At 70.8% G+C, this 55,370-nt stretch carries 54 protein-coding genes and 3 pseudogenes (1 of these 57 running past the window's edge); 30 read left to right on the plus strand and 27 right to left on the minus strand.

All coding sequences use genetic code 11. The features are described from left to right. Positions 1-96: 96 nt before the first annotated feature. Positions 97-639, minus strand: a complete 543-nt coding sequence (locus ACZ4N5_RS23340) for a hypothetical protein (RefSeq protein WP_467758994.1) — start codon at positions 637-639, stop codon at positions 97-99. 706 nt (positions 640-1,345) lie between these two features. On the opposite strand from ACZ4N5_RS23340, the gene ACZ4N5_RS23345 reads away from it, so the two are divergent. Continuing rightward, the gene (locus tag ACZ4N5_RS23345) at positions 1,346-1,996 is read left to right on the plus strand and encodes a DUF4360 domain-containing protein (protein ID WP_467758995.1); all 651 of its coding nucleotides are present in this window, start codon (positions 1,346-1,348) and stop codon (positions 1,994-1,996) included. Between the two features lie 117 nt (positions 1,997-2,113). Here ACZ4N5_RS23345 and ACZ4N5_RS23350 read toward each other — a convergent pair whose 3' ends face one another. After that, on the minus strand, positions 2,114-2,320 hold the full coding sequence (locus ACZ4N5_RS23350) for a hypothetical protein (RefSeq protein WP_261705507.1): 207 nt from the start codon (positions 2,318-2,320) through the stop codon (positions 2,114-2,116). Between the two features lie 198 nt (positions 2,321-2,518). Between ACZ4N5_RS23350 and ACZ4N5_RS23355 the strand changes: the two genes are divergently transcribed. From ACZ4N5_RS23355 to ACZ4N5_RS23375, 5 genes are all read left to right on the plus strand, one after another. Beyond that, the gene (locus ACZ4N5_RS23355; RefSeq protein WP_467758996.1) at positions 2,519-2,752 is read left to right on the plus strand and encodes a chaplin; all 234 of its coding nucleotides are present in this window, start codon (positions 2,519-2,521) and stop codon (positions 2,750-2,752) included. Between the two features lie 229 nt (positions 2,753-2,981). Then, entirely contained in the window at positions 2,982-3,863 is an 882-nt protein-coding gene (locus tag ACZ4N5_RS23360; RefSeq protein ID WP_467758997.1) for a hypothetical protein, read from the plus strand. A gap of 128 nt (positions 3,864-3,991) precedes the next feature. After that, complete coding sequence (locus ACZ4N5_RS23365; protein WP_261705504.1) at positions 3,992-4,243, plus strand: hypothetical protein; 252 nt, start codon at positions 3,992-3,994, stop codon at positions 4,241-4,243. Between the two features lie 11 nt (positions 4,244-4,254). Then, entirely contained in the window at positions 4,255-5,442 is a 1,188-nt protein-coding gene (locus tag ACZ4N5_RS23370; protein ID WP_467758998.1) for an SPFH domain-containing protein, read from the plus strand. Between the two features lie 176 nt (positions 5,443-5,618). After that, positions 5,619-7,085 carry an FAD-binding protein gene (locus ACZ4N5_RS23375; RefSeq protein ID WP_467758999.1) on the plus strand — a complete coding sequence of 489 codons (1,467 nt, stop codon included), beginning with the start codon at positions 5,619-5,621 and terminating at the stop codon, positions 7,083-7,085. Between the two features lie 31 nt (positions 7,086-7,116). On the opposite strand, the gene ACZ4N5_RS23380 is transcribed toward ACZ4N5_RS23375, so the two are convergent. The 3 genes from ACZ4N5_RS23380 to ACZ4N5_RS23390 form a co-directional block, all read right to left on the minus strand. Continuing rightward, positions 7,117-8,064 (minus strand): TauD/TfdA dioxygenase family protein, encoded by a 948-nt coding sequence (locus ACZ4N5_RS23380; RefSeq protein ID WP_467759000.1) that lies wholly within the window; start codon positions 8,062-8,064, stop codon positions 7,117-7,119. A gap of 322 nt (positions 8,065-8,386) precedes the next feature. Continuing rightward, positions 8,387-8,854, minus strand: coding sequence for a peroxiredoxin (locus tag ACZ4N5_RS23385; RefSeq protein ID WP_355850602.1), 468 nt, complete (start codon positions 8,852-8,854; stop codon positions 8,387-8,389). Further along, positions 8,851-9,231, minus strand: a complete 381-nt coding sequence (locus ACZ4N5_RS23390) for a DoxX family protein (protein WP_261705500.1) — start codon at positions 9,229-9,231, stop codon at positions 8,851-8,853. Before ACZ4N5_RS23390 ends, ACZ4N5_RS23385 begins: the two co-directional genes overlap by 4 nt. 417 nt (positions 9,232-9,648) lie before the next feature. Here ACZ4N5_RS23390 and ACZ4N5_RS23395 point away from each other — a divergent pair, with 417 nt between their 5' ends. Together ACZ4N5_RS23395 and ACZ4N5_RS23400 are read left to right on the plus strand one after the other, a co-directional pair. Next, a complete protein-coding gene (locus ACZ4N5_RS23395) occupies positions 9,649-9,834 on the plus strand; it encodes a CsbD family protein (protein WP_467759001.1) in 186 nt (61 codons plus the stop codon). 81 nt (positions 9,835-9,915) lie between these two features. Further along, entirely contained in the window at positions 9,916-10,371 is a 456-nt protein-coding gene (locus tag ACZ4N5_RS23400; protein ID WP_467759002.1) for an ATP-binding protein, read from the plus strand. A gap of 201 nt (positions 10,372-10,572) precedes the next feature. Here the strand turns inward: ACZ4N5_RS23400 and ACZ4N5_RS23405 are convergent, their stop codons facing one another. From ACZ4N5_RS23405 to ACZ4N5_RS23420, 4 genes are all read right to left on the minus strand, one after another. After that, positions 10,573-11,037: a hypothetical protein gene (locus tag ACZ4N5_RS23405; RefSeq protein ID WP_467759003.1), complete on the minus strand. Its 465-nt coding sequence runs from the start codon at positions 11,035-11,037 to the stop codon at positions 10,573-10,575. A 38-nt stretch (positions 11,038-11,075) separates the two neighbouring features. Continuing rightward, the gene (locus tag ACZ4N5_RS23410; RefSeq protein WP_467759004.1) at positions 11,076-11,381 is read right to left on the minus strand and encodes a hypothetical protein; all 306 of its coding nucleotides are present in this window, start codon (positions 11,379-11,381) and stop codon (positions 11,076-11,078) included. 154 nt (positions 11,382-11,535) lie between these two features. Then, positions 11,536-11,970, minus strand: coding sequence for an ATP-binding protein (locus ACZ4N5_RS23415; protein ID WP_467759005.1), 435 nt, complete (start codon positions 11,968-11,970; stop codon positions 11,536-11,538). A gap of 112 nt (positions 11,971-12,082) precedes the next feature. Then, the gene (locus ACZ4N5_RS23420; protein ID WP_467759006.1) at positions 12,083-12,349 is read right to left on the minus strand and encodes a WhiB family transcriptional regulator; all 267 of its coding nucleotides are present in this window, start codon (positions 12,347-12,349) and stop codon (positions 12,083-12,085) included. Positions 12,350-12,613: 264 nt separating this feature from the next. Between ACZ4N5_RS23420 and ACZ4N5_RS23425 the strand changes: the two genes are divergently transcribed. Continuing rightward, positions 12,614-13,318, plus strand: a complete 705-nt coding sequence (locus ACZ4N5_RS23425; RefSeq protein WP_467759007.1) for a GAF and ANTAR domain-containing protein — start codon at positions 12,614-12,616, stop codon at positions 13,316-13,318. 69 nt (positions 13,319-13,387) lie between these two features. Here the strand turns inward: ACZ4N5_RS23425 and ACZ4N5_RS23430 are convergent, their stop codons facing one another. Next, positions 13,388-14,602, minus strand: coding sequence for a phospholipase D-like domain-containing protein (locus ACZ4N5_RS23430; RefSeq protein ID WP_467759008.1), 1,215 nt, complete (start codon positions 14,600-14,602; stop codon positions 13,388-13,390). A 496-nt stretch (positions 14,603-15,098) separates the two neighbouring features. On the opposite strand from ACZ4N5_RS23430, the gene ACZ4N5_RS23435 reads away from it, so the two are divergent. Continuing rightward, complete coding sequence (locus tag ACZ4N5_RS23435) at positions 15,099-15,509, plus strand: ATP-binding protein (RefSeq protein ID WP_467759009.1); 411 nt, start codon at positions 15,099-15,101, stop codon at positions 15,507-15,509. A gap of 522 nt (positions 15,510-16,031) precedes the next feature. On the opposite strand, the gene ACZ4N5_RS23440 is transcribed toward ACZ4N5_RS23435, so the two are convergent. The 6 genes and pseudogenes from ACZ4N5_RS23440 to ACZ4N5_RS23465 form a co-directional block, all read right to left on the minus strand. Continuing rightward, complete coding sequence (locus tag ACZ4N5_RS23440; protein ID WP_467759010.1) at positions 16,032-17,792, minus strand: PP2C family protein-serine/threonine phosphatase; 1,761 nt, start codon at positions 17,790-17,792, stop codon at positions 16,032-16,034. Next, complete coding sequence (locus ACZ4N5_RS23445; protein ID WP_467759011.1) at positions 17,789-18,862, minus strand: SpoIIE family protein phosphatase; 1,074 nt, start codon at positions 18,860-18,862, stop codon at positions 17,789-17,791. The genes ACZ4N5_RS23440 and ACZ4N5_RS23445 overlap by 4 nt, the downstream gene beginning before the upstream one ends. Then, on the minus strand, positions 18,859-19,254 hold the full coding sequence (locus ACZ4N5_RS23450) for an anti-sigma regulatory factor (RefSeq protein WP_467759209.1): 396 nt from the start codon (positions 19,252-19,254) through the stop codon (positions 18,859-18,861). The genes ACZ4N5_RS23445 and ACZ4N5_RS23450 overlap by 4 nt, the downstream gene beginning before the upstream one ends. A gap of 47 nt (positions 19,255-19,301) precedes the next feature. Next, positions 19,302-19,721 (minus strand): STAS domain-containing protein, encoded by a 420-nt coding sequence (locus tag ACZ4N5_RS23455; protein WP_467759012.1) that lies wholly within the window; start codon positions 19,719-19,721, stop codon positions 19,302-19,304. Next, positions 19,718-20,617: an STAS domain-containing protein gene (locus tag ACZ4N5_RS23460; RefSeq protein ID WP_467759013.1), complete on the minus strand. Its 900-nt coding sequence runs from the start codon at positions 20,615-20,617 to the stop codon at positions 19,718-19,720. Before ACZ4N5_RS23460 ends, ACZ4N5_RS23455 begins: the two co-directional genes overlap by 4 nt. A gap of 110 nt (positions 20,618-20,727) precedes the next feature. Then, positions 20,728-21,030, minus strand: a pseudogene (locus ACZ4N5_RS23465) (phosphatase); the annotation flags it as partial. Between the two features lie 127 nt (positions 21,031-21,157). Here ACZ4N5_RS23465 and ACZ4N5_RS23470 point away from each other — a divergent pair. Together ACZ4N5_RS23470 and ACZ4N5_RS23475 are read left to right on the plus strand one after the other, a co-directional pair. Beyond that, a complete protein-coding gene (locus ACZ4N5_RS23470) occupies positions 21,158-21,313 on the plus strand; it encodes a hypothetical protein (RefSeq protein WP_467759014.1) in 156 nt (51 codons plus the stop codon). Positions 21,314-21,483: 170 nt separating this feature from the next. Continuing rightward, positions 21,484-21,915, plus strand: a complete 432-nt coding sequence (locus ACZ4N5_RS23475; RefSeq protein ID WP_467759015.1) for a MarR family winged helix-turn-helix transcriptional regulator — start codon at positions 21,484-21,486, stop codon at positions 21,913-21,915. Positions 21,916-22,008: 93 nt separating this feature from the next. On the opposite strand, the gene ACZ4N5_RS23480 is transcribed toward ACZ4N5_RS23475, so the two are convergent. After that, entirely contained in the window at positions 22,009-22,356 is a 348-nt protein-coding gene (locus tag ACZ4N5_RS23480; protein WP_467759016.1) for an STAS domain-containing protein, read from the minus strand. A gap of 221 nt (positions 22,357-22,577) precedes the next feature. Between ACZ4N5_RS23480 and ACZ4N5_RS23485 the strand changes: the two genes are divergently transcribed. The 4 genes and pseudogenes from ACZ4N5_RS23485 (at position 22,578) to ACZ4N5_RS23500 (ending at position 24,407) form a co-directional block, all read left to right on the plus strand. Further along, positions 22,578-23,033, plus strand: coding sequence for a MarR family winged helix-turn-helix transcriptional regulator (locus tag ACZ4N5_RS23485; RefSeq protein ID WP_467759017.1), 456 nt, complete (start codon positions 22,578-22,580; stop codon positions 23,031-23,033). Between the two features lie 370 nt (positions 23,034-23,403). Then, on the plus strand, positions 23,404-23,724 hold the full coding sequence (locus ACZ4N5_RS23490; RefSeq protein ID WP_467759018.1) for a hypothetical protein: 321 nt from the start codon (positions 23,404-23,406) through the stop codon (positions 23,722-23,724). A 78-nt stretch (positions 23,725-23,802) separates the two neighbouring features. Continuing rightward, positions 23,803-24,039, plus strand: a pseudogene (locus ACZ4N5_RS23495) (ABC transporter permease); the annotation flags it as partial. A 95-nt stretch (positions 24,040-24,134) separates the two neighbouring features. Then, positions 24,135-24,407 carry a hypothetical protein gene (locus ACZ4N5_RS23500; protein ID WP_467759019.1) on the plus strand — a complete coding sequence of 91 codons (273 nt, stop codon included), beginning with the start codon at positions 24,135-24,137 and terminating at the stop codon, positions 24,405-24,407. A gap of 1,060 nt (positions 24,408-25,467) precedes the next feature. On the opposite strand, the gene ACZ4N5_RS23505 is transcribed toward ACZ4N5_RS23500, so the two are convergent. Beyond that, positions 25,468-26,352, minus strand: a complete 885-nt coding sequence (locus tag ACZ4N5_RS23505; RefSeq protein ID WP_467759020.1) for a hypothetical protein — start codon at positions 26,350-26,352, stop codon at positions 25,468-25,470. A gap of 625 nt (positions 26,353-26,977) precedes the next feature. Here ACZ4N5_RS23505 and ACZ4N5_RS23510 point away from each other — a divergent pair. The 3 genes from ACZ4N5_RS23510 (at position 26,978) to ACZ4N5_RS23520 (ending at position 28,942) form a co-directional block, all read left to right on the plus strand. Continuing rightward, positions 26,978-27,487 (plus strand): DUF1269 domain-containing protein, encoded by a 510-nt coding sequence (locus ACZ4N5_RS23510; RefSeq protein WP_467759021.1) that lies wholly within the window; start codon positions 26,978-26,980, stop codon positions 27,485-27,487. A 688-nt stretch (positions 27,488-28,175) separates the two neighbouring features. After that, the gene (locus ACZ4N5_RS23515) at positions 28,176-28,502 is read left to right on the plus strand and encodes a carboxymuconolactone decarboxylase (RefSeq protein ID WP_467759022.1); all 327 of its coding nucleotides are present in this window, start codon (positions 28,176-28,178) and stop codon (positions 28,500-28,502) included. A gap of 149 nt (positions 28,503-28,651) precedes the next feature. Beyond that, a complete protein-coding gene (locus ACZ4N5_RS23520; RefSeq protein ID WP_467759023.1) occupies positions 28,652-28,942 on the plus strand; it encodes a hypothetical protein in 291 nt (96 codons plus the stop codon). Positions 28,943-29,316: 374 nt separating this feature from the next. On the opposite strand, the gene ACZ4N5_RS23525 is transcribed toward ACZ4N5_RS23520, so the two are convergent. Next, positions 29,317-29,931: a hypothetical protein gene (locus tag ACZ4N5_RS23525; protein ID WP_467759024.1), complete on the minus strand. Its 615-nt coding sequence runs from the start codon at positions 29,929-29,931 to the stop codon at positions 29,317-29,319. A gap of 482 nt (positions 29,932-30,413) precedes the next feature. Here ACZ4N5_RS23525 and ACZ4N5_RS23530 point away from each other — a divergent pair. Together ACZ4N5_RS23530 and ACZ4N5_RS23535 are read left to right on the plus strand one after the other, a co-directional pair. Next, positions 30,414-30,615: pseudogene (locus ACZ4N5_RS23530) on the plus strand (ABC transporter permease); the annotation flags it as partial. A 111-nt stretch (positions 30,616-30,726) separates the two neighbouring features. Beyond that, positions 30,727-32,340 carry an MFS transporter gene (locus tag ACZ4N5_RS23535; RefSeq protein ID WP_467759025.1) on the plus strand — a complete coding sequence of 538 codons (1,614 nt, stop codon included), beginning with the start codon at positions 30,727-30,729 and terminating at the stop codon, positions 32,338-32,340. Between the two features lie 164 nt (positions 32,341-32,504). Here ACZ4N5_RS23535 and ACZ4N5_RS23540 read toward each other — a convergent pair whose 3' ends face one another. Next, positions 32,505-35,237 carry a SpoIIE family protein phosphatase gene (locus ACZ4N5_RS23540; protein WP_467759026.1) on the minus strand — a complete coding sequence of 911 codons (2,733 nt, stop codon included), beginning with the start codon at positions 35,235-35,237 and terminating at the stop codon, positions 32,505-32,507. A gap of 190 nt (positions 35,238-35,427) precedes the next feature. Between ACZ4N5_RS23540 and ACZ4N5_RS23545 the strand changes: the two genes are divergently transcribed. Next, complete coding sequence (locus tag ACZ4N5_RS23545; protein ID WP_355850685.1) at positions 35,428-35,664, plus strand: DUF6296 family protein; 237 nt, start codon at positions 35,428-35,430, stop codon at positions 35,662-35,664. Here the strand turns inward: ACZ4N5_RS23545 and ACZ4N5_RS23550 are convergent. Both ACZ4N5_RS23550 and ACZ4N5_RS23555 read right to left on the minus strand, forming a co-directional pair. Next, positions 35,625-36,185 carry a GNAT family N-acetyltransferase gene (locus ACZ4N5_RS23550; protein ID WP_467759027.1) on the minus strand — a complete coding sequence of 187 codons (561 nt, stop codon included), beginning with the start codon at positions 36,183-36,185 and terminating at the stop codon, positions 35,625-35,627. The genes ACZ4N5_RS23545 and ACZ4N5_RS23550 overlap by 40 nt on opposite strands. Positions 36,186-36,383: 198 nt before the next feature. Next, positions 36,384-38,666 carry an MMPL family transporter gene (locus tag ACZ4N5_RS23555; RefSeq protein WP_467759028.1) on the minus strand — a complete coding sequence of 761 codons (2,283 nt, stop codon included), beginning with the start codon at positions 38,664-38,666 and terminating at the stop codon, positions 36,384-36,386. A 207-nt stretch (positions 38,667-38,873) separates the two neighbouring features. On the opposite strand from ACZ4N5_RS23555, the gene ACZ4N5_RS23560 reads away from it, so the two are divergent. Next, a complete protein-coding gene (locus tag ACZ4N5_RS23560; RefSeq protein WP_467759029.1) occupies positions 38,874-39,725 on the plus strand; it encodes an SMP-30/gluconolactonase/LRE family protein in 852 nt (283 codons plus the stop codon). A 513-nt stretch (positions 39,726-40,238) separates the two neighbouring features. After that, entirely contained in the window at positions 40,239-42,632 is a 2,394-nt protein-coding gene (locus ACZ4N5_RS23565; protein WP_467759030.1) for a M4 family metallopeptidase, read from the plus strand. A gap of 79 nt (positions 42,633-42,711) precedes the next feature. Here the strand turns inward: ACZ4N5_RS23565 and ACZ4N5_RS23570 are convergent, their stop codons facing one another. Continuing rightward, positions 42,712-43,332, minus strand: coding sequence for an L-threonylcarbamoyladenylate synthase (locus ACZ4N5_RS23570; protein ID WP_467759031.1), 621 nt, complete (start codon positions 43,330-43,332; stop codon positions 42,712-42,714). Positions 43,333-43,579: 247 nt separating this feature from the next. On the opposite strand from ACZ4N5_RS23570, the gene ACZ4N5_RS23575 reads away from it, so the two are divergent. Together ACZ4N5_RS23575 and ACZ4N5_RS23580 are read left to right on the plus strand one after the other, a co-directional pair. After that, positions 43,580-44,653, plus strand: a complete 1,074-nt coding sequence (locus ACZ4N5_RS23575; protein WP_467759032.1) for an NAD(P)H-dependent amine dehydrogenase family protein — start codon at positions 43,580-43,582, stop codon at positions 44,651-44,653. 9 nt (positions 44,654-44,662) lie between these two features. Next, on the plus strand, positions 44,663-45,142 hold the full coding sequence (locus ACZ4N5_RS23580) for a carboxymuconolactone decarboxylase family protein (protein ID WP_467759210.1): 480 nt from the start codon (positions 44,663-44,665) through the stop codon (positions 45,140-45,142). A gap of 64 nt (positions 45,143-45,206) precedes the next feature. Here ACZ4N5_RS23580 and ACZ4N5_RS23585 read toward each other — a convergent pair whose 3' ends face one another. Further along, the gene (locus ACZ4N5_RS23585) at positions 45,207-46,850 is read right to left on the minus strand and encodes a GMC oxidoreductase (protein WP_467759033.1); all 1,644 of its coding nucleotides are present in this window, start codon (positions 46,848-46,850) and stop codon (positions 45,207-45,209) included. Between the two features lie 250 nt (positions 46,851-47,100). Here ACZ4N5_RS23585 and kstD point away from each other — a divergent pair, with 250 nt between their 5' ends. Continuing rightward, positions 47,101-48,900 (plus strand): 3-oxosteroid 1-dehydrogenase, encoded by a 1,800-nt coding sequence (kstD, locus tag ACZ4N5_RS23590; protein ID WP_467759034.1) that lies wholly within the window; start codon positions 47,101-47,103, stop codon positions 48,898-48,900. Positions 48,901-48,945: 45 nt separating this feature from the next. On the opposite strand, the gene ACZ4N5_RS23595 is transcribed toward kstD, so the two are convergent. After that, a complete protein-coding gene (locus tag ACZ4N5_RS23595) occupies positions 48,946-50,088 on the minus strand; it encodes a PP2C family protein-serine/threonine phosphatase (RefSeq protein ID WP_467759035.1) in 1,143 nt (380 codons plus the stop codon). Positions 50,089-50,375: 287 nt separating this feature from the next. Here ACZ4N5_RS23595 and ACZ4N5_RS23600 point away from each other — a divergent pair, with 287 nt between their 5' ends. After that, positions 50,376-52,100, plus strand: coding sequence for a sulfite oxidase (locus ACZ4N5_RS23600; RefSeq protein ID WP_467759036.1), 1,725 nt, complete (start codon positions 50,376-50,378; stop codon positions 52,098-52,100). Positions 52,101-52,201: 101 nt separating this feature from the next. Here ACZ4N5_RS23600 and ACZ4N5_RS23605 read toward each other — a convergent pair whose 3' ends face one another. After that, positions 52,202-53,080, minus strand: a complete 879-nt coding sequence (locus tag ACZ4N5_RS23605) for an ANTAR domain-containing protein (RefSeq protein ID WP_467759037.1) — start codon at positions 53,078-53,080, stop codon at positions 52,202-52,204. Between the two features lie 305 nt (positions 53,081-53,385). On the opposite strand from ACZ4N5_RS23605, the gene ACZ4N5_RS23610 reads away from it, so the two are divergent. Continuing rightward, positions 53,386-54,243, plus strand: coding sequence for a DMT family transporter (locus ACZ4N5_RS23610; protein WP_467759038.1), 858 nt, complete (start codon positions 53,386-53,388; stop codon positions 54,241-54,243). A 101-nt stretch (positions 54,244-54,344) separates the two neighbouring features. Further along, positions 54,345-55,058: an HAD family hydrolase gene (locus ACZ4N5_RS23615; protein WP_467759039.1), complete on the plus strand. Its 714-nt coding sequence runs from the start codon at positions 54,345-54,347 to the stop codon at positions 55,056-55,058. Positions 55,059-55,266: 208 nt separating this feature from the next. Here the strand turns inward: ACZ4N5_RS23615 and ACZ4N5_RS23620 are convergent, their stop codons facing one another. Beyond that, a protein-coding gene (locus ACZ4N5_RS23620) for a SpoIIE family protein phosphatase (RefSeq protein ID WP_467759040.1) crosses the window boundary here: on the minus strand, positions 55,267-55,370 show its 3' end. The gene runs 2,314 nt beyond the window's last position; the window shows 104 of its 2,418 coding nt (coding positions 2,315-2,418); its start codon lies beyond the right edge, outside the window; its stop codon occupies positions 55,267-55,269.

The following is a 55,370-nucleotide window of genomic DNA, read 5'->3' on the forward strand; positions in this document are numbered from 1 at the left end:
CGTCGCAATCCACACCGAACCGGAAGGCCCTCACCCGTTCAAGATCCCTCAGCCGAGACCTGGCTCACCCGTCCACAACCTCCCAGGACAGAACATCTAGCGCTCGCCCGCCGGGTTGCCCTCCACCCACTGGATGAGCAACTGCCGTACGTACGGATTTCCCTCCTGGGCGGCGTGCGCCAGCCGCTCCGCGCTCGCCCGTGCCGCCCGCCAGCCGGCCGGGGTGTCCTCGGCGTTGGCGTGGTCCGCGACGGCCAGCGCGTCGGCCGCGAGGAGGCGCAGTTCCTCGGAGAGATCGTCGTCCGCGGCGGCCCGGTACGCCTCCAGGCGCAGGGCCGCGAGGTCCGCCGGGGAGGGGGCGGGTTGTGCGGGCGGCTGGGCGTAGCCGCTCACCGCTATGACCACGCAGAAGGTGGCGACGTCCCGGCGGCTCTCCGACTGGCCCTTGGCGATGGCGGGCGCGAGCCAGGTAGGGGCCCGCCAGCTCGAGACCGCCGTGGCGAGGGTGAGGGCAACGGCCAGCAGGGCGAAGGGAATCCAGCCACCGAAGAACCAGCCGATGGGCCCGAGTACCAGGAAGCAGACGGCACTGCTCATCCATATCCGACGGCGGCCGAGTCTCAGGTGTCGTGGATCCATGTGCCTCAGTGTCGCAGGGGCGTCCGGGGCGCGCTGAGGGGGCGGGCGATTCGCGCGGCCCCGTCGCCTTTCGGTCCTTCCGGGGACGCCGGAATGCCCGCGTCAGGACCTCGGAACACCTGCCTCAGGAGGTACGGAAAGGTGGCACCGCCCGCGAAACCGGGCGCCACCGGCCCAACCCCGCCCCACTGTGCGTCTTTTGGCCACACCCCGGGCGCCGTGGGACGGGAGATGCGTGCGCGTGCCATGGGGCTGCCCGGGCGGGCGCGCGCCGCACGGTCCGTCACCCGGGGAGGGGCCGGGGGCGCCCAGGCATCCGCCCCGCGCCGGGATGGCGGGCACGCACCGTGACGGCCGCCGGAGGCCGGAGCGTCCGCGGCCGGGGCCGTGGGTGGCGAGAACCGCGGTGAACGGGCCTCGTGGCCGTGGCGTCAGGTGTGAACGGCGTGTATCGAATGGCCGGAGATGGCCCTGTCCACCGCGACCACCCGTACGTACGATTTCGTCACTCCCGGTCTTCACAGCTCCTTCACAGCCGGGAATGGACTGCGCATGTGTATTTGTCATGCGCATGTTCAAGTATGTGCGCTTGATCCAACGCACTGGTCTGCGACGGTTCCCCGTTCCCTCGGGGGCCGCACCCCCCATTTCACGGCGTGCAGCCGCGTGCTGCCGCCGGAACACCGACGCAACGGATTGGAGCACCATGGCTGGTGGCCTGCTTCTGGGTGGCGCGATCGCCGCCCTGTTCGCCACAGCGCTTCCCCTGTCGAGCCCGTCCTCCGGGATCGCCGACCCGCCCCCGGACAAGATCGTCATCAGTGTCGCCACGGTCAACGGTTCCGGTTGTCCCCAGGGAACCGCGGCCGTCGCCGTCTCCCCGGACAACACCGCCTTCACGGTGACCTACAGCGACTACCTCGCCCAGGTCGGGGGCAACGCCGACCCCACCGCGTTCCGCAAGAACTGCCAGCTCAACCTGATCGTCCATGTCCCGCAGGGCTTCACCTATGCCATCGCCAGCGCGGACTACCGCGGCTTCGCCTCGCTCCAGGCGGGTGCCAGCAGCACCGAGAAGGCCTCGTACTACTTCCAGGGGTCCTCGAACACGGCCTCCATCACCCACCCCTTCCGTGGCCCGTACGGCGACGACTGGCAGTCCACGGACACCACGGACTGGGCCCAACTGGTCTGGGCCCCCTGCGGTGTTCAGCGCAACTTCAACATCAACACCGAGCTCCGCGTGAACGCGGGCACCTCGACGCCCGGCAGTTCCAGCTTCATGACCATGGACTCGACGGACGGTGACATCAGCACCGTCTACCACCTGGCCTGGAAGGAGTGCCCCGCCTCCTGACCCACCGCTCCACGCGCAGGTCCTCGGCCGGCTCCACCGCATCGGAGCCGGCCGAGCCGGCCCGGGCATCGTCCTGCGGGCAGGGCTGGGGGTTGTCCTTCGGACGAACGACAACCCCTAAGGCAGCAGCTTGTCGACCGCCGCGGAGCCTTCCTCCTGGAGCTTGCGCTCGGCCCAGGCGAGGTTCTGCGGAGTGACGTCGCGACCCGCGGCGAGCACCAGGTCCTCGGCCGTCACCGGGCCCTCGGTGCCGGTGTGCAGCAGCGAGTCGGGGGTCGCCCTGTCGTCGGAGGGCGTGGACGCGTCGGGCTGGCTGGTTGGCATGGTCTCTCCCTGTTCCACCGGATCTGTTCTCACGCTACGGGCATTCGGTACGCCTCGCGCGACGCACCCCGTGTCCGGCCCGGCCCACAGGCGGCCGCGGCGGGCGAACCCCCGTTCGGCTGCGCTGGAATGTCGGCAACCGTTCGCGGAGGTGATGGTGGAGGAGCTCGCACCCCTGCGAATGAACGGAGCTTTGGAATGCGTATTCGTCTGATGGCTGCCGCCGGACTTGCCAGTGTGGCCCTGCTCGCCACCGCCGGGACCGCCTCCGCCGACCCCAACCCGGTGGGCGTCGCGGCGAACAGTCCCGGATTCCTGTCCGGCAATGTCATCCAGATCCCCGTCGACCTCGACACCAACGTCTGCGGCAACTCGGTCAACGTGGTGGGTCTGCTGAGCCCGGCGGTCGGAAACGTCTGCGTGAACCGCTGACGATCAGGTCCGCCGGCCGGGCAGACGCTGCCCGGCCGGCGGACCGGCCCGAGCCCGGCGGCTCACTCACCCTCCCGAGTGAGCCGCCGGGCTCTGGCGCGTTCGGGGCCGGTTGACGATTCCTGGACGAGGAGCCGATGCCCGGCGTCCATTCGTTAGTCTGTACATGACCATCAGGGCGGGCCAGACTGTGCGCCGACCAGTCACCCCCCATCGAGGAGCACATTTCATGCGCATGCCCGCACGACAACGTTGTCACGCGGTCCTGGCCGGTCTCGTCACCCTCACCACCGCCGCGGTCCTGTCCGTGGCCACGGGCGCGCCCGCCTCGGCCGCCGACACCTGGAACGAGGTGGGCTCCGACCGCGCCGACCCGCTGACCGAGAGCCAGGGCCTGACCTCCGTCGAGGTCCCGGCAGGCAGCCCCAACCACTACACGGGCATCGGCACGATCCCCACCGGCGTGAGCAGCCGCGGCTGGAACCACATCGGCGACCCGGACGCCTCCTACGACGGCTACTACGTCGAGCCGTACCAGAGCGACTCCGGCAACTCGAAGATGTTCCGCGTGCAGGCGCCGGGCGGCGCCTGGTCGGAGTACGTCCACACACTGAGCGCCGGAGAGGCGCTGAACAACTCCTTCGTCACCGTCGCGCCGAGCGGTTCGTGGATGGTGTCCGGCGAGTACGGAACGATGAACTGGCTCCTCGTGTTCCCGACCCCCGCCGTCAACCCGGCGACCTCGCCCTCCGTCAACCTCCCGCAGGCGTCCACCATCAACCTCGACCACGCCGTACGCGACGTACAGGGCTGCGACTTCGTCACGGCGACCCAGTTGCTGTGCTCGTCCGACGACCCCGCCGGCACGCTCTTCGGCATGACCAAGCCGCTGCTGCAGATCGACCTGTCGGGCGAGCCGAACGGCACGGCCGATGTCTCCGGACACGTCACCGCGCTGCGCCGGCTCCCGCTGCGCAGTTCCTGCTCGGGCACCTTCGAGGTGGAGGGCATCGACTACGACCGCCGCTCCGCCACCCTGCGCGTGATCGTGGTGTCACCGGGCTTCTGTGTGCTGACCGACAGCAAGACCTATCGCTTTACCAAGAGTTGAGCCCACACTCCTTGTAAGGCCCGGGCGCGTACCCACCGAGGGGCTGTTGACGACGGGGGGCGTACGCGCCCGGAAAGGGCTGGGTCTAAGGTCAGAGGCAGATTCAGAGTGATGGGGGGTGGCCGGCTGTGGTGGAGGACGAAGCCGTGATCGGCTGCACGGGGGAACTGCTCATCGGCACCCGGGGATCCGCCGGTCCCGGCGAGATCCTGGTGCGAGTGAGAGGCGGATCCGAGACCTTCCATGCCTGGTCTCGGGAGCCCCTGCCGAAGGGGGCGACCGTGCTGGTCATCGAATCCAGGGGATGCCGTGAAGTCGACGTCATCGAATGGGTCGATCCGCTGGACGCGCTGGACGGCGACGCCGTCGGCGCCGGTTGAGAAGGAGAAGCATGTTCGGTTATCGCGTACCCGCTCCCGATGAGGCGATGTTGATCTCGGGTGGCAGGCGGGGACTGGGGGGCGCGCCGTTCCGAGTGGTGACGGGGCACGGCAAGTTCGTGCTGCCCGTCTTCCGTAAGACCCGCTTCCTGACCCTGTCGATGTGCGAGGCGGAGGTTACCGAGACCTGTGTCACCAAGCAGGGCATCTCGCTGCACGTCCGCGCCGTGATCGCGTTCAAGGTCGGCAACGACACCGAGAGCATCATCAACGCGGGGCAGCGCTTCCTGTCCGACCAGGACCAGATGTCGATCCTGACGGGCCGGATCTTCGCGGGCCATCTGCGTTCCATCATCGGTTCGATGACGGTCGAGGAGATCGTCACCGAGCGCCAGAAGCTCGCCGCCGAGGTCCTCGACACCTCGAAGCTGGAGATGGCGAAGATCGGCCTGATCGTCGACTCGCTCCAGATCCAGTCGATCGACGACGGCGACACCGGCTACATCGACGCGATGTCCGCGCCGCACAAGGCGGCCATCCAGCGTCAGGCCCAGATCGCCCAGGCGCAGGCCACGCAGGCCTCCGTCGAGGCGCAGCAGGTGGCGGCGCGCAACCAGGCCGAGTACGCCCGGCAGACGGCCATCGTCCAGGCGGAGTACTCGGCCGAGGTGGACCGGGCGCAGGCCCAGGCCGCCCAGGCGGGCCCGCTCGCCCAGGCCCACGCCCAGCAGGAGGTCCTCGCCGCGCAGACCGAACTCGCGCAGCGCGCGGCCCAGTTGCGTCAGCAGCAGCTGGTCGCCGAGATCGTCAGGCCGGCCGAGGCCGAGGCCGAGCGGATCAAGGTGCTCGCCATCGCCGACGCCGAGCGAATGAAGATCCAGGCCGAGGCGGCGGCCTCGCACGACCGGGTCGCGCTCGACCGGATGCTGATCGACCAGCTCCCGCTGATCGTCAAGGAGGCGGCGGGCGGTCTCGCCGGCGCGAACGTCAACGTGCTCAACGGTGCCGACGGCCTCGGTGAGATAGCGGCCGGCCTGGTCGCCCAGGGCCTGACGATTCTCGACTCGGTCCGCCAGAACCTGGGCGGTCAGAACTCCGAGAACCGTCCCGCGAAGGCGAACAGCCCGCTCGAGCTCCAGGGGTACAGCCGTACGCCCGTCGACGGGGACGAGCCGGAGGGCTCCGCGAAGGCGAACTGACCCGAGTTCCTGGTTCGCTCCGCGTCCGCCGTCCCTCCCGGGGCGGCGGACGCAGCCGTTTCCGACGGCACCGGCACACCAGGACCCGCGTTCGGATCAATGGGCCCGGATGTTTCTCAAGTCCCTTACACTCTGCCCCAGTTGATCGTTTGACGCGGCCGCCCCAGGAGGAGCGCATGCCCCGGACACCCTCGCGACGTACCGCACTGCAGGGCCTCGCCGCCGCCGGCGCCGCGGTCGTCGGGTTCGATCCGTTCACCCGGAGCTGGGCGGCCACCACCACCGACCGGCCGCTCGCGGGCCTCCCGCGGCTGGACGGGAGCGTGCACACCGACGACGCCTCGCTCTCGGCGGACGCCGACGACTTCGGCCACATCGTCCACCGGCGTCCGGTCGCGGTGCTGCGACCGGGCTCGGTCCGCGACATCGTCGCGATGGTCCGCTTCTGCAACGAGCACGGCGTGTCCGTCGCCCCGCGCGGTCAGGGCCACGCCACCCAGGGGCAGGCGCAGGTCGACGGCGGCCTGGTCATCGAGACCACGCCGCTCGCGTCCATCGGTCCGGTCGGGCCCGGGAGCACGACGGTCACCGTCGGCGCGGGCGCCAAGTGGAGCGAGGTCGCCCAGGCCACCCTGGCGCACGGACTCACCCCGCCCACCTTCACCGACTATCTCGAACTCTCCGTCGGCGGCACCCTGTCGGTCGGCGGCATCGGCGGTCAGACCCACCAGCAGGGCGCCCAGGTCGACAACGTGACGGAACTGCAGGTCGTCACCGGCGCGGGCCACCTGGTCCGCTGCTCCCCGACCCACCACCGCGACCTGTTCCTCGCCGTGCTCGCCGGGCTCGGCCAGTGCGCGATCATCGTCGGCGCCACCCTGCGCCTGGTCCCCGCGCCCGAGACCGTACGCCACTACCTCCTTCCGTACGACGACCTGCGCACCTTCCTCGACGACCAGCGACTGCTCGTCGAGGAGGGCCGCTTCGACTACGTCGAGGGCCAGGTGACCGCCGACGCCGCCGGGGCGTTCAACGGCTATGTCCTCGAAGCCGTCGCCTACGGGCCGCCCGTCGGTCCGGCCCCCGACGACACCACGCTGCTGCGCGGACTTCGCCACGACCCCGCGGGTGCGCAGACCGGCGACCTCGGCTACTACGACTTCCTCGACCGGCTCGCGGCCGGAGTCGCCGCGCTCAAGGAAGCGGGTCTGTGGGCCTTCGCCCACCCGTGGCTGAACCTGCTGCTGCCGGGCCGTTCGGCGGCGACGCTGGCCGCGTCCCTGCTGGAGGACCTGACCCCGGCCGACCTCGGCCCCGGCGTCGTCCTGCTGTACCCGGTGCTGCGCGAGAGCCTGCACACCCCGCTGCTCCGCACTCCCGACGACCCGGTGTCCTATCTGCTGGCCGTCCTGCGCACGACCCCGCCCGACGACACCGCGACCGTGGACCGTCTCCTCGCCGCCAACCGTGCCGCCTACGACACCGTCCACGCGGCGGGCGGCACCCACTATCCGGTCGGCTCGGTCCCCTTCGACGCGGCGGACTGGCGCGAGCACTTCGGCCCCGCCTACCGACGGCTGGCCACCGCCCGGCAGACGTACGACCCGCGAGGAATCCTGGTCCCGGGGCAGGGCATCTTCTGATGACGCCCCGCTCCCGCCGAACGGCCCGCGCTCACCAGCGGCCGGGCTCGCTGCCCACGATCGGCACCGACGGCGCACCGTCCACCCCCTGCGGGACATCTCCGGCCAGCATCACCCGGTGCATGACCCGGGGGTGGTCGACATGGGCGGTGTCGCTCGGCGCCAGATGGATGGTCGCCCGGTTGTCCCAGAACGCCACGCTGCCCGGCTCCCACCGGAAGCGGACCGTGTACTCGGGCCGGGTCGCCTGCTCCAGCAGCATGTCCAGGAGCGCCCGGCTCTCCGGCCGGGACACCTGGAGAATCTGCTCGACGTAGTAGCCGTTGACGAACAGCACCCGCTCGCCCGTCTCCGGATGCACCCGCACCAGCGGGTGGTCGGTGGCGATCTGACGGTCCAGCAGGTGACGTACGTACGCGTCGTCGCCCGGCCGCGTCTGGTACCCGACCCCCAGCCGGTGCTCCGCGCGCAGACCGTCGGCGAAGGCACGCACGGGAGCCGACAGGCCCGCGTAGGCGACGGCCAGGTTCGACCAGGTCGTGTCACCTCCGTACGGCGGCACGGTCTCGGCGCGCAGGATCGTCGCGGCCGGGGGATCGACCCGCGCGCCGTGGTCGCAGTGCCACCCGCGCAGCAGCGAGTGGCGGCGCCTGCGCAGCCACTCCTCGTGGTCCATGCCGTACCGCCCGCCCAGCTCAAGACGGTCGGCCGTCGTCTCGACCTCGGGGAAGTCCCTGGGCGACGCGCTGCCCCGGGACGGGAGGCGGACCGGTGTCCCGAACCGGCGCGCGAAGGCGACATGCGAGGCGTGGTCGAGCCGTTGGCCGCGGAAGAACACCACCTTCCAGCGCAGCACCGCCGCCCGGATCGCGGCGACGGTCTCGTCCGGCAGCGGCTCCGCCAGGTCGACTCCCGTGATCTCGGCGCCGATGTGTCCGGCCGCAGGCTTCACTTCGAGACGTGTGACCTGGTCCGTCATGGGGCCTCCGTGGATCGTGCTGTGGGCTCGTCGGTGTCCAGCATGACCGCCGGCCCGTGCCCCCGACAGGCCGCCGCACGGCGAGGGCGGACACCGTACGGAAGGGCGGACACCGCGCACGGGAGGTGCACGAATCGCACGGGGTGTGTCCCGTTTCGCGCACTTGCTGTGCCGCACTCCCTTTTGGCGGACCCGGCCGGTGTCGAGAATGAGGCGAAGTGAACGGGGCCCGCCCTCCATCCGCATAGGGGCGGGCCCTGTTTACCTCGACGCAGCCGCCTGTGACCGCGCCCCGGACGGCTCAGTCCCGATGCGGGACGGCTCAGTCCCGGTGCTCGCGCAGGGCGGCGAGAGCGCGGTCGGCGTGGACGCTCATGCGCAGTTCGCTGCGGACCACTTCCAGGACGGTGCGGTCCTGCGCGATGACGAAGGTGACCCGCTTCGTGGGGGCCAGTGTGAAGCCGCGCTTCACCCCGAACCGCTCTCGCACGGTGCCGTCGACATCGGACAGCAGGGGGAAGCCGAGTGTGTGGCGGTCGGCGAACTCCTGCTGCCGGTCGACCGCGTCACCGCTGATCCCGACCGGCCGCGCGCCGGCGCCCGTGAATTCGGTGGCCAGATCGCGGAAGTGGCAGGCCTCGGCGGTGCAGCCGCTGGTGAGGGCGGCGGGATAGAAGAACAGCACCACCGGCCCGTCGGCCAGCAGTTCGGACAGGCTCCGGTTCGTCCCGGTCTCGTCCGGCAGCGTGAAGTCCTCGACCTGGTCGCCCACGTTCACCTGAGATGTCATGACTGTCCCTTTCCGGACCGAGCGACTCCGCGGGCCCACAGGACGAGCGGAACCTGGAGCGGGAGCCGCGCCAGAGCCGCCGCCTTGAGGGGCGCGGGACGATGACGCCAGTCCACGGCCATCTGGACATTGGCGGGGAAGACACCGACGAAGAAGGCGGCGGTGGCCAGCGCGGCCGCCCGACGCGTCCGGGGGAGCGCCACTCCGGCCGCCAGGGCGAGTTCGGCGACACCGCTCGCGTACGTCCAGGTCCGCGGCGCTCCCGGGAGAGCGCGCGGGATGGTGGCGTCGAACTGCCGTGGTACCGCGAAGTGGGCGACGCCCGCGGTGGCCAAAAGGCCGGCGAGCAGCAAGGGCGATCGTTCCGACCGTGGCACGGTTCCTCCTCGGGGGGCCTGCCGCGGATATTACTGGAGGGTAAGTGCCCGTGATACGGGTGGGGCGCGTCGATTGGGTGCCGTTCGGGGGTGTGGGCGGTGGCTGCCGGAGGACCGAACGCCCGTACCGGGTGAAGGTCGGCGTCTCGCCGCTGTCGATGGCCCGCATCTCCATCGGGTCGGTCACGGGACGCGATCCGGACGCGATCCGCTCGGCCACCGGACGCGCTCCGGGTCCGCGTCGACGAACCGGAAGGCCTTCGAAATCCGCCCGCGGGGCCGGCCCTGGCAAGAGGTGGGATTTCGGTCCGTCGGGCGAAGTCCGGGGAATACGCGAACGTCCGGGTTTGGGGATTCGATTCACGGTCAGCCGTAGAACTGAATCGCAATGGTCGACCAGTGAGGACGGGGACTGCGATGGCGGAGGACGAGAAGGCCCGCGCCCGGACGGAACAGGTGAAGGGCAAGGCCAAGGAGACCGTCGGACGCGCGGTCGGTGATGAGCGGATGACGGCCGAGGGCAGGGTCGAGCAGTCCGAGGGCGACGCCCGACAGGCCAAGGAAAAGGCCAAGGACGCGGCCAAGGACGTATTCCGGCACTGAAGACGGCCGATTCGGCAGGGCCCGTCGCGGGGTTTCGCGGCGGGCCCTGCCGAATTCCGGGCCTCGGAGGAGGAGCGAAGAATGTGCGGCCAGGACCAGAGGTCCGCCACCGGCGCGGTGGCCGTTTCGCGGCAGGTGGTCTCGACGGGGCCCGGAAGTCCCGCCGACGTACGACAGGCGGTCAGGCACGCCCTCGCGGGGCGGTCCGGCGGCCGCGCGCGGGACGACGACGAATCCGTCGGTGACGCCCTGCTCGTCGCCTCCGAACTGGTCACCAACGCGATGCTGCACGGCGGCGGTGTCACCGCCTTCGAGGTGACACCGACCGAGCGGGAGGTGCACGTGTCCGTGTGCGACCGGAGTGATCAACTGCCCGTGCCCGTGCGGCAGATCGACGACGCCGGGCGCCTTCGGGTCGGTGGCCACGGGTGGATGATCGTCTGCACCCTCGCCGGCGATGTCGTCATCTCGAACCTGCGGGCCGGCGGCAAGCGCATCACGGCGGTGGTACCGCTCTCAACCGGAGTGAGCCGCTGACCGCGCGGAACCGGCCTCGTCCGACGTCCAGGAGGGCGCCTGGAGTTCGACGTCCAGGGACGTCCGAGAGCGCGGCGCGATCACGGCGCCCGTCCGCTGCCGCGATCGCGTTTCCGGTCTCCGTTCCGTTTCCTGTCCCGTTCCCCGTCCCGTGCCCGTGAGCGGCCCGCCCCCGCGAGCACCCGTTCGTCAGCCGGGACCTCACGCCGTGAGGGCGTCCCGGGACGCGCTCGGGGCCGTCGTGGCGGCGGCCCGAGCCGCGGCCTGGACCGAATACGTGGTCTTCGCGGGGTCGACGAGAGGGTCTCCGAGAACGATCCGGCCCGCAGCGTGCAGCGCGTCGCACTCGCCGGTGGGCAGGGCCACATAGCAACCGCCGCGCCCGGTGGAAGTGTCCAGGGGAAGCCAATAGCCGTACCGGCGGCGGCCGTTCGCGTGCACGGTGAGGCGGACCGGGAACCGTCGCTGGGTGATCAGACGCAGGACCTCGGAACCTTCGGCACTGAGCGGGGTGTGGGTGCGGGGAAGCGGCCGCAGCATGGTCACCGGCCGTCCGGCGGGGCTCGCGGCACGGCGGTGCGAGGTCGGCGTCATGTGCATGCGGCCTTTCGACGGACGGATCGGATCACGCATCGCGGGGGCGGTGACGTTCGGGCTGATGATCATTGTTGCGCAGGGCACTGACATTGGGGGCGGGTTTGTGTTCAGCGGCGTTGCGCCGGTGCCTGAGCGCGGTGGGTTCGCGCGGAGAGCCGGCCCTGGACGAAGGGATCCGTCGCGGGGTCGTACACCCCGGCGTGGTCGGCCAGAGTGTCGGTGATCCGTTCCCACTCCTCCACCTCCGCCCGCGCGTCGCGTGCCTGCCGGCCGGTGGGTGAAACGTCCTCGGCCGCGTTCCGAGCGTCGTCGAGGGCCGCCTTCGCCTGATGATGATTCATTCCGGTGGCGGTGCGGCACACCCGCTCCCACACGGCGTGCTCCAGCTCGGACGGTTCGGGTTCGGGACTCAATGCTCCACCTCGATCGTGCGACGGGACCGCTTGCCTCGTCGGACCCGGGTGCCCCCGGCGGGCGCGACGACACCTCTGCGTGCGTCACCTGTGCCTGTGTCGCCTGTGCGTGCGCCACCGGGGCGTCGGCGGACGGGCGCGGCGGAGCGTTTCGTCACCAGGGCAGGAACACGTGGACGTCCTTGCCGTCGGGCCGCACGATCACGCTCACCTGGTCGCAGAGCGCCTGGATGAGATGCCAGCCGATGCCGCCCCCGCCCTGGGAGGGGCGGAAGCGACGTGGCGCGGGCCGGGTGGTGCTGCTGTCGCGAAGGATCACGTGCACACCGTCGAACGTGGGACGCATCCGCAGCTCGAAGGGACCGGGCGCGTACTGGACGGTGTTCGCGGCCAGCTCGGTGACCACGAGCAGGATGTCGTCCCAGTGCTCGGCAGCCGAGGGCGGTGACGTTCGCGCGAGGGCGCGCAGATAGCCGTCTGCGGCCAGCCGCGCGTCGGTCACGTTGCGCAGCTGCCCGCCGAACGCGCTGGTGAGGGCCCCGATCTCCTCGTACGACGGCTTCTTGTTCCGACTCGGATCGATTTCCATCGCGCCCTTCGTTCGGATCTCGTCGGCGGAATGGCTCTCGCCCCGTCGCGACCCGGTCACCTGGATCAGCGGTCGGTCCCCGGCGAGGGTCCGGTTCTGCCCGCCGTTCCGCCTACGCCGGCGTGTCCTGGGAGCGGGAACGCCCACGGGAGCGGCGGCGCGCCAGCGCGCGCCGTTCGGATTCGCTGGTACCGCCCCAGACACCGACGCTCTGGCCCGTGTCCAGGGCCCAGCGCAGGCACTCCTCGCGGACCGGGCAGCCGGCGCAGACCGCCTTCGCCTCCTGGATCTGCAGCATGGCGGGGCCCGTGCTGCCGATGGGGAAGAACAGATCGGGGTCGACGGTGCGGCACGCCGCGGAATCACGCCAGTTGTCCATACGAGCCTCCTGTGATCGAAGTGGACGCGTTCGTCGGGTTTCGGTTCCCCCTCGGGTCACCCTTGATCGCCCGGATGAAACGGACGAGGCGGCAAAGATCCCGTGGATTCCGGATCGGCCGCACGGGGCGAGCACGCCCGGTGGCGGGAAACGGGCACGGCCGCCGGACCGTCGGCCCCCGATCGGCTCGGTGGACGCACCGGGGTGGCAAGATGGATTCCCAGGTGAAGGCCGGTTGGGTTTCGACGAATGAGCGGGTGGCCCATGGCGCAGGAGTCCAGCGAGGTCTGGGAGAAGTTTGCCGTCGCCTTGGCGGACATGGCACGGGACCTGCTCGCCCAGGACTCGGTGCAGGCAACCCTGGACCGGATCGTGGAGCACGCGACGGTGCTGATCAACGGGTGCGACGAGGGCGGCATCCTCACGGTTCGCCGGGGCGAGGTCAGTGCGCTGGCCGCCACGAGCGACGTCGTGCGCATGGCGGACCGGATCCAGCAGGACCTGCGGGAGGGGCCTTGCTTCGACGCCGTGACCGAGCGGCAGCAGCTCTACGCCATCGAGGACCTGCGTCGGCCGCACGAGAAGTGGTCCCGCTTCGCCCCCGAACTGAGGAAGCTGGGCATGGGCAGCATGATGGGCTTTCTGCTGTTCACCGACGACGACGAACTCGGCGCCCTCAACGTGTACTCGCACCGTCCGAACATGTTCGACGAGTCGGCTCAGCGGGCCGGCTGGATCCTGGCCTCGCACGCCGCCGTCGCGCTCTCCGCGGCTCGTACGCACCAGCAACTCGGCCAGGCGCTGGAGACCCGTCACGAGATCGGTGAGGCGATGGGCATTCTCATGGAGCGCCACGGACTCAGCGAGGACGACGCCTTCGGCGTGCTGAAGAAGGCCTCCCAGGATCACAACATCAAACTGCGGGAGATCGCCCGCAAGGTCTGCGAGACGGGCGAGCGCCCGTCCTGATCCGGCGCGCCCACGAGTGACCCCGGCACGCCCCGGCGGTGATGCCCGGTGGGAATCGCCGGACAGGCCCTAGAGAAAGCGGCGCAGCGGGGCGACGGCCAGCTCCTTGGCGCGCTGGAGCGGGGACCTGTGCCGCCAGCGGGCCGGTTCGATGCCCACGGCGTGCTCCCGGTCCTCGTCGAAGTCCCGGTCGAGGGCCGCGGTGAACGCCTCGTCGAGCACGGCGAGCATGACCTCCTCGTCGTGTTCCATGGACCGGCGGTTGAAGTTCGTGGAGCCGATGAGGGAGGCCACACCGTCCACCGTCATGATCTTGGTGTGGAGCATGGTCGGCTGGTACTGGCGAATCTCGACACCGGCGTCCAGGAGCGCGCCGTAGTGGTGCTGACCGGCGAGTTGGCAGGCCCGCTGGTCGGTGTGCGGACCCGGCAGCAGGATCTCCACCCGGACACCGCGGCGCGCGGTCGCGCACAGCAGGTCCACGAAGAAGGCGTCGGGGGCGAAGTAGGCGGTGGCCAGACGGAACCGGCCCTCGGCGGACTCGAGCATCACGCGGACGAGGGTCTGCATGTCCTGCCAGCCGAAACTCGCGGAGCCCCGCACCACCTGGACGGTCGCCGTGCCCGGCTGGTCGTGGCCGGTGAAGCGGTCCCGGTCGTCGAAGAGCTCGTCGTGGCACTCCGCCCAGTTCTGCGCGAACGCGGCGGCGATGCCGTCCACGGCCGGCCCCCGCACCTTGACGTGGGTGTCCCGCCACTCGGAGGGACCGCGGGCGTCCCCGCACCACTCCTCGGCGATGCCCACGCCCCCGGTGAAGGCGGTGTGCTCGTCGACGACGAGTGCCTTGCGGTGACAGCGGTGGTTCTGCTTCAGGGGTGAGAGCCACAGCGGTTTGCGGAACCACGCGACCTGTACACCGGCGGAGGTCATGGACTCCAGCAGGTCCTGCTCGATCCGCTTCGCGCCGAAGCCGTCCAGCAGCAGCCGCACCCGAAGACCCGCCCGGGCGCGGTCGGCCAGGGCGGCCGCGAAGTCGCGGGCTATCTGTCCGCGCCAGTACACGAAGGTCATCATGTCGATGGTGTGCTCGGCGGACCGCACGGCGTCGAGCATCGCGGCGAAGATCCGGTCGCCGTTGCGCAGGGGAACGAGCTCGTTCCCCTCGGTCGCGGCGATCCCGAGGAGGCGCTCCAGGCGTCTGCGGAGCCGCTGCTTGCGCCGTCGCGCCTCTGTCGGGTCCACCGGTCCGTTCGTCTCGACTCGTGCCGTGATGGTCTGGGACATCCACCGTCTCCCGTTGTCCGTGCCGCGTTCCGCCTCGTCGCTCCGGGCCTGTGAGGAGGGGTGATGGGGTGGCGGCCCCCTGCCGGGACCTGCCCGACGGGGCCGCCACCCCTCCCGCTCGACCGTGTCGGCCCGGGGTCGCCCGGCCCCTTCGACCGCCACGGGAGCGGCGTCGCCGAAGCGCCCCTGGGCGCTCGCGACGCGTGCTCTGGTGCCCCCGATCCGCCGCGGCACTCCCCTGCGGCCCCCGCGACGTCGATCCCGGGCCAACCTCGACCCGTGCCGATGCGGCCTCGCGACATCGGTGGGGCCGGGAGAACGGTCCGCCGGCGCTCGGCGAGGGCACCTGTGACCACGGTGTGAAGGTCGGGGAACCCGTGACATGGGCTCCGGCCCTCCGGGAAGAAGGGGAACAGCCTGCCCGACACACCGGACCGACACGGAGTGGCGCCGCTGTGCGGCGTACGGGTGGGAAGCACGCAAGGGAGGTGAAGGGATGACCACTGTCGAACCGCCCTGCGACTTCGGCCCCGTTCCCGGCGCGAGGCTGGAGAGAAATCCGCAGGCCGCCGTGCACGCCCGGCGGATGGCCCGGACGTTTCTCGGAGGGCTGCCCCGCCAGGTGCCGCGTGAGGCCGCCGAGGCCGTCACCCTCGTGGTCTCGGAGCTGGTGACGAACGTGGTGCGCCACGCGCGCGGCCGGCTGTGCAGCGTGGATCTGTGGGACGTGGGCCACGGAGTGGGCATCTCCGTCTCCGACGACGACCCCGAGCCGCCGCGTCCCCGGCGTCTCGACCTGACCGGACAGGGCGGTTTCGGCTGGCCGCTGGTGCGCCGGCTGTCCTCCGAACTGACCGTGCTGTCCCGCCCGGACGGCAAGACCGTCCGCGCCGTCGTGAGCTTCTGACGCTTCTCGCTTCTGACGCTTCCGGCTTCTGACGACTCCGGGGACGAGCATCATCCGCGATCCGGCGGCGACCACCGACCGCGACGAAATCGCCGTCCGCGCGGCGAGGTTCTCCGTCCGCACGGCGGACGTGTTGTGAACAGGCCCCGGGGAAGCGCGTGATGACCGGTGGCGGAGGACGGGGACGTGAACCGCGCAGCGGTACCCGTCGGCGCCCGTCCCGAGGCAGTCGCACGGATGGCGGACGCCGTCGAAGGGCACGGAGATCGCCGGGCGCGGACCCTGAATCCGGCGGTCGTGCCGACGGCGACGACTCCGCTCCGGCGGACGTCTCCGGAGGACGGACTGCGCGCGTTCCAGGCACCTGCCTCCGTCACCGTGCCCGTGGCCGTGAACGCCTCGGGCGGCTACCACCTGGTCATCAACCCCAGCGGCGTACGACGGTCGGCGAGGGGCGGCCGGACGGGTGGGCCGGGATGCGCGCCCGTGGCGAAGCGCTGCCCGGCGGGGGCCGGGCCGGCGTCAGGCGGACGCCTGCTCGGGGATACGGGGCTTCGCCGAGCCGCCGACATGGCAGAGCAGCAGACAGACGTCGTCGTCCCGCTGCGAGTCGCGGAGCATCGGATCCAGGATCCGGTCGGCGGCGCCCTCCAGATCGTGGTCCAGATCGGCCGCGCGCTCCCCGGACAGTGCCTCGGCCAGCCGCCGGATGCCCGGGTCGATGCCCAGGGCCCGCCGTTCCACCAGACCGTCCGTGTACAGCGCGAGCGTGGATCCCGGCGGAAGCTGCGCCGTGTGGTCCTGGATCTCCTGGTACAGCGGGATGCCCAGCATGGCACCGGGTCTGGCGTCCAGGACACGCACATCGCCGTCCGCAGTGCGCAGCACCGGCGGCGGGTGCCCGGCGGCGGCCCAGGTGACGGTGGTCTCGTCCGGGTGGAAGCGGGCGATGACCGCCGTGGCGTACAGATCGGGCTGGAGATGGTGCAGGAACACGTGCAGGCGGGTGAGGAGCCGGCCCGGTGTGCCGCCGTCGACGGCGTACGCCCGCAGGGCGGTGCGCAGTTGGCTCATCATGACGGCCGCGTGCAGTCCGTGGCCGGTGACGTCACCCATGACGGCGACCAGACCCCCGTCGGGCTGGCGGAACGCGTCGTACCAGTCCCCGCCGATGTTCAGACCGTGGGTGGCGGGGAGGTAGCGCGCGGCCAGGCTGAGCCCCGGTGTCGTGGGAAGGTCCGTGAGCAGGGCCCGTTGCAGGGTCTCGGCGATGTCCCGGTTGTGCTCGAAGCGCTGGGCGTGGTCGATCGCGATGCCGGCCCTGCGGGCGAGCTCGACGAGCATCACCGCGTCGTCCGCGCTCCACCGCTCCCGCGGCGGCGTCAGCGTCACCACGCCGAGGGGCGTGTGCCGGCTCGGCAGCGGGATGCACAGCAGCGGCTGCTCCGGGTTCAGCGCGGAGGGAGGCTGGTCGTCGACGCCGGGCAGACCGCTCGGATGGTCGGCGGCGTACTGCGGGCGGCCGGTGCGGGCGGCGGCGACGGCGGCCGCCGGGTGGGCGGCGTGTCCGCGGGCCTTGGCGTCGTCGGCGAAGAGCCATACGTCGACGCTCCGGGCGTAGTCCGGCACGAGCAGCCGCGGCAGACGGTTCAGGATCTCCTCGTGGTTGAGCGAGGCGGTGAGGGCGGCGCTGGCGTCGGCGAGGAAGGTCAGTCTGCGCCGGGCGCTCTCGGCTTCGGTACGGGCTTTGCGTTCGGCGCCGAACAGTTCGCGCTGGACCCGGCCGGCCGCGTCGAGTTCCGCGTGCAGCGCGAGCACGCCCTGGTTGGTCTGGTGCAGTTCCTCCCGGTGGAAGGCGACCAGCCGTTCCTGTTCGGTGAGTTGGTCGAGCACCCGGGAGGTGTCGTCGTCGGCGCTGAGGAGGGCGTCGGCGAAGGCCGTGCGGTCGCGCGGCACCCGGGGTACGTCGGCGTCGTTGTCGTGGCACGGTTCCGGGACTCCGACACTCGCCTGCCAACTCGGCCTGCTCTCCGCCCCGTTCGACCCCGCGTCGACGGTGACCGTGAGCCGGCCGGCGCGCCCCGCCGTCGAGGGCACGGTCGTGCGCAGGGTCAGCCGCCAGCAGCCCCCCTTGACCAGGCACTGCCGCAGCTGCGCGCTCAGCGCGGTGACCAGCCGGGTGCGCTCCACCGTGGAGACGCCGTGCGCCGCGGCGAGCCGGGCGGCGGCGATGCGGGCACGGGCGGCGTCGTCGACCGTGGTGATCTGCCAGGTATGGGTCATGATCGGTGATCCAGCGGGGTGGGGGTCAGTACGGCCACGGTGGTGTCGTCCCGCACCGGGCGGGCGGCACTGCTGGAATCCCGCACGATCACGGCGGCGGTGACCGCGGGGTCCCAGGAGGTCAGGGGGGCGAGGGGCGGGGGAGTCCAGCGGCTGGGCAGGCCGTCGCTGTGGAGCACGAGCAGGCTGTCCGTGGTCCAGGGCAGCCGGCACTGCGGCAGGCGGGCCGGACGGTGGGCGCCGACGATCCCGGGGTGGGACAGCAGCGGACGCCAGCTGTCGCCGGAGCGCAGCCTGGCTCCGATGTTGCCGATCCCCGCGAAGTCGAGGTGCTGGGTCGCGAGATCGAGCCGGGCCACCGCGACGGCGGCTCCCCGGGTGTCGCGCAGCGCCGTGTGCAGGACTCCGAGCAATTCCGCCGGCGGCAGATGCGCGAGGTGGCGCAGTTGTTCCACGGCCGTTCCGGACGCCTTCGCGGCTGCCGGGCCGTGACCGAGGCCGTCGGCCAACAGCAGCGTGATCCGGTCGCCGGAACGGACACAGGCCCAGGCGTCGCCCGAGCACGCGGCGGCCGCGAGGGGGATGTTGATGCCTCCCGCACGCACCGGTCCGCTCGTGTCGGGGAGGCGGTGTCCGGGCCGGTCCCTGCGGGCCGCGTGGACCCGGGCCAGGGCGACGGTGCCCCGGCCCGGCACGGTGTGCACCTCGAAGTGGTCGGCGATACGGCGACAGGTGCCGAGCCCCGCGCCGAGCGAGGACGTCGTCGAGAATCCGTCGCGCAACGCGGTCGTGAGGTCGGCGATGCCGGGGCCGTGGTCGATCGCCGCTATCTGGAGGGCCGGGCCGCGCCCGGTGCCGGGGTCCGCCAGGTCCGCGTCCACGGTGTCGATCAGTATCTGTCCGCCGCCCCCGTGCTTGAGCAGGTTCGTGGCCAGCTCGGTGGCGACGAGCGCGGCGACGGCCGTACGGTCGCGGCCGAGTCCGGTGTGGTCCGCCGCGTCCTCGGCCGCCACCCGGACGTCCCGGACACGGGTGGAGTCGTGGACGGGTACGTCCCAGACGCGCGTCATCGGCTCTCCTCACGAGGGCGCGGGGCGCCGGCGGTCCAGCAGATCACGGTCACGGCCGTGCCCTCGCCGGGACGGCTGTCGATGGAGAACTCGTGCACCAGGCGCCGGGCTCCGCCCAGCCCGAGGCCCAGGCCGCCGCCGGAGGTGTAGCCGTCGCCGAGTGCACGCTCGATGTCGGGGATGCCGGGGCCCTGGTCGGAGAAGGTCAGGCGCAGCCCCCGCGCGGCCCCCGTCTCCAGGACGGTGGACTCGACCTGGCCTCCTCCGCCGTGCACCAGGGTGTTGCGCGCGAGTTCACTGGCCGCGGTGACCAGCTTGGTCTGATCCACGAGTCCGAAACCGAGCTGGGCGGCTGCCAGGCGCACATGCTGGCGCACCCACGCGAGATCCATGTCACTGCGGATCGGCAGGCAGGCGGTGACACGGCCGGAAGTGTCCGTCACGGGCTCTCCTGCCGTGTTGGGCTGTGGTGAAGGGGCGTCGACGCCGGGGAGAGCAGGCGCATGGCTTCCTCGGCATTGAGCGCGGTGCGCAACCCCGGCAGGGTGAGGCCCAGTTCGACCAGGGTGATGGCGACAGCGGGGCGCATGCCCGCGACCACCGTCTGCGCGGCGAGCAGCTTCGCGTGGGCCGCGACCTCGGCGAACACGCGTCCCAGGAACGAGTCGACGATCTCCACCCCGGAGATGTCGATGACCACACCGGTGACGGAACTCGCCGCGATGGCCTCGCCGATGTTCCGCTGCAGCTGTTCGGCCGCTTCGTCGTACAGGTCGCCCTGCAGCGTGACCAGGAGGACGGTACCGAGCTTGAGCACGGGCACCTGGGCGCCCGAGGAGCCGGCGATGGGGGCGCTCACCGTGCGCTCTGGCCGGAACGGTCCTGGTCGACGACGGCGATGCCCTGCCGGTGCAGGGCGTACGCGAGGGCGTCGGCGAGGCTGGCCCGGGTGACCACCGTGCCGAGGTCGATGCCGAGGTGGACGATGGTCTGCGCGATGGCGGGCCGGATGCCCGAGACAATGCACTCGGCTCCCATCAGGCGCGCCGCGGCCACGGTCTTCATCAGGTGCTGGGCCACGAGGGAGTCGACGGTCGGCACCCCGGTGATGTCCAGGATGGCGAACCGGGCCTGCTGGCTGACGACGGCGTCGAGGAGGCTCTCCATCACCACCTGGCTGCGCGCGCTGTCGAGGGTGCCGATCAGCGGGACGGCGACCACACCGGTCCACAGCTTGATCACGGGCGTGGCCACTTCCAGGAGTTGGAGGCGTTGCCGGTCGATGAGTTCCTGTCCGGCGCTGAGCGCCGTCTCCAGCACGACCAGGCGGAGCGTTCCCAGCAGCGCGGTGAGGGTGACCGCGCACTCCTCGGCGAGCTCGCGGGGGCTGTCGGCGAGGTCGGCGCTCAGCAGTTCGGAGGCCGCGGGGCGCAGTGCCGCCACCTCGTCGGCGATCCGGGCCGAGGTGGCACCGGTGCGCGCGCGGGAGGCCGCCATTCGCCCCAACTGGTCGCGCACGGTGGCGAACCCGGCGGCCCCGAGGTCCTCCACCCGGCCCGCGACCGCGACCGCGGCGAGCGCCTCGACGACGGCCCGGCCCGCCTCCACCGCCTCGTCCCGGGAGACGGTGAAGACGGTGCGGAACAGCGCCTCGTCGGCCCAGCGCTGGGCGATCTGCTCGCGGCGCCGACGCAGGAAGTCACCGACCTCTTGGGCCGACGACTCCTGATGTACCGCTGTCTGGTGGTCCGCCACGTGTTCTTCTCCTAGGTAGTGCGTCGTGCCGACATCCGGGATCCGCCGTCCGGCGCGATCTCTTGTCGTACGACAACTGTATTCATGGTCCGAGCGTGCACGGCTCCCGCTCACGTCACGGGGATCGCGCGCGGTACCGGCCCGGCCGGCCGGGGCCCGTGCGCCGCCCGGGGCCGGTGGGCGGGCCGGCGTGCGGCCGGTGGCGCGTGCCGGTCGAGGCACACCACGAGGGCGTCGTCCTCCGGTCCGGGCCCGCCCCGGTGACCGGTCGGCTCCCTGAGGACGGCGCGGGGCACCTCCGTCGCGGGCAGCAGGCGGGTTGAGGTGATCGGCCTGGCCGGGGCCTTCTCCCCGCACGTCTCCCCGCCGGGCCCGGCGACGCCGTGGACACCGTCGCTGACGAGGAGTCGCCTGGTCGGCGAGAGTCGCCTGGTCCTCGATGGAGATGCCCGCACGGCGTGCGTTGCGCAGGGCGTCGATCCCCGGGTCGGTCGGCAGTGAGTGCGGAAGGATCGACACGGGCCGGAGCTCGGTGAACCCGTGGTCGGCCTCGAGGAGTTCGACGGACCCGGCCGCGTAGTGACGGCACAGCACGTCACGGACCGCGTCCGGCAACCGGTGGGGGCCGCGGTGCGCAACATCCGCTCCGCGGCCGACAATCTGTTCACGATGTCGGATACGCCGTTCTTCCACTAGTACGATGCCGGGTCCGGGCTCCGGGGGAGCCGGCCCATGACGCGTGGGCGCCGGTATGTGCCGGTTGGTTCCCGTCGAGCCCCCGACAGGCTGACAGTGCCCTGGAAGACTGGGAGAGTGAGACGGTGACTTCGTCCCGCCCGCGTCCGCAGCCCGGTGAGGTGGCTCGCGTGACCGCTGAGGCGGCCGAGCTGTTGGAGATTCTCTGGGGGCGCGCCTCGACGGCTCCCGTCTCCACGTCCCAGCTGCGGGTGCTGTTCGTCCTGGAGCACGACGAGGGGATCAATCTGAGGACGCTCGCCGAGGCGCTCGGCTCGACGCCTCCCTCGACCAGCAGACTGTGCGACCGGCTGCAGGCCGTGGGGTTCATCGAACGCGTACCCGGCGCCATCAGCCGCCGGGAGCTGAGGCTGTTCCTGAGCGCCCGGGGCCGGACCTTCCTCGCGGAGCTGCGCGCACGTCGCGAGCACGCCGTGGAAGCGGTCCTCGCACAGATGCCGGCCGGTGACCGGACCGCACTCGTGAAGGGGCTGGCGGCCTTCTGCGCCGCCGCGGCGGCACAGCTTCGCGAGGGCGACGCGATGGACGCCCGCTCCGCCTGAACGGCGCCTCGGCCCGGGACCGGAACCGGCCGCCGACGGTCCGCGCGGCGCGGTCGCCGCGCGGGAGCGGACCGCCTCACCCGCCGCGCCAACTCAGGCCCCCTCGCCGATGTGGGCGAGTGCGGCGTCGACGCCGTCCAGCGACGCGATCGTGCGGCTGACTCCCGTGAGATCCAGAATCCGCCGGACGACCGGCGCGGGCGACACCAGGCACACGCTCCCTCCGGCGCGTCCGGTCGCGTCGTGCGCCTTGAGGAGGGCGTTGAGGCCGGAGGAGTCCATGAAGGGGACCGCGGACAGGTCGAGCAGCAGGTGCCGCCGCCCGCCGCGTATCTGGTCGGCGAGCCGGTCGCGCAGTTGGGGGGCCGTCTCGACGTCCAGTTCCCCCGCGACAGTGACCAGGGCGATGCCCTCGCCGCACAACGTCACGTCAATGGACACAGGAGCTGGTTCGGCCGGCACGGTTACCTCCTAGGGGGTCCTGACCCGTCGGGTTCGATCCGGCGCTGGGCACGCCGGCGAGCAGATCATCGGTTACCCGCCGAATCGAGGCGCACACCTCGGGTTTCCTCCCTTGCTGGTCGGCGCGGCCCTGCCCACCGGTTGCGACCCTCGACTCTCCCTTTCCCGTATTACCTCTGACACAGAGATATGTCGGCTGTGTGGAGTCGGAGGGTTTTCCCGAGGCCCTGGCCGACGCCTTGGCCGGACTGCAGCGGCTGATCAGAGGGCGGCTGCGCGTCGGTACGACCGGACCGCGGCTGCGCGGAGCCGAGGTCGACCTGCTGCGGCTGGTCGTCGACCGGCCCGGCATCGGTGTGTCGGAGGCCGCCAAGGAGCTCTACCTGGCGGGCAATTCGGTCTCGACGCTGGTCAACCAGCTGGTCCGGGACGGCTATCTGATCCGGGAGACGGATCCGGCCGACCGGCGTGCCGCACGTCTGCTGTCCACACCCGCGGCCGATGCCCGGCTGCGCGACTGGCGGCAGCGGCGCGCTGTGCTCGTACGGAGCCAGGTGCCCCGTCTCGACGACGCCGACCGCGCCGCCCTGCAGGCCGCCCTTCCCGCCCTGCGCAAGCTGGCGGCGAACCTGCACGAGGAGGCCGAGGAGACATGACGCGGCACGAGAGCGGACGGAGGTCCCCCGCACGGCGGGGGAGCCCGGCGGCCGACGGTGGAGGGCCGACCGCGGGCGGCGACGCGGCGGAGGCGGCCAGGACCCCGGTCCCGGCCGCCGGAACGGGCGCCGGCGGCGCGGACGCGACGGTCCCGGCCCCCGGCGGTCCACAGGCAGGTAGCCGTACGACTTGAGCAGGTCCGCGGCGACGCGCTGAGCCCGCATGCTGGTGGTGTGCAAGGACGCCGAGACGACGGCGCGGTGCGCGACGCTCAAGGCGTGTCGTGCAGCCTTGTTGTTGCCGAGTACTACAGCCGGAGATCATGCGACGAGGGTCTTCGTTCGTCGTTGACCGGGCGTGATGCAGAGTGTGACGGCTGAGCAGATAGCCGGGTGGGACGCGGCGCTGACCGAACTGAGCGGCTCGATGGGGCGTTTGTTCAACCGGCCGGAGCCTCGGGTGGTGTTCGCGCAGTTCGTCGCGGGGCTGCTGGCGGAGTTGCCGAGGAAGAACGTCAACGATACGACGTTGCTGCTGGACCTCGACGGGGTGTCCGTCATACACGTTGAGCGGCTTGAGGACGGTACGCGCCGGGTCCATCTGGCCACGGCGGACGCCTCGGCCAGGGCCTGCCCGGTGTGCGGGGTGTTCGCGTCCCGGGTGAAGGGGGCGGCGACCACCCGCGCGTGATCTCCCGTACGGTGAGCGCCGCCTGGAGTTCTTGCGGCACAAGCGACGCTGGTGGCGCCTTGTGTACCGGCATTGACCCAGGCCATCACCATGCCCCTGTTCTTCGGCTCCAACGCCCTCTACCCGGTGGCGGTCATGCCCGGCCGGCTGCAGGCCGTCAGCAGGGTCAACCCGCTCAGCTACCAAGTCGACGCCCTGCGCGGCCTGTTGCTCGGCACCCCCGCTCACCTGCCCCTCGACTACGGCGTCCTGACCGTCGCCGCGGCCTTCGGTATCTGGTCCGCTTCCTCGTTGCTGGGCCGACTGGCCAGGTGAGAGCGGGTCCCGGACCCGGCCCGGAGGGGCGTTGCTCGAGGCTGTCGGCAACGGCCAGATGAGGCACGTCCCCCACCTGCCGTCCGGACCGGCCGATGCGGCAACCCCACGATCTCGAACAGCTCTCGCACCCTGCCGACCAGCACAACATCACCCCGCAGGGCCAGGCCGAACACCCGGACTGCCCCCGCATCCTCGTTGCCTTCGACGAGGCCCCGGGCCCCCTCCGGGCCCGCGACGTCTGCGAAGCCCTCGACCACGAACCGCTGCCCAAGAACATCGAAGGCACCCGCGCCAAGCCGAAACGCCTGGTCAAGCCCGGCATCCTCACCGAGATCAACACCGGCGACCTCGCCGGGCAGCAGTAGCCCGTGCTCCCGCGACCGACAGCTCTGCCGCAGTTGTGGCCGCCGAAGACCATTGCCGGTCTCCGGCGACCCGGCAGCCGGTCCTGTGAGAGTCGGTCGGCCTCATCACCCCGTGGCGACGCGCCAAGACCGATCTGCCGAGGCCCGGGCCACCTCGGCGTCGTACTGCCCGGCCTCGAAGTGAAATGCCGGAGGCCGTGCTTCACCTCCAGGCACCTGCCAGTCGGACCACTCCACGATGCCCCCGTGCCGCTGCACGAACACCGAGACGCGGCCGCAGCATCCGCCCGTGCACTCGGGCTCCCCCAACACCACACGTCTTCCCTCTGCGGTCGCCCACAGCGGGCCGCGACCGTCGGCGGGCAGTGCCTCTTCCACGAACGGGCCACGGCCTCCCTCGCCGACCGGCTCTGCCACCACGTCTTTGCCGTCGATCCACAACCGCAGCTGAGCAGCCCATCGGGACCCTGGTGGCAACGTCCTGATCTCCAGCCGATTGAGCATCGAATCATCCTAGAGGCCGGCTCTGACCTTCGGCCGGGCCGACTGCCAGACCCAGAAAGGACATCAGCTCACGAACCGCCCTCTTGGAGATCGACTCATGTGGCGAGTCCGCGGTAGGGGACGAGGGGCAGGCGATGCCGGTGAAGGCCAGGAAGTGCATGGCCTGCGCATGTGGCGGCGGTGGAGGCGGCGGCATCCGGCGAGCCTGGCCTCTTGGTGTGCTCGATGGCCCAGCAGTGGCGTCCCGGCCGTTCGGAGGACTCGATGCCTTCGTGGGCGATGCGGTGTCGGACACCGCGGCTGCGTCACCACACCAGCGCCGGCGAACCCTCCGTGCGTCTTCGCGTCGGACCGCCCACCACAGCCCATCGTGGTGATCAGCAGCAGCGTGGCGACTGCGCCGCCGGGCGCCCTGATACTCGATCGCATCTGGGCGCTCCAGCATTTCTCCCAACTGGTGCCGCCAGTGACCTTGGGGATCGGTGTGGGTACGCGGACCGTCCGATCGCGCCGACGCAGCAGCGATCCAAGCCGGCCGACGAGCGGCGAGGCGCCCTCAGGCGGAGCGTGTGCGGCGGGAGTTGGCCCATAGAAGAAGTGCGGCGCCGGCTGCGGCGGCGAGGAGTACGCCGCCCGCGGCCCAGGCCACCGTGCCGGTGCGGGATGTCCCGGCTGAGTGCTTTGCAGCTTGCTGAGAAGCGCAGGCTTTTCCGGGTGCGGCGGGGGCGATACGCAGACGGGCCCATGGTTTGTCGGGGCCGGTCTGGTCGACGTCGTGCCGGTAGACGACGTAGATGCCGGGTGCGGAGTCGCAGGTCAGGGTGGTGGTGGCGGTCAGGACGGCTTTGGCGCCGCGCAGGACGGGGCGGTCGGTGAAGGCGCGGGAGGTGAGGGTGATATCTCCGTCCGATCCCTCGTCGTCGTTGTCCGTGATCGTAATGCGGCTGCCGGCCCGGAAGGTCCGCACGTCCCATTCCGACTGGGGCCACGTTCTGTCCGGAGCCCAGCGCTCCTCCAGCCTGGGCGGAGGCAGTTTCCTGGCCTTGTTCCGGCAGGCGCGGCGTGCCGCCTCGTCGGCGGGTTTTACGCGCACCTGTGCCCATCGGAACGGATGCTCGTCCGGGCCCACGTCTCCGGCGCCGCGTTGCGTCACCGGGTAGGTGCCAGGCCGGGCGTCGCAGGCGATGGTGACGGTGGTGGTCAGCACCGGATGCATCATGCGCAGCTTCCCTGCCGCAACGAACGCAGGGGAGTTGATCGTTGCGAGGTAAGTGGCATCGCTGGCCGCGGTGTTGACCGTCAGTGTGTCGCCGGGATGCACCGAGCGGACACTTCCGAACGGGAGCGAGGGTCCGGGCGGCGAGGCCGAGGCCGGCCCGGCTGCCAGGAAGGGGAGCAGGAGAGGGAGTGCCGCCCACGCGGTCTTGCGGAGTCGGTCCATCGTTGCACCCTGTCCTCGTATTTGATGCCATGTCGGTTATCGCTCACTAGTGCGCTATCGCCACCCGATTGAACATATGTGCGGGTTCTGGGTAGTTCAGGGCCCGCTCACTGTTCGGCCCTCTTCAAGACGGAAAGGCATCTTCTTGCGTTCCAGATGCAGATGGATTCAAGCCCTTGCGCTCGGACTGGGTGCAGGAGTTCTCGGCGCCGGGACGGCATGGGCCGGGACAGGTGATCCGTCACCGGTGGTCTCCGTCCCACCGACGGCCTCCGCATCACCGAAGACTCCCGGCACCGGGCCGCAGGTCCCGCCGACGCTGTCCCCGCCGTCGTCGACGGTCGCGGGGGCCGTCGACCCGACCGACTCCGCCACCCCCTCGGACGCCTCGACGCAGCCCGCCGAGCCGTCCCCCTCGCAGTCTGCCGAGCCGACCATCTTTTCCTCTCCCACGGACGGAGCGAGTCTGAGCGAGGAGGAGAAGTACGCGGATGCAACCCTCGAGCGGAGCGCCCAGCATTGGAGATGTGAGCAAGTTGGTGGCTGTCTGCAACGGTCTTTGTGGATGGTCGCACCCAGTCGCCGTGGTCTGCCGAGCACGGCGAGCGCAGACGGGAGAGACATCATGGCCAAGCCCGACGCAGTCTTCATCTATATCGGCACCTATCCGAGCGAAGCCGCGGCGCGAGCCGACTACGACATCGTCAAGGATCTTCACTCGGCCGGTGCGGTCGGTACCTACGACGCCTCCGTGGTCACCAAGGACGAAGCCGGCAAGGTCCATGTGAACAAGGACGAGACGGCCACCAGGCATGGGGCGTGGGGTGGAGCCGCCGCAGGGGCTGTCGTCGGCTTGCTGTTCCCGCCGGCGGTCATCGGCACCGCGCTCGTCGGCGCGGCCGTGGGAGGTGTGGGCGGCCACCTGTGGCGCGGAATGTCGCGAGCGGACGTCAAGGAGTTCGGCGAGATCATCGACGAAGGGGAAGCCGCCCTTGTCATTGTCGGCGCGAGCACCCTCTCGCAAGCTCTGGAGAAGGCCGAGCTGAAGGCCGAGAAGCAGATCGCCAAGGAACTCGATGTCAGCACGAACGACATCGACAAGGCGGTGCAGCAGGCAGCCACCGAGGTCGCCTGATCCGCCTTGTTCCCGTCGTGGAGCGGGGCCCTGCCGGGCTTGCCGCCCGCGGCAGGCCCCCTTCATGCGCCGTTCCCCGGCCGCGGTGGCGCGTCCGGAGGCGGCCAGGAGCGCGAGCAGGGCGAGGAGGATGAGGACGAGTAGCAGGATCGTCAGGGCAGTCGGGTGGTTCCAGAGCGCGAAGACCAGAGCCACGATCAGCAGTGCGGCCAGGGCGATCCAATGGCGGTGTGCCTGGGTCCAGGTTCCCGCCCGGCCGGTGCGGACCTGATGGGCGTACGCCCATCAGGCGACGGAGTCCACGGCGCGTTCGGACGGGCCCCGGACCGCGACCGGGAGGAGCGTGTGCCCGACATCGGGATGCTCGGCCAAGTCATCGCGGTCACCATCGGCCTCAGCGCACCTGTTGCACGGAATGTCCGCTCCGTTCTTCGCGGGCCGTTACGGCAACTGGTACGACGCCGCACTCGCCGCCAACCCGGGGCTGCGGGAAGCCCAGGCACCTGCGGATGTTCTAAGAAGCCGGTGAGCGGGCCGCGGCGCCTGCGCTGACGGGCGCAGCCCGCGCCGCCATGCGGGGTGCCCGGGGCGGATCTACCGTTGAGGGGAAGCCCGGCGCTCGCGGATGCTCGATGCACCGCCACCGTTGCTCACCCGGCGCCGGAAGCCCACGGGAAGGCACCCAGACATGGCCACTGCGTCGGAAACCCCTGTCCTGGACACGCTCGCCGCGATGACGGTCGACTCGATCGAACGATGCGGGCTTGCCCCGGACATGCTGCTGCTCACGCGCATCGCGGCCCTGGCCGCCTCGGAGGCTCCGCCGATCTCCTACATGGCTCATATCGGCCCCGCCATGGAAACAGGCATCACCGCGGCCCAGTTGCAGGACGTCCTGGTCGCCATCGCTCCCATCGTGGGCACAGCCCGCGTCATGACGGCGGCGGGCAACATCACAGCAGCGCTCGGCATCGCCATCGCTGTCGCCGACGCCGAGATCGAGGCCCAGGGCTGAGACCGACCGCCACCAGGAACAGACAATCGACACGGCTTGCCAAGTGAGGGGACCACGACAGCCCTCCGACTGCCGTGGTCCCCAGGGGCGTCAGAGCCAGGCAGGAGAACCGCCGATGCCCCAGCAGAAGGTCGGCCGTGATCTGTCCCGTGACAAGGAGCCGGGCCGTCTCGCTGCGCGGGCACCGCATCCTGTTCGCGGAGCTGAACGCGTCCGGCGAACTCGACTGGACCCGCGTGTGCGTGGACGGCTCCCACGGCCGCGCCAAAAAAGGGGAGACGCGACCGGTCCGTCGCCGGTCGAGCAGGCCCTTCGCCCTCCTCCACCAGTTCAAACGCCTCGCCATCCGATGGGAACGACGCCTCGAACTCCACGACGCCTCCGTCTCCCTGGCATGCGGCCTCATCTGCTGGCGACGCCTCAAGAAGGCCCACCCATGATCCTGTTACGAGCTCTTTAAGGTCTTCGGGAAGCGTCGACGTTGTTGTGTATGCAGCTCTGCCCAGCCGTCGTTGATGAGCAGTGATGAAATTCGATCCTCGATGCATCTGGTGCGGCAGAGGTGTCGTTTCCCGGCGGCCAGGCTTGACGCGCGGCTGCGGCAGGCGCGTTGCGCTCACCCGCACCGGGGTCTTGGAATCCGATTGCGCCCAACTCGACGCCGACGAGCGTCGTCAGGCCATCCGCCGAGCAGGCCCGTACCCAGACCGAGCGTGGGTACGAGGCGGTTACGTCGAGGTCCAATCCACTGCACCCGCGTACGGCACGCACCGCCACGAAGCCGTCCGGGTGACCCGGGCCGTCCGCGCCGTTGCTAGGCAAGCACGTTGACGGCCCGGGCGACGACGAGTCCGAGGATCAGCAGGGAGACGAGGGACTGAACGCCCATGACGATCTTTGCCCAGGGGGCCAGTGGCATGACGTCGGTGGGGCTGAAGGCGGTGGCGTTGGTGAGCCCGAGGTAGAGGTAGTCGATGAAGCGGGGGCGCCAGTCGGCAGCGTTCAGTTCGGGGCTGAGCTGCTGGGGAAAGGCGAGTGCTGGTGTCGGAGACATGTGGTGGGCGCGGGCGGCGGCACCTCCGCTGTCGAGTTCGAAGTAGAGCAGGGAGAAGGCCAGGACCGTACCGGTCCACACCGTGCCGCCGGCCTGCAGCAAGCTCACGGCGGAGTTGGTCTCCTTTCCGCCGTGGACGAGGTCGTCGACGAGGCGAGCGGTCGACCAAACGGCGCTGAGGGCCAGGACGCCGACGAGGGCGATCGACACGGTCCGCAGGACTGTCGAGCGTCGGCTGATCCGGCGGGGGTCGCCGGCGATCAGTACCAACAGAAGCAGCCCCTCGATGAGAGGGAGCACCCAGCGAGGTGCCGGACGAAGGTCGTCGGGGAGCAGCATGGTCAGCGCGATCGCTGTGACGACTGCCGCGGCCATCGGCCAACGGGATTCGCCGAATGACACATGCCGACGACGAACCCCGGGCGGGTTGCTTATGGGATGTCGGTTCGCACGAGTGGCGGTCTGGCGGGTTTCGGGGGTCAGCCTGCGACCTGGATCTCGCTTCCGCAGGGCGCGCCGCGACAAGGCTGGTGAAGTCCGGACCCGCACGGGCGGCCACCTCTTCCGCAGGGGGCGAACTGCACATTGCGTAAATATCTTGCGCCGGGTCCGCTGTGCAGGCATCTCCGACTCGCGGGCTGCTCTCCCTGTGGGGCCCATGGGAGGCGCCGGCCGCATACGGTCGGCGTCCCGCACGCACCCGCGGTGTTCGGGAACGGAGCGAATCCCTCAAACGGATGACCATGGTCTTTCGCGAGCACGGGTTGTCGGCCGCCAGGGAATCAGTCGGTTTGTCTGGGCGGCTGGATCAGCCTGCGGTGCGATGCGATGCGGTGCGATGGGTGTGGGCGGATGAGTCCCTCTACCCGGTGGCCGTCATGCCCGGCCGGCTCCAGGGCCGTCAGCAGGGTCCACCCGCTCAGCTACCAAGTCGACGCCCTGCGCGGCCTGCTGCTCGGCACACCCTCGAACCTGGCCCTCGACTACGGCGTGCTGGTCGTGGCCGCGGCCCTCGGCGTCCTGTCCGCCTCCTCGCTGCTCGGCCGGCCGGCCAGGTGAGCCGGCGGCCCGGGCCGGGTTGATCGATTGGTGAGGCCGGGCGGTCAGGCTTAACGTCGATGGAGTGAACATCCATGTTCACCGCTGACCCGAGATGCAGGGCCATCCCCCATGACGGCCGATCACGTGACATCCTCCGAGTCTGCCGAGTCCCCGCAGCGGGGACGAGGCAGCGGTATGGCGCTCTTCATCCTCGCCTCGTGTCAGCTGATGGTGGTCCTCGACATCACCATCGTGAACATCGCGCTGCCGCACATCCAGACCTCGCTCGGCTTCTCGACCGAGAACCTCTCCTGGGTGATCAACGCCTACACGCTGACCTTCGGTGGTCTGCTGCTGCTCGGCGGACGCTCCGGTGACATCCTCGGCAGACGCCGGGTCTTCATGTTCGGCGTGCTGCTCTTCGCCTTCGCGTCGCTGCTCGGCGGACTCTCCCAGGAATCCTGGCAGTTGCTCGCCGCACGCTCGCTGCAGGGCGTCGGCGGGGCCATCGCGTCGCCCACCGCCCTGGCGTTGATCACCACGACCTTCCGTGAAGGGCCCGAGCGCAACAGGGCGTTCGGCGTGTTCGCCGCCGTCTCCGCGGGCGGCAGCGCGATCGGGCTGCTCGCGGGCGGCATCCTCGTCGAGTGGCTCGACTGGCGCTGGGTGTTCTTCGTGAACATCCCCATCGGCCTGCTGATCGTGCTCGCCACCCCCCGCTACATCAAGGAGTCCGAGCGCCACCCGGGCCAGTTCGACTTCCTGGGCGCCATCACCTCCACGCTGGGCATGGTGCTGATGGTCTACGGCTTCATCCGGGCCTCGGAGAAGGGCTGGAGCAACCCCATCACCCTCGCGGCCTTCGGGGCGGCGCTGGTCTTCCTCATCGCGTTCGTCGCCACCGAAAGGCGGTCGAGACAGCCCATCACGCCGCTGTGGATGTTCCGCGACCGCAACCGCGCGGGCGTCTACGCGATGATGCTGAGCCTGTCCGCCGCCATCTTCGGGATGTTCTTCTTCCTGACCCTGTTCGTGCAGAACATCCTCGGGTTCAGCCCGCTGCAGGCCGGCTTCGCCTTCCTGCCGGTGAGCGCGATCATCGCGGTCGGCGCGGGATTCGCCTCGAACCTGCTGCCCAGGTGGGGTCCCAAACCCTTCATGGCCGTGGGCGCGGTCCTGTGCGCCCTGGGCCTCGGCTGGCTGACACTGACCGACGTCGACAGCACGTATCTCGGCAGCATCCTCGGACCCACCCTGGTCTTCGGATTCGGCATGGGCCTGCAGTTCGTGTCGCTGACGCTGATGGCGGTGTCCGGAGTCCAGCCCAAGGAGACGGGTGCCGCCTCCGGCATCCTGAACGCCACCCAGCAGGTCGGCGGCTCCCTCGGCCTCTCCGTGCTGGTCACGGTCTTCGGCACCGCGAGCCGCAACGAGGCCACGAGCCAGGTCGCGAACTTCCTGTCGACGGCGACCCCGGCGCAACGGCTGCAGTTCCGCAGAACGGGACAGCTGCCGGCGCCCTGGAGCCAACAGGTGCTGACGTCCGGCATCTCGGGAGCGTTCGTCGCGGCCGCCGTCTTCGCCGTCTTCGCCGCGCTGGTCGCCCTGATCGTCATCCAAGTGCGCCCCTCCGACCTGGAGCGGCTCCAGGGAGGCGCCGCTTCCCTCACACCCGCTGACGGATCCGGCGACGCGGCGGGCGCGTCGGCGCGCGGCACCGACGGGGAAGCCGGAGGCCCGTGAGGGACCGTCCGATCCCGGCCGCACCCGGTCCGCTCACCCCAGCCGACTCCCGACGCTGACTCCTGCCCGCGGGAGATGAGCCCGGTGGCTTCCAGGCGGGTGGCGGGCCTGCGCCCGGTCGAGTCGATCCCCGAGTTGTCCGGGAGGCGCCCTGAGCCGCCGACTCAGGGCAGCGGCTGTTCCGCCCAGATGACCTTGCCCTCGGGTGTGTAGCGGGTGCCCCAGCGGTCGGTGAGCTGTGCGACCAGGAACAGGCCGCGCCCGCCCTCGTCCGTCGTCGCCGCGTACCGCAGATGCGGTGAGGTACTGCTGGCGTCGAAGACCTCGCAGATCAGCGCGCGGTCCAGCAGCACGCGAACCCCGATCGGCCCGTTCCCGTAGCGGATCGCGTTGGTCACCAGCTCGCTGAGGATCAGCTCGGTGGTGAACGCCATCTCGTCGAGCCCCCACCGCGCCAGTTGCCGGCTGACCGAGGCACGCACCTCGCCGACGGCGGCCGGTTCGGACCTCACCTCCCACGAGGCGATCCGGTCGGCACCGAGGGCGTGGGTACGGGCCACGATCAGGGCGATGTCATCGCTCGGCCGGGCCGGCAGAAGGGCGTCCAGAACGGCCTGGCAGGTGTCCTCCGGCGAGCGGTCGGCCCCGGCCAGCGCCGTGCGCAGCAGTTCGAGTCCGACGTCGATGTCCCGTTCCCGGTCCTCGACCAGGCCGTCCGTGTAGAGGACCAGTCGGCTGCCCTCCGCCAGTTCCAGCTCGGCCGTCTCGAACGGCAGACCGCCCAGGCCGAGCGGCGGGCCGGCGGGAACATCGGGGAACTCGACGCTGCCGTCCGGACGGATCACCGCCGGCGGCGGATGTCCGGCGCGGGCGACCGTGCAGCGCCGGGTCGTCGGGTCGTAGACGGCGTACACGCAGGTGGCGCCCGTGACGGCGGCTCTGCCGTCGTCCGTCGTCTCGTCCTGGTCGATACGGCCGACCAGCTCGTCCAGGAGTCCGAGCAGCTCGTCGGGCGGCAGATCGAGCGCGGAGAAATTGTGGACCGCCGTACGCAGCCGCCCCATCGTCGCGGCGGCCAGCAGTCCGTGGCCGACGACATCGCCCACGACGACGGCGACCCGGGCGCCGGGCAGCGGCAGCACGTCGAACCAGTCGCCGCCGACCCCCGCCTGCGCCGGGAGATAGCGGTAGGCGAGGTCGAGGGCGCTCTGCTCGGGCAGCGTGCGCGGCAGCAGGCTGCGCTGCAGGGTCACGGCCATCGTGTGCTCGCGGGTGTAGCGGCGCGCGTTGTCGATGGAGACCGCCGCGCGGGCGACCAACTCCTCGGCCAGGGCCAGATCCTCCACGTCGAAGGGTTCGGGCTTCTCGGAGCGCCAGAAGTTGACCACGCCCATGACCAGGGGCCCGACGCGCAGCGGGACGGTGATCAGGGAGTGGATTCCGTAGTCGACGACCTGAGCGGTGCGCTGGAGGTCCTGGGCCAGCCAGCCCGGGGCGCCGCCGAGATCGGGTTCGACGACGGCCTCGCCGGTGCGGAGGCTGTGGGCCTGAGGCGTGGAGGGGACGAACCCGATGTGCTGGCCGACCGGATAGAGCGGGGCGTCCTTGCGGATGCCGCCGGAGGCGGTGCGGCGCAGGCCGGCGCCCGCGTCCGGCTCCTGTCCGTTCAGTACGGCGTCGGCCAGGTCCACGGTGACGAAGTCCGCGAACCGGGGGACGGCGACCTCCGCCAGTTCCTCGGCCGTCCGCGTGACGTCCAGGCTCGTACCGATGCCCACCCCGGCGTCATAGAGGAGTTTGAGCCGCTCGCGGGCGATCTCGGCCCGGCCGGAGAGCGCGCGCAGTTCGGTCGAGTCACGGAGTGTCGCGACGCTGCCGGCCGGGCCGCCCTGCAGGTCCGTGGGCCGCTGGTTGATGGCCAGGAGCTGGTCCCCGACCAGGTGCACCTCGTCCGTGGCGACGCGCCCGGAGGCCAGCAGCTCGGCGGTGCCGGCGTCGAGGCCGAGTTTCTGGACGTGCTGTCCCTCGGCGTCCGCGGGGAGGTCGAGCAGGCGGGTCGCCTCGTCGTTGGCCAGGAGCAACTGCCCCTCATCGCCGACGATGATCACTCCCTCCCGGACGGAGTGCAGCACGGCGTCGTGGTGCTCGTACATCCGGGTCATCTCGTACGGGCCGAGGCCATGCGTCTGGCGCAGCAGGCGCCGGCTCACCAGCGCGGTGCTGGTGGTCGCCAGGGCGAGCGCGATGCCGGCGGCGCCCAGCAGCAGGGGCAGCTGGCGGTCGGCGGCGCCGCCCACGTTCGCCGTGGTGATCCCGGCCGACACCATGCCGACGACCTTGCCGTCGGGTGCCTTGATGGGGACCGTGGCCTGCACGAGCGGTCCGAGCGTCCCGTTGATCTGCTCGGTGATGGAGTGCCCGGCCAGCACAGGTGCCGTGGTCCCGACGAACTTCTTTCCGATCCGGTCGGGCTTGGGGTGGGTGTAGCGGATCGCGTCGGTGTTCAGCACGACGATGAAGTCCACCTTCGACGCCTTGCGGGCGGCTTCGGCGCTGGGTTGCAGCAGGGCCGTGGGGTGCGGGGCGTTGAGCGCCGCGCGCGTGCCGGGCGCGTTGGCGAAGGTCTCCGCGACGGCGAGCGAGCGGTTGCGGGCCTCCTGGGTGCTGTCGTGCCGTACCTGGAGCACCAGTGCGACCGCCGCGGCGACGACCAGGAGCAGCACGATCACCACTTGCAGGACGAACACCTGTCCGGCGACACTGCGCCCGCTGAGCGCGGAACGAAGCCCGTTGGACGGGCCGCGCCTGTGCTTGCCTTCGTGTGACCCACGCTGATGGTGCGCTGTGTTGGGGCGGCGGGTCGACTGAGCCCGGGTTCGACCCAATAGTCCGACCATGTGCTATGTCTACACTGCCGGACGCCTGGTGGCGAGGGGCATCACGCACAGTGAGCGTTTGCCGTCCCGCTCGTGGGGCAGGTCGCAGTGTTGGTCCTGCGCGGACGACGCTGCTCTCGCGGGCGTCTGGCCGCATGATGGGAGACGTATCTTTCCACCCGGATTTGTCGCTTCGGCGCGGGAGGCCCAGATGACGACCGTGGACCGCTACCGGCTGACCTTCACCCATCCCGGACCGGATTCGCGCATGGTGACGGATGAGGTGGTCGTCGAACGGACGACTACCCACGGGCCGGGCGGCAACCCGGTGTACAGCGATCCCACCGGCATTCTCCGCGCCGAGATCAGCCCGGCCGGCGAGGTCCGCATGCTGGCCAGCGGCGCTTATCAGTCCCCGATCAATCCGGCTGCCGAACCGATTCCCTGACCGGCCGCGCGGCGCCCGGCCGGGAGCTTCGCGTCGGCGGCCGGGAGGTCCAGCGCGAAGCGAAGGCCCGGGCGGCCGTTCAGTTCGATGTCGCCGGTGACTAGGAACCCCGTGCGAGCCAGGACGGTCCGCGACCCGGTGTTGTCGGCGGTCGTTTTGGCCAGCAGGGTTTTCAGGCCGTGCTCGCCCGCGGCCAGGGCGCAGATCTCCCGGACGGCGTTCGTGGCGAGCCCCCGCCCGGCGGCCCGCTCGGCGACGCGGTAGCCGAGTTCCGCCGAGCCCTGTGCCACGGCGAACAGGTTGAAGCGCCCCAGCACCGCGCCGGCGCCGTCCACCACGAGATGGAAGAGGTCCAGCCCCGCCTCCTGGTCGGCCAGCAGCTCGCGAAGGCGGGCGTCGAACTGCGTGAAGTAGGCGTCGCCGCGGTCCGGGATCGACGCGGCGAAGTAGGCGCGGTTCTCCCGCTCGAACGCGAGCAGCGCGGGCGCGTGGTCGAGGCGGAGACGTTCGAGTCGTGGCATCCGGCCATGCTAGGGACCCGGGTGGCCCCGGGCACTTGGATTTCCTCCGCCGCGGTGGGGGTCCGGGCGTCCGGCGTGTCCCGATGCCGGTAGGACCTGCGGCGCGCCCCGGAACGTACGCCACCGACGTCACGCGGGTCGTACGAAGGGGAGTGATGCGCGAACGCCCGTACGGCGCCCCGTCGGTGGCCGTCGGTGTCACCCGGTGGCCGAAGGGCCTGCCGGATTCGGGACGGCCGGGGTGTCTTCGCCCTCCGGGTCGATGTGCGGGAGGATCCGGTCCAGCCAGCGCGGAATCCACCACGCACGGGCCCCGAGCAGGGTCATCACGGCCGGCACGAGCAGCAGCCGTACGACCGTCGCGTCGATCAGGACGCTGACGGCGAGTCCGAGTCCGAGCATCTTGACCACGATGTTGTCGCTCACGATGAACGCGGCGAAGACGCTCACCATGATCAGGGCCGCGCAGGTGATGACCCGGGCGGTGATCTCCAGGGCGTGCGCGACACTCGCCTTCGCGTCCCCGCTGCGCAGCCAGAACTCGTGGACCCGCGACAGCAGGAAGATCTCGTAGTCCATGCTGAGCCCGAAGATGATCGCGAACATCATCATCGGCACATAGCTCTCGATGGGCACTTTGCCCGACACCCCGAGCGCCGGCCCGCCCCAGCCCCACTGGAAGACGGCGACGACGACACCGTACGAGGCCGCGATGGACAGCACGTTGAGGACCGCCGCCTTCAACGCGACGAGCAGTCCGCGGAAGACGATCAGGATGATGATGAAGGCGAGCGCGACCACCACGAGGATGATGAGGGGCAGTCGGCTCGCGACGATGTTGCGGAAGTCGACCTGGGCGGCCGTGGTCCCGGTGACATAGCCCTTGGCGGACGTGCCGGACACGGCCTGCGGCAGCGTGGTGTCGACCAGACGGTTCGTCAGGTCGGTGGTGTCCTGGTTCTGCGGAGACACCTTGGAGAAGACGGTGCCCACCAGCACGTCTCCGTCCTGGGTGGTCGTCAGCGGCGTGACCGCGGCCGCACCCGACACGGCGTTGAGTGTCTTCTGCGCCTGCGACTCCAGCGCGGAACGCTGACTGGACGGAACGTCGGTCTGGTCGACGACCACGGTCAGCGGACCGTTGGAGCCGGGCCCGAAGGCGTCCGACATGATGTCGAACGCCCGCCGGTCCGTGAACGAGGTGGGATCCGCGCCGTCACCGATGTGCCCGAGCTGGATGGAGAACAGCGGGATGGCCAGCACCAGCACCGTGAAGAGGCCGCCGGACAGGAACCGCCAGGGATGCCGCTGCACACGAAGGGCGTAGCGGTGCCAGGTGCCGTGCGCGGGAGTCCCGGGGTCGGCATCCGTCTCCGCGACCGGCTTGCGCAGGTGATAGCGGTCGATGCGGGTGCCGACGAGCCCGAGCAGGGCGGGTACGAGGGTCAGCGCGCCGAGGACGGCCGAGACGACTGTCACCGCCGCCGCGAGGCCCAGTTTGCTGATGAAGGAGACACCGGAGACGGACAGCCCGGCCAGGGCGATGATCACCGTGCAGCCGGAGACGAGGACGGCCCGCCCGCTGGTGGTGGTGGCCCGGCCCGCCGCCCGCACCGGATCGGCGCCGTTGATGAGGTTCTGCCGGTGGCGGGTGATCAGGAACAGGGCGTAGTCGATGCCGACGCCCAGGCCGATCATGGTCGCGAGTGTCGGTGACACCGTCGCGAAGGTGAACGCGGCGGCCAGCAGGCCGAGACAGGCCAGGCCGCCCACCACGCTGATCAGCGCGGTCACCAGCGGCAGGCCTGCCGCGATGACGCTGCCGAATCCGACGAGCAGGACGACGATCGCCACCGCGAAGCCGATGGCCTCGCTGATCCGGTCGTTCGCGGCGGGCCTGGCCAACTCGCCCAGCGGGCCGCCGTACTCGACGTCGACGCCCGCTGACCGCAGCGGCTGCACGGCGCTGTCCACACCGTCGAGATACGCGTCGCCGAGGGTCGAGGGCTGCACATCGAAGCGGACGGTGATGTAGCCGGTCTTCCCGTCGTCGGACAGCGGTCCGACGTTCGGCTGCTGGGACTGCCCCGAGGGCGGCTGCGAGCCCGGCGGCGGCAGCGGATTCTGCGCCGACAGGACGTGCGGCAGCTTCTGCAGATCGCCGACGGTCTGGCTCATCTGCGAACTCAGCGACGTCAGGGGCTTCTGCGTGTCGCGCAGCACGACCTGGCTGCTGTAGCCGCCGGCCGCTGGGTCGTGCTTCTTGAGGACGTCCAGGCCTTCGGTGGACTGCACCCCTGGAAGGGTGAAATTGTCCGAGTACTCTCCGCCGAACGAGCGGTTCAGCCCCTGCAGCACGCCGAGCACGACGAGCCAGGCCACGATCACGATCACGAAATGGCGGGCACACCACTCGCCCAGCCGCTGCAGTCTCCCCGGCTTGCCCGGCTTGCTCTGCGAAGTGGCTTGCGTCGCCGACATGCGCTGCTCCTGCTGGAAGACGACACCTCCGACTCCGTCATTAGACGACGTGACGATCATCGCGGCCCGCCGAGAATCAGGAGCGGATCAGCCGCGCGGCGACCTCGGGCGACCGGTTCGGCAGTCCGGGATCTGTCGATCCGGCCGGTGCCCGTTCGTTCTGTCAGTGGGGCACCGGTGCCGAGCCGGTACGGAACGAAGGCTGTGATGAGGATGTACGAGGTACGGACGCTGCTCGAAGGACACGGGCTGGTCGAGTCACCGCGCTGGCACGGGGACCGGCTGTACTTTTCCGACTGGACGGCGGGCGAGGTCCTCGCCCTCGACCCGGCGAGCGGCCACAGCCACGTGGTCGCCCGGGTGGCGTCGCTGCCGCTGTGCACCGACCGGCTCCCCGACGGCCGCATGCTGATCGTCTCCTCCCCGGACGGCCTGCTGCTCCGCCGGGAAGCCGACGGCTCCCTGGTCACGTACGCGGACCTGGGCCGGCCCGGCTGGAACGACATCGTGGTCGACGGCCGCGGAAACACCTACGTGAACCGGGCCGACTTCGACCCGATGACGGGCGAGACGGCCAGGCCGGGCTCGGTGTCGCTGGTCACCCCGGACGGCTCGGTGCGCGAGGTGGCCGACGACATCGCGTTCCCCAATGGGATGGCCGTGACCCCCGACGGCTCCACCTTGATCGTCGCCGACTCCTACCGGCACAGTCTCGTCGCCTTCGGCATCGGCGCGGACGGCGCTCTGTCGGGCCGCCGCGTCTGGGCCGACCTGGGAGAGGGAACCCCGGACGGCATCTGCGTCGACGCGCAGAACGCCGTCTGGTACGCCGATGTACCGGGCCGTTGCTGTGTGCGCGTCGCCGAGGGCGGCGCCGTGCTGGACCGGGTCGACCTCGACCGGGGCGGCTTCGCCTGCGTACTGGGCGGCCACGACCGGCGGACGCTGTTCATCGTGGCCGCCACCTGGCGCGGTATGACGGAGTCCGAGATGGTGACACCCGGCTCCGGTCGGGTACTCGCCACGCGGGTCGAGGTGCCGGGAGCGGGCCGGCCCTGACGCCGTTGCCCGTCGGGCACCCCAACGGGGAAGCCGCCGGGGATGGTTCGGGTAAGCCGTGTGTCCGGGAGGTGGCGCCGGGCGGCCCGGGGAAGCCGTACGTCTGGAATGTGGCGTCGGGCGCTTCGTGGAGTTCGTGCGTCGGGGCGGCGCCAGTCGGACTGCGCGGGGAAGCCGTGCGTCGGGGGAGGGGTGCACGGGTCGGCTAGCAACTCCCCTCCAGTGGGGGCGGGTTGAGCGGTGCGTGCGTCGGTCGTCGGCGTTGTCACCCGGGGAGCAGGGCACACGGCAGGGGTTTCGGCGCGCGGTCGTAGGGATAACCCTCGATTGGCAGCAAGCGCATGTCATGCCTGGGTCAAGAGTGCGATCCTTCCTCCACCTGTACGGCAGGTGCCCCACGCCTGCCCTCAGTCGCGTTCCCGCACGCCCCTGCTCAGCTCTTCCCGGACAGCACATCCCGTCTGCCCGGTCTGTCACCGGCCGCCGACCGCGGCCGAAGCAGTAGGAGTACGAGTGAGACGTTTCCCCCGTCAGGCGACCGCGGCCGGAGCCTTGGTGGCCACCGCCGCATTCCTGGCCGTCGGTATACAGACGGTCCCGGCAGTCGCCAAGCCCGCCCCCCACACAACCCCCCTGCGCACCGGGGGCCTTGAGGCCAAGCTCACCCCGGCCCAGCACGTGGCGCTGCTGACGAAGGCATCGAAGCAGACCACGGCGATTGCCGGCACCCTCGGCCTCGGCCCGAAGGAGAAGCTGGTCGTCAAGGACGTCGTCAAGGACAACGACGGCACCCTGCACACCCGTTACGAGCGCACCTACGCCGGCCTCCCGGTGCTCGGCGGTGACATCGTCGTCCACACCCCGCCGGCCTCGCAGGCCACCGGCACGGTCAGCACGACCTTCAACAACAAGCACACCATCAAGGTCGCGAGCACCACCCCGGCCGTCACCAAGTCCGCTGCCGGGGCCCAGGCGCTCAAGGCGGCCAAGTCGCTCAAGGCGGAGAAGCCCGCCACCGACAGCGCCCGCAAGGTCATCTGGGCCGGTACCGGCACCCCCAGGCTCGCCTGGGAGACCGTGATCAGCGGCCTCCAGGACGACGGCACGCCGAGCAAGCTGCACGTCATCACGGATGCCACCACCGGCAAGGAACTCACGCGGTACGAGGGCATCGAGACCGGCACCGGCAACACCCAGTACAGCGGCGCGGTCACGCTGAACACCACGTTGTCCGGCTCGACGTACCAGCTGACCGACTCCACCCGAGGCGGCCACAAGACGTACTCGCTGAACAACGGCACCTCCGGCACCGGCACCCTGATGACCGACGCCGACGACGTCTGGGGCACCGGCGCGGGCTCCAACACCCAGACGGCCGGCGCGGACGCCGCGTACGGGGCCCAGATGACCTGGGACTTCTACAAGAACACCTTCGGCCGCAGCGGCATCAAGAACGACGGCGTCGCCGCCTACTCCCGCGTCCACTACAGCACGGCGTACGTCAACGCCTTCTGGGACGACAGCTGCTTCTGCATGACGTACGGCGACGGCACCAGCAGCACCCACGCGCTGACCTCGCTGGACGTCGCGGGCCACGAGATGAGCCACGGTGTCACCTCCAACACCGCGGGTCTGAACTACACCGGTGAGTCCGGCGGTCTGAACGAGGCGACCTCCGACATCTTCGGCACCGGTGTCGAGTTCTACGCCAACAACTCGACCGACGTGGGCGACTACCTCATCGGCGAGAAGATCAACATCAACGGCGACGGCACGCCGCTGCGTTACATGGACAAGCCGAGCAAGGACGGCAGCTCCGCCGACAGTTGGTACTCCGGTGTCGGCAACCTGGACGTCCACTACTCCTCGGGCCCCGCGAACCACATGTTCTACCTGCTCTCCGAGGGCAGTGGCAGCAAGGTCATCAACGGCGTCACCTACAACAGCTCGACCTCCGACGGCGTGGCCGTCGCGGGTATCGGCAGGGCCGCGGCCCTGCAGATCTGGTACAAGGCGCTGACGACGTACATGACGTCGAGCACCAACTACGCGGGTGCCCGTACCGCCGCGCTGAACGCCGCGACGGCGCTGTACGGCGCCAGCTCCGCCCAGTACGCGGGCGTGGCGAACGCGTTCGCCGGCATCGCCGTCGGCAGCCATGTCACCCCGCCGACGAGCGGTGTGACCGTGACCAACCCGGGCAGCCAGTCCTCCACCGTCGGCACCGCGGTGAGCCTGCAGGTCTCGGCCAGCAGCACCAACAGCGGCTCCCTGACCTACGCCGCGTCCGGTCTGCCGACCGGTCTGTCGATCAACAGCTCGACGGGCGCCATCACCGGCACGCCGACCACCGCGGGGACGTACAGCACGACCGTCACCGTGACGGACAGTACCGGCGCGACTGGCACCGCGTCCTTCACCTGGACGGTCAGTACCTCGGGCGGCGGCGGCACCTGCACCTCGGCGCAGCTGCTCGGCAACCCCGGCTTCGAGTCGGGCAACACCACCTGGACCGCGTCCAGCGGGGTCATCACGACCGACACCGGCGAGGCGGCCCACGGCGGCTCCTACAAGGCGTGGCTGGACGGCTACGGCTCGACCCACACCGACACGCTGTCCCAGTCGGTGGCCGTCCCCAGCGGCTGCAAGGCCACGCTGACGTTCTACCTGCACATCGACACCGCCGAGACGACCACCAGCTCCGCGTACGACAAGCTGACGGTCACGGCCGGATCGACCACGCTGGCGACCTACTCCAACCTCAACAAGGCCACCGGCTACGCGCAGAAGAGCTTCGACCTGTCCTCCTTCGCCGGTTCGACCGTCGCGCTCAAGTTCAGCGGCGTCGAGGACTCCTCGCTGCAGACCAGCTTCGTCGTGGATGACACGGCCCTGACGACCAGCTGACCGGCAGTCCCCCCATCCCCCCACAACGGCCGCGACGTGGGTCCTCTCGGAGGACCCACGTCGCACGCCGTTCCGGGCCCTACTCGAACCGGGAGGGGTCACCCGCTCCGATGCGTACGAACTCGGGCTCGGCGCCGGAGAAGTCGATGACGGTCGTCGGCTCGGTGCCGCAGTCGCCGGAGTCGATGACGGCGTCCACCACGTGATCGAGGCGGTCCTTGATCTCCCAGCCCTGGGTCAGCGGCTTGTCCTCCTCCGGCAGGAGCAGGGTGCTCGACAGGAGCGGTTCGCCGAGTTCGGCGAGGATCGCCTGGGCGACGACATGGTCCGGGATCCGCACCCCGACGGTCTTCTTCTTCGGGTGCAGCAGCCTGCGGGGAGCCTCCTTCGTGGCCGGCAGGATGAAGGTGTAACTGCCGGGAGTCGCCGCCTTCACCGTGCGGAAGACCGTGTTGTCGATCCGTACGAAGTGCCCCAGCTGCGCGAAGTCCTCGCACATCAGCGTGAAGTGGTGCCGTTCGTCGAGCTGGCGGATCGAGCGGATGCGGTCGATCCCGTCCCGGTTGCCGAGCGCGCAGCCGAGGGCGAAGCAGGAATCCGTCGGGTAGACGATCAGCCCGCCGCTGCGGACGATCTCCGCCACCTGGCTGATGATGCGCCGCTGCGGGTTCTCCGGGTGAACGTCGAAGTACTTGGCCATGCTTCGAGCTTAGGGGGTGACCCCGATGTGACCCGCCGAGCCGCACCCGGTCACCTCCGGACGGACCGAGCCCCGGCACCGGCCACGAGCCCCGGCACCGGCCACGAGTACCGGCACCGTCCGCCAGTACCGGCACCGGCGTCCCGTCGGTCGTCCGGGGACATTTCCACCGGTGGTTTCGCGCCCGGATTCTTTTCCCCGGTCACGGCTATAGGAACCTCGAGGTCGTCTCGCTACCCTCCGCCGCATGATTTCCACGGTGGTCTGGGGTACCGGCAATGTCGGCCGCGCGGCCATCCGCGCCGTCGAGGCCCACCCGATGCTGAAACTCGGGGCCGTGCTCGTCCACGACCCCGGCAAGGTCGGCCGCGACGCGGGCGAACTCGCCGGGCTCGACCACGGCCTCGGCGTCGCGGCGAGCGACGACATCGACGCCGTCCTGGCCGCGGGCCCCGGAGCCGTGGTCTACGCGGCCACCGGTGACATCCGCCCCGATGAGGCCCTCGCCGACATCGGCAGGGCGATCCGGGCCGGTGCGGTGGTCGTCACGCCCGCCCTCTATCCGCTCTACGACCAGCGCAACGCCCCGCCGGAGTTCCGGGACCCGATGCTCGCCGCCATCGCGGACGGCGGCGGCTCCCTGTTCGTCTCAGGAGTCGATCCGGGCTGGGGCAACGACGTCCTGCCCCTGCTGATCAGCGGTCTCGGCAGCACGGTCGACGCCATCCGCTGCCAGGAGATCTTCGACTACTCCACGTACGAACAGGAGGAGTCCGTACGGTACTTGGTCGGCATGGGGCAGCCGATGGACTGCGAGCCGCTGATGCTCGCCCCGTCGATCCCGACCATGGTGTGGGGCGGCCAGATACGGCTCATGGCGCGGGCCCTCGGCGTCGAACTCGACGACATCCGCGAGACGTTGGAGCGGCGCCCGCTCAAGGAGACGGTGAACACCCGCACCATGGGCGAGTTCGCGGCCGGCACCCAGGGCGCCGTGCGCTTCGAGGTGCTGGGGATCGTCGGGGGAGAGCCCCGGATCGTCATCGAGCACGTCACCCGTATCCACGCGTCATGCGCTCCGGACTGGCCGACGCCGCCCGACGGGGACGGCGCCCACCGCGTGATCATCGAGGGCCGCCCGCGCATCGAGGTCACCGTCGCGGCCACCGACGAGGGCGAGAACCGCTCGGCCGGCGGGAACGCGACCGCGGTCGGCCGCCTGGTCGGCGCCATCGACTGGCTGGTGGACGCGGAACCAGGGCTCTACGACGCACTCGATGTCCCGCTGCGCCCCGCAGTCGGCCGACTCGGAAGGAAGTGACCCATGACCCTGCGCATCGACATCCCCGAGGGACAGGAACCGATCGGATACGTGTGGGGCGAGATGGTGCCCGGCATCGGCATGGCCGCGGCGAACTTCTCCCTGTCGGTGTACGAGCACACGACGCTGGGCCTGCGCGAGTTCGAGGCCGCCCGCCTGCGCATCGCGCAGATCAACGGGTGCCGGTTCTGCCTCGACTGGCGTACGGAGCGGGAGGGCCACAAGGTCGAGGAGGCGTTCGCGGACGCGGTGACCCAGTGGCGTACCGCCGACACATTCGACGACCGGACACGGCTGGCCGCCGAGTACGCCGAGCGGTACGCCCTGGACCACCACGGCCTGGACGAGGAGTTCTGGACACGGATGACCGCGCTGTACAGCCAGCGGGAGATCGTGGAGCTGACCATGAGCATCGGCTCCTGGCTGGCGTTCGGCCGGCTCAACCATGTCCTGGGCCTGGACGCCGTGTGCGTGCTGCCGACCCATTGAGCGGATCCGGGCCGCTCGGCGAATCCGGCCCACCGGGCGAGTCGGGGCCGGACGGCCCGGCTCGTTAGAGGTCCACGGCGATGATGTTCTCGATGTTGCGTTCGGCGAGGGCCGTGATGGTGACGAACGGATTGACGCTGGTGTTGCCGGGAATCAGCGCGCCGTCGATGACGTACAGGCCCGAATAGCCCTGCAGGCGGCCGTAGTTGTCGGTGGCCTTGTTGAGCACGGCACCGCCGAGCGGGTGGTAGGTGAGGTGGTCGCCCCAGATCTTGTACACGCCGAAGAGATCGGTCCGGTAGATCGTCCCCTCCTTCGCGTTGATCTTGTCGAAGATCGACTTGGCCATGTCGATGGCGGGCTGCTTCCAGGCGGTCTGCCAGTTGAGGTCGACGGAGCCGGTGGCGGCGTTCCAGGAGAACTGGGCGCGGTTCGGGTTCTTGGTGATGGACAGGTAGAAGGACGCGAAGGTCTCGATTCCGGTGGGCAGGGGCGCGACCTCGGCGAACGCGCCGCCGGCGGTCCAGTTGTCGATGCCGCCGCAGGGAATGCTGGCCTGGAGCGAGCCGGTCGGATCCCACAGCTGGTTGGCCCGGCCGCACATGACGTTGCCGTTGTCGCCCCAGCCCTTGCCGATCTCGCCGTTGAGGCCGGGCAGTGCGCCGGTTGCCTTCAGTTTGACCAGGAGCTTGCTGGTTCCGACGCTTCCGGCCGCGAAGAACACCCGGTCCGCGGTCACCGTCTTGGAGGCCGTGGCGTCGCCGTTGGTGTTGAGCTGGTCGATCAGGACGGTGTAGCCGCCGCCGGACGCGGGCGAGACCGAAGTGACCTTGTGCAGCGGTGAGACGGTGACCCGGCCGGTGGCCGCGGCCTGGGCGAGATAGGTCTTCTGGAGGGACTTCTTCCCGTAGTTGTTGCCGTAGAGGATCTCCCCGGCGAGCGCCGACTTGGTGGCGGTGCCCGCGGCCTCCTGTTTCATGTAGTTCCAGTCGTACACGTCGGGCACGAAGACGAACGGGAAACCGGAACGCTGGGCCTGCTTACGGCCGACCCGTGCGTACTGGTAGCAGTCCGTGGTGTCGAACCACCCCGGGTCGACGAGACCGACGCCGAGCGCGGCGTTGGCGCGCGGATAGTAGGTCGCGTACATCTCGTCGGCGTTCACCGACGGGAGGATGGCGCCGAAGTTCTCCCGTTTGGGGGTGACCGCCATGCCTCCGTTGACCAGCGATCCGCCGCCGACGCCACGGCCCTGGTACACGATGATCTGGCCCATCTCCTCGGCGTCCAGGATCCCGGTGTAGCGGGGTACGTCCTTGTCGATGGGGAAGCCGAGGAAGTTGCTGAGCGGCTGCTTGGTTCTGGTGCGCAGCCAGTACGAACGGTAGTCCGGGCTGGTCGTGTTGGCGAAGATCTTGCCGTCCGATCCCGGGGTGTCCCAGGCCATGCCCATCTCGACCATCTGCACGTCGACGCCCGCCTGGGCGAGGCGCAGGGCGGCGACCGAGCCGCCGTATCCGGTGCCGATCACCAGGACGGGGACGTGTGCTCCGGAAGGGATCGACGAGGCCGCCGTGGCGATCTGAGCCGGGGCCGCGACGGCGCGGCCGGCGAGGGTCACTGCTCCAAGAATAGAACCTGTTCCAGCAATGAATCGTCGGCGCGAGACACCTCTGGAATCCTCGTTGTGCTGGTTGATGTCACCCATGTGACACTCCTCACTCTCGATGAGTGGGAACAGGTTCTACTGTTACTGGCTTGTTAAGTCACTACATACCGGTTGGTAACTTGTGTCCGATCTTGGGGTGATCGGCGAGGTCTGATCCGCTTGCTCTTGACTTCACAAGACCCTCGCGCGACATTTCTGACGCTGCATCAGAACCCGTACGGCGGGGGCCTGTCGGCTCCCGGAACACGGAACGCCTCCCCATTCCCTCGCCCTGCTGGAGCGCCCTGCCATGTCCCCGAGCGCCGACCCCGCCAGACGTACCGACTCCTTCTCGGCACCCGGCCCGTCACGGCGCCGGGTCCTCGGCGCGGCGACGGCCGCCTCGCTCGCACTCGCCACCGGAGCGGCCGGAGCCGAAGCCGCCGAGGCGGCCGACCTGCCCCTGCTCGGCACGTACGACGTCGTCGTGGTCGGCTCGGGAGCCGCCGGGATGACCGCGGCCCTGACCGCCGCGAAACACGGACTGAGCTGCGTCGTCCTGGAGAAGGCGCCCACCTTCGGCGGCTCGGCGGCACGCTCCGGCGCGGGCATCTGGATCCCCAACAACCCCGTGATCCTCGCCGCAGGCGTCCCCGACACCCCGGCGAAGGCCGCCGCCTACCTCGCGGCCGTGGTCGGCCCGGACGTCTCCGCCGACCGGCGCCAGGCCTTCCTGGGCAACGGACCGGCCATGATCTCCTTCGTGATGGCCAACAGCCCGCTGCGCTTCCGCTGGATGGAGGGGTACAGCGACTACTACCCGGAGCTCCCCGGCGGCCTCCCGGGCGGCCGCTCCATGGAGCCCGACCAGCTCGACGGCAACATCCTCGGCGCCGAACTCGCCCACCTGAATCCGGCGTACATGGCGGTCCCGGCCGGCATGGTCGTCTTCAGCGCCGACTACAAGTGGCTCACCCTCGCCGCGGTGAGCGCGAAGGGCGCGGCCGTCGCCACGGAGTGCCTGGCCCGGGGCACCAACGCGGCGCTGCTCGGCCAGAAGCCGCTGACCATGGGCCAGTCGCTCGCGGCCGGACTGCGCGCGGGCCTGCTCGCCGCCCAGGTCCCGGTCTGGCTGAACACCCCGCTGACCGACCTGTTCGTGGAAGGCGGTGCCGTCACCGGCGCCGTGGTCACCCGGAACGGCGCGTCCGGACTGGTCAGGGCCCGGCGCGGGGTCATCGTCGGCTCCGGCGGCTTCGAGCACAACGCCGCCATGCGCGCCGAATTCCAGCGGCAGCCCATCGGGACCGCCTGGACCGTGGGCGCCAAGGAGAACACCGGCGACGGCATCCAGGCGGGCCGACGTGCCGGTGCGGCGCTCGACCTGATGGACGACGCGTGGTGGGGCCCGGCCATCCCGCTGCCCGACCAGCCCTACTTCTGCCTCGCCGAACGCACGCTGCCCGGCGGCCTGCTGGTCAACGCCGCCGGAGCACGCTTCGTCAACGAGGCCGGGCCCTACAGCGATGTCGTGCACACCATGTACGACCGCAACCCGAGCGCTCCGGACATCCCGGCGTGGCTGGTCGTCGACCAGAACTACCGCAACCGCTACCTGTTCAAGGACATCGCGCCGACCTTCACGTTCCCCGACTCCTGGTACACCTCCGGCGCCGCCTGCAAGGCGTGGACCCTGGACGACCTCGCCGGCCGGATCGGCGTCCCCGCGGCCGCCCTGCGCACCACCGTCAGCCGCTTCAACAGCCTGGCCCTGAGCGGCACGGACACGGACTTCCACCGCGGCGTCAGCGTCTACGACCACTACTACACGGACCCCGCCGTCCTCCCCAATTCCTGTCTCGCCCCCCTGTGGCTCCCGCCGTACTACGCCCTGAGGATCGTCCCCGGCGACCTGGGCACCAAGGGCGGCCTGCGCACGGACGCCCGCGCACGCGTCCTGCGCGCGGACGGCACGTTGATACCCGGCCTGTACGCGGCGGGCAACGCCAGCGCGGCCGTCATGGGCCACAGCTACGCGGGAGCGGGCTCGACGATCGGTCCCGCGATGACGTTCGGGTACGTCGCGGCACTGGACATCGCGGCGACCTGACGGAGACGGAGGGCGGGACCACCGACCCGGCCCCGCCCCAAGCCGTCAGCCACTCTTGCCGTCACCCTTGCTGTCGCTGTCGCCGTTCTCGTCGCTGCGGAGCCGTGGCGTCAGGACGAGGATGGAGACGTCGTCGCGGATCGAGGGGCAGAACTCGACGAGGTCCTGCCACACGCAGTCGATGAGCTCGTCCGGGGGCTCCTCGGCGAACGCGGCCAGCCGATCCGGCAACGGGTAGAAGGCGCCGGCCTGATCCCGGCTCTCACTCACGCCGTCCGACGCCACGAACAGCCGATCGCCGGGCTCCAGGTCGACGGTGCGCACGTGCGGCGGGGACAGCTCGAAGAACCCCAGCCCCAGCGGGGACCCCGGCTCGGTGTCGAGTTCGACGGCCTTCGTGCCGCGCAACAGCAGTGGGTAGGGGTGCCCGCAGGACACCAGCCGCACCGTGTCGGTGCCGGGTGGGAACTCCAGGAGCAGCGCGGTGGCGAACAACTCGGCGTGATCGACCGCCGCGGAGTCCACCACCAGCCTGCGATCGAGCCGGGCCGCGGCCGCCTCCAGATCGCGCTGGTCCAGCACCGTTTCCCGGAACGCCCCGAGAAGCGAGGCGACCGTCCCCACGGCCGACAGCCCGTGTCCCTGTACGTCACCCATCACGGCCCGGACCCCGAAGGGCCCGTCGCGTACGTCGAAGAAGTCACCACCGACCAGCGTCTCCCGCTGCGCGGCCCGGTACAGCCCCGCGCAGCGGACCGGACCGACACGGTCGGGCAGCGGCGGCAGAACCGCGAGCTGGGCGGCCTCCGCCACCGACCGCACGGTGACCAGATGCGCGTCCCTGCGGCTGCGGACGAGGGCCACGAAGACGCTGAGCACGGCGATGAAACTGATGGTGAGGAGGTCCGCGTTGCCCGGACGGTTGAGCTGCAGGGCGGGGATGGTCAGCAGGAAGACGACGATCGCGCCGAAGCCGGCCGTCGCCAGAGGCCCGTAGGAGAGGACGGCCAGGGAGGGAATGGCGCCCAGCAGAAAGCCGATGTCCAGTGAATGACTGCTCACGAGCTCACCGACGCAGACCCCTACCAGCAGGACCGGCGGCAGCAGCCGCACCCAGCGCGGAGGGGGCGAGCCGCGCAGCCATCCCCGGTGGTCGTCACGCCGACCGGGCGCGGCCTTCGTGGCCATGGCACTCCTCCTTCAGCCACCACGCTCCCCCATTCCGTGCCGCAGCGCATTCCGATCGGCCCGCGCAGAGCCCCGCCACCACGGGGACGGGGCTGACCGGGCTCCACAGGCCGGATGCCCGTCGACGGCGATTCATCCCACCGCCGTCCTGGCTGTCTCGGCGGGCGGCCCGATCAGCGCGGGTCGGGTACGGCCTTTCGAAGCCCCGCACGGATTGCTCCGGGGCGAGAGTTCACCGGATCGGGTGAGCGACCAATCCGCCGGACCCCCGGATCCGGATTCCGACCGTGACGACAGGACAGAACTACGTGCATGCCCCGGCGACTTGGGTACGGAACGCGCTCGGCGCCCTGAGCGGGCTTCTCGCCGGGTTCGCCGCCCTCGCCGTCGCCCAGTTGGTGTCCGCGTTCGTACGACCCGAAGCGGGCCCGGTCGTGGCGGTCGGCGGCGCCGCGATCGACCGCACACCGCCTGGGGTGAAGGACTGGGCGATTCGTCACTTCGGCACGAACGACAAGCTCGTTCTCCAACTCGGGATCCTCGTCGTCCTCGCGCTGTTCGCCTGTGTGCTCGGCGTGCTCGCGGTGCGCCATCGCCGCGCGGGCGCGCTGGGAGTGCTGCTGTTCGGTGTGATCGGCGGTGCCGCCGCGATCAACCGCCCCGATTCCACGAGCTGGACCGACGCCCTGCCGTCGGTGGCTGGAGCGCTGTGCGGCGCACTGCTCCTGCACGTCCTGACCGGCCGGCTCGTCACCGCCCGGCCCGCACCCTCCGCGCCGGATGTCGCGCCGGAGGTGTTGCCGGATTCCGAGTCGGCGTCCGCGCCGAATCACGCGCCGGATTCCGAGGCCGCCGCGGACGCCCCCGGGACGGCCGACGGGCCTGCCGTCCCGGCCACCACGTCGAGCGAGCCGCTGTCCGGCTGGGACCGGCGCGGCTTCATCGTGGCCGCCACCGCGGCCGCCGCGGCATCGGCCGGGGCCGCGGCACTGGGCCGGTCGCTGAACGGCTCCCGTGGCCAGAACGCCGTCGCCTCCCGCTCGGACCTCGTGCTGCCCGTCGTGGCGTCCCAGGCCGCGCCGATTCCCAGGGGGGCGCAGGTTCGTGTGCCCGGCGTCAGCCCCTTCGTGACAGCGAACGCCGACTTCTACCGGGTGGACACCGCCCTGGTGGTCCCCAAGGTGGACGCCACCGGCTGGCGGCTGAGGATCCACGGCAAGGGCGTGACCCGCCCCATGACCCTGACCCTCGACGGACTGCTGCGGCGCGAGCTGATCGAGCGGGACATCACGCTCACCTGTGTGTCCAACGAGGTCGGCGGCCCCTACGTGGGCAACGCCCGCTGGATCGGAGTGCGCCTGGCCGACCTGCTCGCCGAGTGCGGGGTGCGACCGCCGTCCACGGGCGGCCCGGCCGATCAGCTGGTGGCGCGCTCTGTCGACGGGATGACGATCGGCAGCCCCGTGGACGACGTGATGGACGGCCGTGACGCTCTGCTGGCCGTGGGGATGAACGGCCGGCCGCTCCCGTTCGAGCACGGCTTTCCGGTGCGGATGCTCGTACCCGGGCTGTACGGCTATGTGTCGGCGTGTAAGTGGATCAAGGAAATCGAGCTGACCACCTTCGACGCGTACGACCCGTACTGGGTGAAGCGGAAGTGGGCGCGCAGGGCTTCGGTGAAGACCCAGTCCCGTATCGACACACCCAAGCCGTTCGCGCGGCCCAGGGCGGGCACCGTCATGGTCGCCGGGGTCGCCTGGGCCCAGCACCGCGGGATCGACAAGGTCGAGGTGCGGGTCGACGACGGGCGCTGGCAGGAGGCCCGGCTGGCGGCCGAGGACACCGTCGACACCTGGCGGCAGTGGTCCTTCCCCTGGCGGGCCACCAGCGGTGGCCACACCCTCACGGTCCGGGCCACCGACCGCACCGGTCACGTACAGACCGAGAAACGCACCCGGACCATTCCCGACGGCGCCGACGGCCGGCACTCGGTGGTCGTCACCGTCGACTGAAGGCGACCGAAAGCCGTGTCCGGCACGTTCCCGCCGGACACGGTGGATGCAGCGGACAGGTGGACACGGCGTACAGGGTGGACACGGCGGACTTCCGGCGCTCAGGGCTCCGCGGGCTCCTCGGTCGCCGCCGTGTGCAGATGGGCGAGCGCGTCGAGTACGACGGTGTGCCGGTGCCAGGAGAGCCAGCGGCCCACCACGAGGCCGGTGGTCTCCAGGGCGCGGAGCTGGGCGCGGGTGAACCCGGGCAGCGGCCGCTCGTGGTGCGAGGAGGCCATGCCGATCGGCACACCGGCCCGGTTGACCAGGGGCACGCTGTGACAGGCCCGGCTGCCCGCCCGCAGGATGACGTGTCGCGAGCCCTCGTCGAAGACCTCGGCGGTCGCCACGTCGCGGACGGTGACCTGTCGGCGGTCCTCGGCGGCCTGGGCGCACGACGTCGTGGGCGAGTCGACGAACGCGAAGAAACTCGTGAACTCGCGCTCGAGACCCACGTGCCGCACCATCCGCAGCCGCCCTCCCTCCGCGAGCTGGACGTTGCCCATCCCGGTCTGGGTGACGTCCAGGACCCGGTGCAGGGCGGCGCTCAGCACCTCGCCCTGGTGCGTGCGATCGGCCCCGGCGGTCCGCAGGCCGGGCAGCGGGGGAGGGGGCGTCCGGGTGCGTTCCGCGGCACGGGCCGGTCCCTCGGGGCTGTGCCCGGTCCGTACGACCGCGTCCGCCAACGTGTGCAGCTTGATGTTGAACCGCTGCGACGCGTCGCGCAGCAGGGTGAACGACGCCTCGGGCGCGGGCAGCCGGTAGCGCTCCATCAGCACGCCCTGGGCCAGCGAGATCGCCGGGTGCGCGTGCAGACGCTCCTGCAGGTCGGCGTTCTGTTCCCGCAACCGGACGATCTCCTGGCGCAGGCCGGCGGGGTCCGCGTCCGGCTCGGGGACACGTCCCTCGGCGGCGGGTGGGAGCTGTGACTCCTGGCTCATCGTGTACGGCATCCTCACTGACGGCGTCGGTTTCCACCAGCAGCCCGAATACCCACGGGAAGGCAGTGCGGGCCGCCGCCGCACGGCCGGGGCGCGCGACCGCGCGGCCCGCGGACATCACGCGGTGCGTGCCTGCTTCCCAAGCACTGGCGCCGACCCTATCCCGGGGAGCCGTCCGCTCCGCAAGAGATCCGGCCGAGATCCGGCCGAGCTCTCTGCGACGCGACGGGCCCGCCCCGGCCCCGCGTCGTCCGGTCGGCGAGCCCGAGGAGGCCCGGCCCGCAGTCCCGGGGCATGGTGGAGGGGTGACAGGACTGGCCGTGCTGTTCGCGCTGCTCGGGGCCGCCAGCAACGCGATGGGCACGGCATTCCAACGCAAGGCGGCCTCCCGCGTCGCCGAGGGCGGCGGACTGCGGCTCATCCTCCAGCTGGCCCGGCAGCCCCCGTGGCTCATCGGCATCGCCGGGGTGGCCGGGGCCGCGCTCTTCCAGGCCCTGGCACTGGCGAACGGGCCGCTGTCCCTGGTGCAGCCCCTGTTCATCCTGGAACTGCCCTTCGCCCTGATGATCGCCATCCCGTTGCTGCACCGCCGCCTGCCCCGCGCGGGATGGTGGGCCGTCGCCGGTGTGGTGGCCGGCCTCGGTCTGGTCCTCTTGGCGGCCGCTCCCTCGGGAGCACGGTCCGACGCCGCCATGGAACGCTGGATCCCGGTACTGATCCTGTGTCTGGGAACCGTGGCCGTCGCGGTCGCCGTCGCCCGTCCGGGCCGCCCGCCGCTGTTCCGCGCCGCCGTGCTGGGATCGGCGTCGGCCATCAGCAACGCGCTGACCGCCGCGCTCCTGAAGTCGGCCGTGGGCACGCTCGATGACGACGGCTTCGTCGCCTTCCTCAGCGTGTGGCAGACCTATGGATTCGTCGTGACCGGGGTCGCCGCCGTCCTGCTGCTGGAGAACGCCCTGCAGGCGGGCCCCCTGGTCGCCTCGCAGCCCGCGCTGACCATCGGCGACGCGACACTGAGCCTGCTGCTCGGCGTCACCCTCTTCGACGAGACGATCCGCACCGGCTGGTGGCTGCTCCCCGAACTGATCGGGGCCGGGGTGGTCCTGTGGGGCGTCCTGCGCTTGACCCGGGTGGTACCGCACCTCGCGGACATGGCCCATTGACACTCGGCCGGCCCGGTGCCGGTGCCGAAGCCCGAGCGACGGACACCGACTGGCCGACACTCGCTCGCTTAGTGACTGCCGGGACTGGACAGACCAAGGTGGTGACGAGTCGGATCGAGAACGTTCGGGAACTGGTCGCGCGGACGCGGTATGTCCTCTTCGGCTTCGACGGCCCGATCTGCCAGCTGTTCTCCCGGCACAAGTCGGAGGTCTTCGCGCGGGCCCAGGCGGAGTGGCTGACGGAACGGGGCCTGTACGCGGTGCTCACCGAGGAGGAGCGCGGCCGCACAGATCCGTACGGCACGCTGACGGCGGTGGCCCGACGTCGCCCCGGCAGCGAGCTGGTGGCCGAACTCGAAGAGTGTCTCACCCGGTTCGAGCTGACGGCGGCTCGCACCGCGATGCCGACGGCCTACGCGGACCCGCTGATCCGCACCTGGGTGGCGGTCGGGGCGAAGCTCGCCGTGGCGACCGACAACTCGGCCCGGACCGTCACCACGTACCTGGACTCCAGAGGGCTCATGCCCTGCTTCGCTCCGCACATATACGGCCGTACGCCGGACCTGAGCCTGCTCGATCCGTCCCCGGCGATCCTGGAACGAGCCCTGAACGAGATGGGGGCGGTGCCGGAAGCCTCGCTGATGATCGGCGGCACTCCCTTCGACCACGCGGCGGCCCACCGCGCCGGCGTCCGCTTCCTCGGACATGCCCGCAACCCCGCCAGAGCGAGGCCGCTGCACGAGGCCGGCGTACCCCCAGAGCTCATCGTGGCCTCCTTGGAGCCGGTGCTGCGGGCCCTGCGTGAGCGTTTCTGAGCCGAATACTCGGCCATACGAGGGGAATCCCGGCCGGAAACCCGTGTGCATGCATCGCCGGAGCCGGGGCAGCAGCATCCTGAGACAGCTCGAGGAAGCTACCCCCCTGGCGAACCCGAGCTGCACGGCCCCGCAGGCAGTCACTCCCCCCGGCTGCCGGCGGGGCCGCATTTCGTGCGTCTCGCGGCCCGACCCTGTTCGTCCCGTCCTACTGGACCTGGATGCCGACGATGCAGGTGTCGTCGTCGGTGTCGGACCTGCTGTACGTCAGGAGCCGGTCGAGCTGATGGTCCAGCGTCCTGGACGTCGTAC

The organism is Streptomyces sp. NPDC026500, assembly GCF_055567635.1.

Bases quoted from the DNA above. Each gene is read 5' to 3' on its own strand.
- ACZ4N5_RS23340 (WP_467758994.1), bottom strand. From the start codon at position 639: ATGGATCCACGACACCTGAGACTCGGCCGCCGTCGGATATGGATGAGC.
- ACZ4N5_RS23345 (WP_467758995.1), top strand. From the start codon at position 1,346: ATGGCTGGTGGCCTGCTTCTGGGTGGCGCGATCGCCGCCCTGTTCGCC.
- ACZ4N5_RS23350 (WP_261705507.1), bottom strand. From the start codon at position 2,320: ATGCCAACCAGCCAGCCCGACGCGTCCACGCCCTCCGACGACAGGGCG.
- ACZ4N5_RS23355 (WP_467758996.1), top strand. From the start codon at position 2,519: ATGCGTATTCGTCTGATGGCTGCCGCCGGACTTGCCAGTGTGGCCCTG.
- ACZ4N5_RS23360 (WP_467758997.1), top strand. From the start codon at position 2,982: ATGCGCATGCCCGCACGACAACGTTGTCACGCGGTCCTGGCCGGTCTC.
- ACZ4N5_RS23370 (WP_467758998.1), top strand. From the start codon at position 4,255: ATGTTCGGTTATCGCGTACCCGCTCCCGATGAGGCGATGTTGATCTCG.
- ACZ4N5_RS23375 (WP_467758999.1), top strand. From the start codon at position 5,619: ATGCCCCGGACACCCTCGCGACGTACCGCACTGCAGGGCCTCGCCGCC.
- ACZ4N5_RS23380 (WP_467759000.1), bottom strand. From the start codon at position 8,064: ATGACGGACCAGGTCACACGTCTCGAAGTGAAGCCTGCGGCCGGACAC.
- ACZ4N5_RS23385 (WP_355850602.1), bottom strand. From the start codon at position 8,854: ATGACATCTCAGGTGAACGTGGGCGACCAGGTCGAGGACTTCACGCTG.
- ACZ4N5_RS23395 (WP_467759001.1), top strand. From the start codon at position 9,649: ATGGCGGAGGACGAGAAGGCCCGCGCCCGGACGGAACAGGTGAAGGGC.
- ACZ4N5_RS23400 (WP_467759002.1), top strand. From the start codon at position 9,916: ATGTGCGGCCAGGACCAGAGGTCCGCCACCGGCGCGGTGGCCGTTTCG.
- ACZ4N5_RS23405 (WP_467759003.1), bottom strand. From the start codon at position 11,037: ATGATCATCAGCCCGAACGTCACCGCCCCCGCGATGCGTGATCCGATC.
- ACZ4N5_RS23415 (WP_467759005.1), bottom strand. From the start codon at position 11,970: ATGGAAATCGATCCGAGTCGGAACAAGAAGCCGTCGTACGAGGAGATC.
- ACZ4N5_RS23420 (WP_467759006.1), bottom strand. From the start codon at position 12,349: ATGGACAACTGGCGTGATTCCGCGGCGTGCCGCACCGTCGACCCCGAT.
- ACZ4N5_RS23425 (WP_467759007.1), top strand. From the start codon at position 12,614: ATGGCGCAGGAGTCCAGCGAGGTCTGGGAGAAGTTTGCCGTCGCCTTG.
- ACZ4N5_RS23430 (WP_467759008.1), bottom strand. From the start codon at position 14,602: ATGTCCCAGACCATCACGGCACGAGTCGAGACGAACGGACCGGTGGAC.
- ACZ4N5_RS23435 (WP_467759009.1), top strand. From the start codon at position 15,099: ATGACCACTGTCGAACCGCCCTGCGACTTCGGCCCCGTTCCCGGCGCG.
- ACZ4N5_RS23440 (WP_467759010.1), bottom strand. From the start codon at position 17,792: ATGACCCATACCTGGCAGATCACCACGGTCGACGACGCCGCCCGTGCC.
- ACZ4N5_RS23445 (WP_467759011.1), bottom strand. From the start codon at position 18,862: ATGACGCGCGTCTGGGACGTACCCGTCCACGACTCCACCCGTGTCCGG.
- ACZ4N5_RS23450 (WP_467759209.1), bottom strand. From the start codon at position 19,254: ATGGATCTCGCGTGGGTGCGCCAGCATGTGCGCCTGGCAGCCGCCCAG.
- ACZ4N5_RS23500 (WP_467759019.1), top strand. From the start codon at position 24,135: ATGCGGCAACCCCACGATCTCGAACAGCTCTCGCACCCTGCCGACCAG.
- ACZ4N5_RS23505 (WP_467759020.1), bottom strand. From the start codon at position 26,352: ATGGACCGACTCCGCAAGACCGCGTGGGCGGCACTCCCTCTCCTGCTC.
- ACZ4N5_RS23510 (WP_467759021.1), top strand. From the start codon at position 26,978: ATGGCCAAGCCCGACGCAGTCTTCATCTATATCGGCACCTATCCGAGC.
- ACZ4N5_RS23515 (WP_467759022.1), top strand. From the start codon at position 28,176: ATGGCCACTGCGTCGGAAACCCCTGTCCTGGACACGCTCGCCGCGATG.
- ACZ4N5_RS23525 (WP_467759024.1), bottom strand. From the start codon at position 29,931: ATGGCCGCGGCAGTCGTCACAGCGATCGCGCTGACCATGCTGCTCCCC.
- ACZ4N5_RS23535 (WP_467759025.1), top strand. From the start codon at position 30,727: ATGACGGCCGATCACGTGACATCCTCCGAGTCTGCCGAGTCCCCGCAG.
- ACZ4N5_RS23540 (WP_467759026.1), bottom strand. From the start codon at position 35,237: ATGGTCGGACTATTGGGTCGAACCCGGGCTCAGTCGACCCGCCGCCCC.
- ACZ4N5_RS23545 (WP_355850685.1), top strand. From the start codon at position 35,428: ATGACGACCGTGGACCGCTACCGGCTGACCTTCACCCATCCCGGACCG.
- ACZ4N5_RS23550 (WP_467759027.1), bottom strand. From the start codon at position 36,185: ATGCCACGACTCGAACGTCTCCGCCTCGACCACGCGCCCGCGCTGCTC.
- ACZ4N5_RS23555 (WP_467759028.1), bottom strand. From the start codon at position 38,666: ATGTCGGCGACGCAAGCCACTTCGCAGAGCAAGCCGGGCAAGCCGGGG.
- ACZ4N5_RS23560 (WP_467759029.1), top strand. From the start codon at position 38,874: ATGAGGATGTACGAGGTACGGACGCTGCTCGAAGGACACGGGCTGGTC.
- ACZ4N5_RS23570 (WP_467759031.1), bottom strand. From the start codon at position 43,332: ATGGCCAAGTACTTCGACGTTCACCCGGAGAACCCGCAGCGGCGCATC.
- ACZ4N5_RS23575 (WP_467759032.1), top strand. From the start codon at position 43,580: ATGATTTCCACGGTGGTCTGGGGTACCGGCAATGTCGGCCGCGCGGCC.
- ACZ4N5_RS23585 (WP_467759033.1), bottom strand. From the start codon at position 46,850: ATGGGTGACATCAACCAGCACAACGAGGATTCCAGAGGTGTCTCGCGC.
- kstD (WP_467759034.1), top strand. From the start codon at position 47,101: ATGTCCCCGAGCGCCGACCCCGCCAGACGTACCGACTCCTTCTCGGCA.
- ACZ4N5_RS23595 (WP_467759035.1), bottom strand. From the start codon at position 50,088: ATGGCCACGAAGGCCGCGCCCGGTCGGCGTGACGACCACCGGGGATGG.
- ACZ4N5_RS23605 (WP_467759037.1), bottom strand. From the start codon at position 53,080: ATGAGCCAGGAGTCACAGCTCCCACCCGCCGCCGAGGGACGTGTCCCC.